Source organism: Pseudomonas sp. XP2 (genome assembly GCF_053557975.1).
On sequence record NZ_JBNRIK010000026.1, the window covers coordinates 1 to 54,215 of the forward strand.

Here is a 54,215-nt window from a genome sequence, read left to right on the forward strand (position 1 = left end):
GCGGCTCGGCCGTTTCCCCGAACCCTTGTAGTGCGACCAGCGCCTGGTCGCGCAGTTCGGTTGCGTAGGCCTTGGCCGCTTCCAGGCCCAGCAGGGCCGGGTAGGTCGGTTTGTCACGTGCTATGTCGGCACCCTGGCGTTTGCCCAGGGTGGCGGTGTCGCTTTCCACATCGAGGATGTCGTCCTGCACCTGGAATGCCAGGCCAATGGCCTGTGCATACACCTGCAAGGCATCCAGCTGCGCCTGTTCGGCACGGGCACTGGCCAGGGCGCCGAGGCGTACGCTGGCCTCGATCAGTGCGCCGGTCTTGTGCCGGTGCATGAACTCCAGTGCCTGCTGGTCCAGCTTCAGGCCTACCGAACCGAGGTCGATGGCCTGGCCGCCGACCATGCCTGCCGGGCCGGCGGCCTTGGCCAGGGCCTGGACCATGGTCAGGCGTACGCTGTCGGCCTGCGGGCTGAGGCCCGGGTCGAGCAGGGCACTGAACGCCAGGCTCTGCAAACCGTCGCCCGCCAGGATGGCGCAGGCTTCGTCGAACGCTTTGTGGGTAGTGGGTTGGCCGCGACGCAGGTCGTCATCGTCCATGGCTGGCAGGTCGTCATGCACCAGCGAGTAGGCGTGGATCAGTTCGACCGCGCAGGCCGCGCCGTTGGCCTGTTCGGCCGGGGCGCCCAAGGCTTCGCAGGCCGCGTAGGCCAGCAGCGGGCGTACGCGCTTGCCGCCGTTCATCACGCTGTAGCGCATGGCGGCGTAAAGGCGTTCCAGCTCTTTGGACGGGGCAACGAACAGCCGTTCGAGGGCAGCGTCGACCCGCGCCTGGCAGCTGGCCTGGTAGGTGCCGATCATGCTTCCGGCTCCGCGTCGAAGGGCTGCGCGGCCAGTTCGCCGTCGCGTTCCAGCAGGATCTGCACCTTCTGTTCGGCCTGGGCCAGTGCACCCTGGCAATCACGGGTCAGGGCGATGCCTTGCTCGAAGGCGGCCAGCGACTCTTCCAGCGACAACTCGCCGTTCTCCAGGCGCTCGACCAGTGCTTGCAGGTCTGCGAGGGATTGCTCGAAATCGAGGGAGGCTTTTTTGCGGGCCATGGCGACTTTCTCGGTGGCATTCAGAACGGCGCGACACTAGCAGAGCGGGGCGGGGGGAGCAAACTTCCCGGGCAATGCGGTTGGATTTGCCGGCCTCTTCGCGGGTAAACCTCCACAGGTATTACACCGGTTCTGAACCCGGCGCGGACCCTGTGGGAGCGGGCAAACCCGCGAATAGCCTCAAGGCGGCCTATCAGGCCGGCTCTGCTTCCCGTTCCAGCATCGCCTCGCGGTACCGCGCCAGCTCCTCGATGGTCAGCACCGGCAAGTTGTACTGCCGCGCATAAACCGCCACCTGCTCGCCACGCGCCATGCTGCCATCGGGGTTCATCAGCTCGCACAGCACCGCCGCCGGGCGCAGGCCGGCCAGGCGCGCCAGGTCCACCGAGCCTTCGGTGTGCCCACGGCGGGTCAGCACCCCGCCATTGCGGGCGCGCAGCGGGAACACATGCCCCGGGCTGACGATATGGCGCTGTTCGGCGCTGGAGCGCAGTGCCGCGCCAATGGTGGTGATGCGGTCCTGGGCAGAAACCCCGGTGGTGATGCCTTCTGCCGCCTCGATGGTAACGGTGAAGCCGGTGCCGTGGCGGGCCTGGTTGTTCTGCACCATTGGCGCCAGTTGCAGTGCGTCGACGGTGGCTTCGTCCAGGCACAGGCAGACGATGCCGCTGCAGTCGCGAATCATCATGGCCATGGTCTGCAGCGTAATGTTTTCGGCAGCGGCAATGATGTCCGCTTCGTCCTCGCGGTCGTCATCGTCGAGCAACAATACAGGGCGCCCGGCCTGGAAGGCGGCGATGGCGGCGGAAACATTGGGGAACTTCGAGTGGTGCTGGGTGGACATGAAACGCTCCTCGTGAGTGATCGATGAACGTCTCGGGGCGAACAAAATGCGCGCGCAGGGGCGCCCGGATGGCCCCTGCCTGACGCCTTCTTTCATCCGGACTATGACCGTCGGCTCTGGAGTTGCACCAGATCTGCTGACCCCCGGCATGGCCGGGGCGCTCGCGGGCTCATCTTTCGATTTACCGCCGGTGGGGACTTGCACCCCGCCCTGAAGACCCGCCAAGCATACAGCACTGTGACGCCTGGCTGGCAACCCGGTGCACCTCGACTTTTGGCGCATGCATGTAGCCATTTACCACATCGTGCCAGTTTCCAGCCCATAGAGTGCAGGCTCTGCCTTACCTCACCCAGGAGCACCCATGACCACACTCTACCCCTACACTGCCGCCGATCTTGACAAGGTATTTGCTTCGCTTGAGCCGCTCTGGTTCGATAAAAAACGCTACGCCTCGGGCCTGGACAGCAACCCCAACCCCAGCATCTTGATCGTGGCCGGGGCCCAAGGCTCCGGCAAGACTTACCTGCTGGACAACCACTTGCTGCCAAGCGGGCGCTATGATGACTTTGTGCGACTGTACTTGCCCTCGTTTCGCGAACTGCATCCGCATTACGCGGCCATGCAGGAAAAGGGCGTGCTGCATGTCTACGAACACACCGAGCCATTCATCTGGGCCTTGTGTGAAAAGGTTTTCAACCATGCCTTTGATAATCGATACAACATCATCATGGAATGCGCGCTCGATGATCTTCGTTTCGCCGATTTCCCCGCGCAAGCCGTAGAGGCTGGTTATCGATTCGAAGTGCACCTGATTGCGTGCCAAAAGGAGTTCAGCCATTGGGCGACCCTCGACCGGGGCATCAAAAGCATCGGCGCAAACGAGCCCGAGCGGTTCATGCCACTGTCGGTGATTGAGGGTTCGCAAGCCAATGCCCGGGCTATCCTGGACGCCTTCGAAAATGCCTGCATAAAAGTGCAAGACTCTGAAATCACGTTGTATCAACGCGGAATCGAGACGGGGATGGACAGCCAGGTGCTATGCTCCAGCCGCTGCGAAGCCGTTGATAACCTGACGCCTCAGCCAGATTTCAAGGGGAAGCCGTTCTTTACCGCTGCGCAGTTGAACCCGTCATTCGAAATTCGCCGAACCCCTGCGGCCAACGCGCCATGTTCCTATCCGCAATATTCCCAGGTTGTGCATACCGGCATGCTTGAGGAGGACACGCGACAGCAGATGGTCCGCTTGTGTTGCAAGACGCTCGATCGGGCACAGACGGAAATGCCGCGCGTGCCCGCAGACGTGTTCCACCAGTTGAGTATGTATGTGCTCAAGTACATCTACCCTTGAGCGGGGCCTAATGCGTCATCTGCTCCAAGACCAGGCGCAGTGAGGCTGGCAGCATGGCGCCATGCCCCAGTCCATTGAACCGTTCAAAGTGCACCTCCATCCCTGGCACTTCGGCCAGGGATGCCGCCAGCTCCCGCGCCGGCCGTTCCACATCGCCTTTCATCGGCCCCCGAGGGCTCGACGGCTCTTCACCGCCGCGCATCAGCAGCAACTGTCGTCGCTTGTTACCCAATCGCTGCTGTAGCCCCTGCGCCTCGCGAACGATCGCGCCGTCATGCCACCACAATGAAGGGCTGGCCGCCGCGTAATCACTGAAGGCTTCAGGCCGAGTGAACAGCGCATGCAACACTGCCAGCCCCCCATATGAATGCCCCCATAGCGTCTGGCGCTGCAGGTTGATAGGTGCCACCTTGGCCACCATCGGCCGCATGTGGCGGGTCAACAGATCGAAAAACACATCCACGCCACCGCTGGGCTGGCCGGTCAGCGGATCGCGCTGTTCTGTCAGCCCAGCAATCGCCGGGGTGTAGTCGTAGGTGCGGCTGGCCCGCTCGATGCGCTGCTCGGATTGGTACCCCACCGCCACCAACAGCGGCGCCTGGCCCTTGGCGAGCTTATTCAGCAGGTCGCTGTCCAAGGCGCCCAGGGCGGCATTGCCGTCGAGCATCCACAGCACCGGGTAGCCTGCGGCAGGTGCCGGGCGGTTCGGCGTGCCGATCCACAAACGGTAATGACGCTGGCCATCGGCCGAGTCAAGGTCGAGCTGGCTGAAGCGGTAGGCCAGGTCCTGACGTTGCAGCAGCGAGGTGTCCATCTTCTGGTTTCGCTCGGGCTGCGCCAGGGCCACGGGGGTTGCAAGGGCCAGTGCCAAACCCAGCGTCAGGATCATCTTGCTCATCAGGCTTCTCGTCAGGGCGTTGCGAGGACCGCAAGGCTGGAACGCCAAGATGATAATCAGTCCTGATTGAGCGTAAAGCGCATTAACTTTCTAAACAGTCCCGTGCCATCGGCAACGTCATGTGAAGGCACAGGCCAGGGTGGCCATTGCGGGCCCACAAGCGGCCACCCTGCAGTTCGATGGCGCGGCGAGCGATGGCCAGGCCAAGGCCGAACCCGGCGCCGCTGTCGGCCAGGCGCTGGTAGGGCTTGAAGATACGTTCAAGGTCGGCGTCAGGTACGCCGGGGCCCTGGTCGCTCAGGCGCAAGTGCCAGCAATCACCCTCACGCCAGCCATCCAGGCATACCCGGCCTTGGGCTGGCGAGTGGCGAATGGCATTGCGCATCAGGTTTTCAAGGGCTTGAGCCAGGCTGTCCAGATGGGCGTGCACCACACACTCGGTACCGAGCGAACACGACAGGCGCGCACGGTCCCAGCCACTTTCGAAGCAGACGTCCTGGCACAGTGCTTCCCATACCGAAGCTATCAATACCGGCTCGGTTGGCAAGCTGGGTTGTTCGGTATCCATCCAGGCCAGGTCCAGCGTGTCCTCCAGCAGTTTCTGCATGTCGTTGACTTCGCGGTCCAGGCGCTCGCGCAACTGCGGCGGCGGCAAGTCGCTGTCGTGGGCGATGCGCAACCGCGCCAGGGGCGTGCGCAATTCGTGAGACAGTGTGCGCAACAGCAGGCGCTGTTGCTCAAGGCTCTGGCGCAGGCGCCCGGCCATATGCTCAAAGGCCTGTGCCAGTTCACCCAGCTCGTCGCGGCGTTCCAGCAGGGGCAAGGCGGGGTGGTCAAGGTCGTCGGCACGCAGGGCGTCGGCGCGGTCGCGCAGGCGGTTCAGCGGTACTACCAGATGCCGATACAACGCCAGCCCCAGCAGCAGGGCGAGCAGTGCTGGGGCAACGCCGTGGGTGATCGCATGGGTCCATGGCGTCAGGCCGGTGGGCAACATACGTTCGGGCAGTTGCAGCACCAAGCGGCCGTGCTCGGGGTGTTGCGGGAATTCAATGCTGACGTAGGGCAGTTCATCCTGCAGGCGCCGGCTCATTGGCCAGTCCAGTTTGCGCATGAAGGTCAGGTGGCTGGCTTCCTTGGCGCTCAGCGGCGTGGTGCCGAGGCTTTGCAGGTGCGGCCCGATCACCGCCACCCACGTATCCTCGGCCTGCTCCAGTTGCCTGCGCCAGGCCTCGGCGCCGATTGCGCCGCCTTGGTTCCAGGCGTCTTCAGCTTGTTGCGCATAGCGCGCCAGGTAATCCTGGTCGGCCCGGGACAGAAAATAGGTGCTGCGTTCCACGGACAGGCCCCAGGTCCAGATCAGCCAGGTCAGCAGCAGGCAGAAGCTGACCTGCAGTACGGCCAGTTTCCACAGCAACGGGTGGCGCCGCATCAGGGCTGTTCCGTGTCGACCAGGATGTACCCCTGCCCGCGCACGGCCTGGATCTGCAGGTGCTGGGCACTGATATCGGCCAGTTTGCGGCGCAGGTTGCACACATGTACATCCAGGCCCCGATCCAGGCGGGTATAGGCCCGATGCAGCACGGTCTGGTACAGGAACGGTTTGCTCAAGGCTTCATTGGGGTGCGCCCGCAGCGTGACCAGCAAGCGGAATTCGGAAGCGGTGAGGCCAGCGGCGTTGCCGTTGTGGATAACGTCCTGGCGGTCGTGGTCCAGCAGCACTTCGCCGACATCGGTACGCAGCACCATGCCGCGATCGAATGCCACGCGCCGCAGCAAGGCATCCACCCGTGCGTCCAGCTCCGCCAGGCTGAAGGGCTTGGGCAGGTAGTCGTCGGCACCACGGGTAAAGCCACTGATGCGGTCCTGCTCGGCCCCCAGCGCCGACATCAGCATGACCGGCACCGCCTGTTGTCGGCGCAGCTCACCGAGCAGGCTGAGGCCATCGATACCCGGCAGCATGATGTCCAGCAACACCAGGTCGAACGAAGATTGCCGGATTGCGTCCAGGGCCTGCGTGCCCGTGGTGCAGGCGTGCACCCGAAAACCGCGTTTGAGGAAATGGCATTCCAGGTCCTGACGCAGGCTTGCGTCGTCTTCAGCGAGGAGAAGTGAGGTGGGCACGGCGAGCCTTGAATGAGAACCTGTATCAGTTACGAATCATCCCATTGCCAGCAGGAGAGGGCAACGCCTGGGTGTGTTAAGAAGGTTAATCCTGCTGCGCCCCCGTTTACCCTCCGGTATCGTTCGCAAAAAGCAACTTGTTTCGTTTGCGAATTAATATCATTTTGGCGAAGGGTGTGTCATGAACGGTTTCAAAAGTGTGGGGGGCTCGCCATGGGCTCGGGGCTGGCTTGTACTGGGTTTGCTGGCGCCGTTTTCGCTGTCGGCACTGGCGGAAACGGTAGCGACCCAGGCAGCAGCCGAGGATAGCTCGCTCGACCTGCCGGCACTCACCATTGAAGGCAACCGCCTTTATGACATGCTGCCCTCCGAAGCGACCGGTGGCTACAGCGTCGATGCAGCGACCGTGGGCACCAAGACGCCAGCAGCGCTGAAGGACATCCCCCAGTCGATCACCGTGTACACCCAGGACTACGTCAAAGACCGCCAGTTCGTGCACCTGGATGACCTGGCCAAGTACACCGCCGGCCTGCGTACCTTGACCAACGACAGTGGCCGGTCGTCGATATACGCCCGCGGCTACGAGTACAGCGAGTTCAACATTGACGGCCTGCCGGCACCAATGGCCAGCATCTTTGGTACCGTGCCATCGCTGGCGGCGTTCGACCGTGTCGAAATCATGCGCGGCCCGGCCGGGCTGTTCAGCAGCACCAGTGAACTGGGTGGCATCGTCAACATGGTGCGCAAGCGCCCGACCGCCGAATTCCAGGGCCACGTCGAAGGCAGCTATGGCACGTGGGACACCAACCACGAAGAAATCGATCTGAGTGGGCCGCTGGATGACGCTGGCCGCGTGCGCGGGCGTTTCATCGCGTCCCGTGATGACACCAATGGTGAGGTCGACTACAACGCCAACACCAGCAACAGCTACTACGGTGCGCTGGATGTCGACCTTGACGACGCCACCACGCTATCGTTTGGCCTGATGCACGAAGTGAAAAACATCACGCCGCACAATGGCTACCCAGCAACGTTGTCCGGCGAGGTGCCCGACTTCAGCCATTCCCGTTTCCTGGGGGCTGACTGGAACTACTTCGATGGCAAGACCACCGACCTGGTGGCCGAGCTGACCCACCGCTTCGACAACGGCGGCTATGGCCGTGTCGCGGCGCGCGGCTCGCACCGTGACACCCACTACCTTTATGCCTTCACCGCGACCAATGCCAACACTGGTGCCAACTCCGAGCGCGCCAGCGCCCGCGACTTTACCCAGGACACCTACTCGCTGGACGCCAGCTACAGCCAGCCGTTCGAAACCCTCGGCCAGGTCAGCGAGTTTGTGGTCGGCACCGACTACAAGAACTACGACACCGAGTACCTCAACGGCACCACCAACCTGGGCGCCATCAACGTCAACACCTACTCGCCCAAGCAGTTCGCCAAACCGTCGCCCAACTACAGCACCGAGACCGGCATGCAGGAAGAGGAATACGGCCTGTATTCCAAGGTTACCTTCCGCCCGATCGAGCGCCTGGCGCTGATTGCCGGTGGCCGCTTCAGCTGGTACCGCGGTGATTTCTACACCACTACCCTGAGCAGCGGTGCTTCCACCAACGACAGCAAACGTGTAGATGGCCACTTCACCCCGTATGGCGGCCTGGTCTACGACCTGACCGAGAACCATGCGCTGTACGCCAGTTACTCGCAGGTGTTCAAGCCGCAATCAGACACCGACAGCAACGGCCGGGTGTTGAAGCCACGTGAAGGCGAGCAGTACGAGCTCGGTCTCAAGAGCAGCTATTTTGGCGGCGACCTGAATACCCGTTTCTCGGTATTCCGGCTGACTGACAAGAACCGCGCCACCACCGAATATGACGAGGATGGTGTAGACACCAATTTCTCGATTGCCTCCGGCAAGACCCGCGTCAAAGGCGCGGAAGTGGAAGTGAGCGGCAAGCTGACGCCAAACTGGGAGTTGCTGGCCGGCTACACCTGGATGGAAACCGAAACCCTCAAGGGTGATGCCGAAACCACGTTCTTCATCATGCCGCGCAACCAGGCTTCGCTGTGGAGCAAGTACACCATCAGCCAAGGCCCGCTAACCGGCCTGGCCATTGGCGGCGGTGTATCGGCAATGAGCAGTTTCTACTCCGAGAATGGTGGCGTGCGTATCGATGCACCCGGCTATGCCACGGTGGACGCGATGCTGTCGTACCCGGTTACCTCGAAGCTGACGGCCACTTTCAACGTCAACAACCTGTTTGACCGGGACTACCTGTCGCGGGTGGGATCGACGTCGACGTTCAACTTCTATGGGCCCTCGCGCAGCATGATGGTTGGGGCGCGATACGATTTCTGATCGGCGTGTTTCGCCACGTCTGCGGTCCCTGTTGGAGCGGCCTTGTGCCGCGATGGGGCCAGCAAATGATGAGAAATTGTTGCTACACCACGTGTGCAATTTGTGAAGGCGCACTAGAGTGAACCCCAAGCGGAGCGCTTGCTGCGTAAGCAGAAGGTCTGCAAGGACGCTGGAACGTTGTTGAGATGGACGGCTGGTATTGAGGAGTAAGCCCCATGTAGACAATTCAATCGTTGGCGTCCTGGTATCCCTGTGAGGGGAATATGATTGAAGACCCTTATATTCTGTTTACCCGCATTCCTGTTGTAGTAAATGAGCAAGGTGATTTATTTACGGACCCGTTGTGGGTCAAAGATATAGAACTTCATTTGAGCTACATAGAGAATTTCGGAATGTGCTGCCCTGTTGAGAGAGGCCGTGATGTTGACGGGCTGCAGAGCATCGCTCATCTGGATATAAAATGGCTTTATGAGTTGCGCAAGGATCAGGGGTTCAGGTCGGTATTAAAGAACTTTATTCCGAACTTCCTAACTGTCATCAACGCCTGCAAGAAGGCCCAAATTGTTCATTCTGACGGGGCGGGCTGGGCGTTCCCTTTATCTTTCTACGTGTTGCCGCTCAAGCCGTTCTTCCGCTTTCAGTGGGTGGTTGTCATAGAATCTTCTTTCTGGATGCTGGCCCAAGGACAGCCGCGAACCCTCAGAGCAATCATCGAACACCATGTGCACACCCTTTTGCTGAAGCGCTGCGTAAAGCTGGCAAATGCCAGAATATTTACCCAGTCTTTTTACAAGGAATATTTCCTTGGGCGTGATAACAGCCGCACGTTGATCAACCCTGCCAGCTGGCTCGACAAAAAATTCATGGCAAGCCCCGAGGCAGTCAGAAAACGGTTCGAAGGCAGGCGCAACCGTACACTCAACGTGCTTTACCCCTCACGGCTTGTTCTTGATAAAGGTGTTCTGGTAGTCCTTGAAGCCATTAAGCAACTGCAAGTCGAGCACGTTGATCTCACCGTCACCATCATGGGTGAGGGTGATTTGAAAGCGCACTGTTTACGCGTTGCAGCTGAAAACCGTGGCAGCGTCGAGGTGCGGTTCCAGAGCGCCGTTGATTATGGCAGAGACTTTTTCAGCATCATTGCCCAGCATGACTGGCTTTTGGTGCCGACCTTGAAGCAGGAACAGCCCCGTATCATTTTTGACGCGTTCAGCCAGGGCGTTCCCGTCATCGGTTCTGACACAGCCGGGGTACTGGACATCACGAGCAAGCAAAACGCGCTGACGTTTGAAACCGGGAACCCGTCCAGCCTCGCAGCCTGTATTCGTCATGCTGCCCGGCATCCCGAACTGGCGTTGGAAATGGGGCTTGCGGGGCTGGAGTATGCGACCGGGAAAACACACTTGCAGATGCACCAGGTGCGCGAGGCATTCCTGAAGAGCAGTTTGACGCCCTCTGCAAGGCCGCGCGCCTGACATGGCCAATGATGGGCTATTCGTTCGGGCATTAAAAAGCCGGCTTGTGGCCGGCTTCTCGGGGACGCTTCCGACTAATTTATGGTAAGCCGCAATCGCCTTAACTGTGTGGCCATCAAGGGCCTGAAAGAGATGGCAGATGCCCGTGTGGGATATCGCCGAGCCCTCTGGACCGCGGCTTGCGCCGGTCGGGGCTTAATGTGCGGCGTAGCATACAAGGGCACGCGCAAGATGCCCAGCAAAAAATGGCACAGGTTGTTTCAGCCAGGCCGCTGCTGGCGGAAATGCGACCAGTGGAATACCCACCCGATAATCTCCAGGCCCTGCGCCTGGCGCTGGGCAGGGGTGTAGCGTTCGACGGCGTAATTGCGCCGGTCATGGCTGCGCAGGTACAGGGTGCCCTGTGGGCTGAGGCTGAGGTTGTTTACCCTCAGCGCGCCGTTATGCAGCAGCGCGTAGGTTTCGCCCTCAATGACCCGCGTCATGCCCAGGTCGACTGCCAAAGTGGCCCCCAGCGGCACCTGCGGAACCATGTTGTTTGCCGTCATGGCCAGGCAGATGGCGTTATCGGCGTGCACTCCCAATCTTTTCAGCGCTTTTGCGGGTAGGCGCAGGTGTTTGCTGGGCACCGGCGAAAGCAGGCCATTTTGCAGTTCGAAAAAGGGCACTTTTACCTGCCGGGCACGGTGTGCCGACAGTGGGCTGGGCGGGTTGGCCGGCGCCTGGCGTGGCGGGCAGTTGCGCTGGACCGGGTTTGGGTGTTTTGGCCCTTCGCCCGTGCGCAGCCAACGCCGATGCACACAGAACAGATCGGCCAGTTCGTCCAGGCGGGCCAGGGGCACGCCGCGTTTGAACCAGTTGTTGACGTGCTGCGGTGTGACGCTGCGCTGGGCGGCGAAAGCGGAAGCGGACAGGCCACATTCGTGGAGAAGGGCTTTAAGGCGGTCGCCGGAAGTGTTCATGGGGCGAGTGTAATGACGGGGCCCCCGCAAGGAAATGAACCAGTTGTTGACGAGGCTTGTAAGAAAAGTGCCTCGTTGTAGGGCGTTGGTGTAGGACTGCGTAGGACATTTTACCGATGAAGGCTTGTCGCCGATTCAGGCATAAAAAAACCCGCCGAAGCGGGTTTTTTTACAATCGGTATCAGCCCTTGTAGGCAGCGACCGATTTGGTAATCGCGGCACGGGCGGCGTCAGCGCCATCCCAGCCTTCGATCTTGACCCACTTGCCCTTCTCGAGATCTTTGTAGTTGGCAAAGAAGTGCTCGATCTGCTGAATCAGCAGGGCTGGCAGGTCAGTGTATTCCTTCACGTCGACGTACAGCTGCGACAGCTTGTCGTGAGGCACAGCGATGACCTTGGCGTCACCGCCGCCGTCGTCGGTCATGTTCAGCACGCCAACCGGACGAGCGCGGATAACCGAGCCTGGCGCTACCGGGTAAGGGGTAACCACCAGCACGTCCAGCGGATCACCGTCGTCAGCCAGGGTGTTCGGGATGAAACCGTAGTTGGCTGGGTAGAACATCGGGGTGGCCATGAAACGGTCGACGAACAGGGTGTCGCTGTCCTTGTCGATCTCGTATTTGATCGGCGCGTGGTTGGCCGGGATTTCGATGGCGACGTAGATGTCGTTCGGCAGGTCTTTGCCCGCCGGAATCTTGCTGTAGCTCATTGGGCAGTGCCCCCGTGTTTGACCAAAAAAGTGGCGGCGATTATAGGCACATTCTGCCGGGGCATGCCACGCCTGGCCTGATGTGCGGCCCCGTCAGGCGTGGCTTTCGCCGTATGCGGGGTGTTCGGCCTGCAGCCGGTGCAGCCGCGCCAGCGGGTCTTGCCGGTAGAACTGCGACAACTGGCGGTAGACCAGTGGATAAGCCTGATGCAGCAGGTCGGGGGCACTAAAGAAGTATTCGCTGGTGACGGCAAAGAATTCCGCCGGGTTTTCCGCGGCATACGGGTCGATAGCGGTTTCGGCGTCGGGGTTGTTGTCCAGCTGGCGGTTGAGGTCGTCGTAGGCCTGCTGCATGGCCGTTGCCCATTCATCCACCGGCATGCCGCTGTGTAGCGGGGGCAGGCCGTTGGCATCGCCATTGAGCATGTCGAGCTTGTGCGCCAGCTCATGGATGACCAGGTTGTAGGCCTCCCAGCCACCACTGGCCAGCACGCCGTTCCAGGCCAGAATGATCGGCCCCTGTTGCCAGGCTTCGCCGCTGTGCTCGCCGTCCCACACATGCTCCACGCCACTGGCATCGCGGTGGCGCTGGGGGCTCTTGAAGTCGTCGGGGTACAGGATGATTTCGTGGAAGCCCTGGTACCAGTTCAGCTCACCCAGGTGCAGCAGCGGCAACTGTGCCTGGGCGGCCAGCAACAGGCGCTGCTCGTCGTCGGGTTCGACACCTGGCAAGCAGGTGAGGTGCTTGTCGAGCAGGAACAGGATGCAGGCTTCACGCAGCCAGTGGTCTTCCTCGTCGCTGATGCCGTCCAGTATGGGCAGGCGCTCGCGCACGGCCTGCCACTGTTCGGGCTCGATGGGGTAGCGCGCCAGCGCGCGCTTGCGCCGCCAGGCGCTGAACGACCACATGCCTGCTGTTCGCTAAAAGGTCAGTGCGCCTTGGCCGCACGGCCCAGGCGGCTGCGCAACAGGCCGAGGAGCATCGGCACCAGCGACAGGATGATGATGCCCACCACCATCAGCGACAGGTGCTGCTTGATGAATGGCACGTTGCCGAAGAAGTAGCCCAGGGTGACCAGGCCGCCGACCCACAGCAGCGACCCGGCAACGCTGAAGCCAAGGAAACGCGGGTAATGCATGTGGGCGATGCCGGCGACGAACGGTGCGAAGGTACGCAGGATAGGCAGGAAACGCGCCAGGGTCACAGTCTTGCCGCCATGGCGTTCATAGAACTCATGGGTGCGCTGCAGGTAGTCGCGGCGGAAGATTTTCGAGTTGGGGTTGTTGAACAACCGCTCCCCGGCTGTTCGGCCGATGACGTAGTTGGTGCTGTCGCCCAGGATTGCGGCAGCCATCAACAGGCCAGCCAGCAGCACAGGGTCCATGCCGCCACCCGCCGCTACGGCGCCGGCGATGAACAGCAGCGAGTCGCCCGGCAGGAATGGCATGACCACCAGCCCGGTTTCGCAGAAGATCACGGTGAATAGAATGGCGTAGATCCAGGGACCGTAATTGGTGACCAGCAGATCGAGGTAAGCATCGAGATGCAGGATAAGGTCCAACGGGTTGAAATCCATGTACAGCACCTGTGTTCTTGGGTGTAGGCAGGGTTACCTGAGGATGGGTAAATTTTCACACATGACAGGAGGGGCATTATACGGCGAAGTGAGGGGCATGCCCGGAGAGATTGTAGCGGGGGGTTACGGTGCAAGGCCTGGACAGTTGTATCGACTGTACCGGCATGCGGGTCAATCCTGGCTGATTGGCAGGATGTAGCTTTTGAACTCGGTATCTTCACGAAACCCGATGGATTCGTAGGTCTTGTGCGCTACCTCATTGTCCGCACTGGTCGACACCCGCATGCGCACGGCGTTGGTTTCCTTGGCCATTTTCTTCGCTTCACGCATCAGGTGGTCGGCCACCAGCATGCGCCGCGAGTCTTCGGCCACGTAGATGTCGTTCAGAATCCATACCCGTTTCAACGACAGCGACGAGTAGCTGGGGTAGAGCTGGCAAAAACCCATCAGCTTGCTGTCGTCATCATCGGGAAGTGCCAGGTAGATCACCGATTCATCCCGCTTCAGGCGCTTTTCCAAAAAGCTGCGCGAGCTGTCGGGGTAGGGCAACTGCCCATAGAACTCCCGGTATTTGACGAACAATGGGGTGAGCAGGTCGAGGTGTTCCAGAGTTGCCTTGATGATGCGCATGTGCGGCCCTCAGAGTCCATTTGGGGAAACAGCGGAATGCCAGCAGCTTTCAAGGGCATCCTGCCCAATGCATGTCACAAGTGCAATCCGCCTTTCGTGACAGGTTTTTTACCCTTTACCCAGCAGGAAGTTGCCTTTCTGGCTGGCGCTGCCTTCATTCTCCAGGCTATGGACCTCGGCTTCGTCCTTCAGATTCACTCCTGAAAGCTGCCGCCGGCAGGCTTCACGCATCAAGTACAGCAGGCGGTGCGCCGCCATGCCATAGCTCAACCCCTCCAGGCGGATGTTGGAAATGCAGTTGCGGTAGGCATCGGTCAGGCCCACCTTCGGCGCGTAGGTGAAATACAGGCCAAGGCTGTCGGGTGAGCTCAGCCCCGGGCGCTCGCCGATCAGCATCACCGTCATCCGTGCGCCCAGCAGTTCACCGACCTCGTCGGCCACTGCCACGCGCCCCTGCTGGACCAGCACAACCGGGGCGCAGGTCCAGCCGTCGGCGGCGGCCTGTTCCTCGAAACGGTTCAGAAACGGCAGGGTGTGACGGTGCACGGCCAGCGCTGACAGGCCATCGGCGACCACAATGGCCAGATCGACGCCGCCGGGGTTGGCCTGGGTGTGCTGGCGCAGGGTGGCAATCGACGCATCGTTCAGTCGCCGGCCCAGGTCCGGGCGTTGCAGGTACTGATGGCGGTCACTGGCGGCGCTGTGCAGCACCAGGCTTTCGCGTCCGCGCTCACTCAGCTGGGTAGCCAGGCCGGCATGATCGAACGCCAGGTGCACGGCATCGCGGGCTTGGGCATGGGCGAACTGGAAGTCCAGCTGCGCCCCGGTCGGCAGGCTGGTGCCGGCGCGGCCCAGGGCGATGCGCGCCGGGGTCAGGTTGCGCAGGGCCAGCCAAGGGTTGTCGGGGGTAGGCGTGCGATGGTCCATGGTCATCCCTATGCAAGCTGTGCCAAGGCCTGGCGGAAAGCCAGGGGCAGGTTGTCACCGAAACGCACCCGGCCATCGGCCTGGGTGAAGATGCCGGTGCGGGCCAGCCATGCCTCGAACTCCGGCCCGGGCTTCAGGCCCAAGGTCTGGCGTGCGTACAGCGCGTCGTGGAACGAGGTGGTCTGGTAGTTGAGCATGATGTCGTCGGAGCCAGGGATGCCCATGATGAAGTTGATCCCGGCCACCCCCAGCAGGGTCAGCAGGGTGTCCATGTCGTCCTGGTCGGCTTCGGCGTGGTTGGTGTAGCAGATGTCGCAGCCCATCGGCACACCCAGCAGCTTGCCGCAGAAGTGGTCTTCAAGGCCGGCGCGGATGATCTGCTTGCCGTTGTACAGGTACTCCGGGCCGATGAAACCGACCACGGTGTTGACCAGAAACGGCTTGAAGTGGCGGGCCACGGCATAGGCACGGGTCTCGCAGGTTTGCTGGTCGACGCCATGGTGGGCGTTGGCCGACAGTGCGCTGCCCTGGCCGGTTTCGAAATACATCAGGTTTTGCCCAAGGGTGCCGCGTTTCAGCGACAGGCCCGCTTCGTACCCCTCCTGCAACACGTTCAGGTTGATGCCAAACCCGGCGTTGGCCGCCTCGGTGCCGGCAATGGACTGGAACACCAGGTCCAGCGGCACGCCGCGGTTGATCGCCTCGATCGAGGTGGTGACATGGGTGAGCACGCAGGCCTGGGTGGGGATGTCGTAGCGCTGGATGATGGCGTCTAGCATTTCCAGCAGGGCACAGATCGAGGCAATGCTGTCGGTGGCCGGGTTGATGCCGATCATCGCGTCGCCGTTACCGTACAGCAGCCCGTCGAGAATGCTGGCGGCGATACCGGCCGGCTCGTCGGTCGGGTGGTTGGGCTGCAGCCGGGTAGACAAGCGCCCGCGCAAGCCCATGGTGCCGCGGAACCGGGTGACTACGCGGATCTTCTGCGCCACCAGCACCAAGTCCTGCACGCGCATGATCTTCGACACCGCCGCCGCCATTTCCGGCGTCAGCCCTGGCGCCAGTGCGCGCAGGCTGTCTTCATCGGCCTCTTCGCTCAGCAGCCAGTCGCGCAGGCCGCCCACGGTCAGGTGGCTGACCGGGGCAAAGGCCTGGGCATCGTGGGTGTCGATGATCAGGCGGGTGACTTCATCCGCTTCGTAAGGAATCAGGGCTTCATTGAGAAAGTGGGTCAGCGGGATATTGGCCAGCGCCATCTGCGCAGCAACACGCTCGCCGTCGTTGCTGGCCGCCACGCCTGCCAGGTAGTCCCCCGAGCGTGCAGGGCTGGCCTTGGCCATCACGTCCTTGAGGCTGTCGAAGCGGTAGACCAGGTGGCCTACCGTGTGTACGAAACTTGCCATACAAATCTCCAGAGCCGCGGGCTGCCCCGCGGCGGGTGGCGGCAATCAGTGCAAGCCCTCTTCGGCCTGCTGGATGGCGGCGAATTCCTCTTCCGGCGTGCCAGCGACCAGATGGTGGCGGCTGTAGAAAGCAAAGTAGGCAATCAATACCGCATAGATCACTGCGGCGCCAATCACCACACGCGGGTCAACCAGGAAACCGGCAACCACGGCGAGGCAGGCCAGCACCAGTGCCACGCCTGACGTGAAGATGCCACCTGGGGTGCGGTACGGGCGCTCCATCTTCGGCCGGCGGATGCGCAGGGTGATGTGCGCGGCCATCATCAGCACATAGGACAGCGTAGCGCCGAATACCGCCACCAGGATCAGCAAGTCGCCCTGGCCGGTCAGCGACAGGGCAAAGCCGATGATGCCGGGGATGATCAGGGCCAGTACCGGGGCCTTGCTTTTGTTGGTTTCCGACAGTTTGCGCGGCAGGTAGCCAGCGCGGGACAGGGCAAAGATCTGCCGGGAATAGGCGTAGATGATCGAGAAGAAGCTGGCGATCAGCCCGGCCAGGCCCACCAGGTTGACGAAGCCACCCATCCAGGTGCTGCCGCCGTAAGCCTTGGACAGCGCTTCGACCAGCGGGTTGCCCGATGCTTTCAGCGCTTCGGAGCCTGCACCGCCAGGGCCGACCACCAGGATCAGCAGGGCGAAGGCCAGCAGTACCAGCATGGCGCCGATCAGGCCGCGCGGCAGGTCACGCTTGGGGTTCTTGGTTTCTTCGGCGGCCAGCGGCACGCCTTCGACGGCAAGGAAGAACCAGATGGCGTAAGGGATGGCCGCCCACACGCCGACATAGCCGAACGGCAGGAAGCTGCTGGCACCTACTGCGTCCGTTTTGGCGATGTCGAACAGGTTGGCTGCATCAAAATGGGGCACCATGCTCACCAGGAACACCGCCAGGGCGATGGCGGCGATGGCGGTGATGATGAACATCAGCTTCAACGCCTCACCCACACCAAAGATGTGGATGCCGATGAACACGATGTAGAACGCCAGGTAGATCATCCAGCCGCCAATGCCGAACAGTGACTGGCAATAGGCGCCGATGAACACGGCGATGGCTGCGGGCGCAATGGCGTATTCGATGAGGATTGCCGTGCCGGTCAGGAAGCCGCCCCACGGGCCGAAGGCGCTGCGGGCAAAGCCGTAGCCGCCGCCTGCGGTGGGGATCATCGACGACAGTTCGGCCAGCGAAAAGCACATGCACAGGTACATGGTGGCCATCAGCAAGGTGGCGAGGAACATGCCGCCCCAGCCACCCTGGGCCAGGCCGAAGTTCCAGCCGGCATAGTCGCCGGAGATGACATAGGCCACGCCCAGGCCGACCAGCAGTACCCAGCCGGCGGCGCCTTTTTTCAGTTCACGTTGCTGGAAATAGTCCGACCCAACTTTTTCGAAGTCGACGGAAGAGCCTGCCGGCGAGCCGGCGGAATGATCGCTTGGCATAGATTCACCTGTTCTTTTTCTTGGTGGCCGGAAGGGTTCGGGCCGATGGTGATGTGTACTGCAGGAAGCGAGCCAGAGCGGTTGGTGCACGGTTGCCGCTCTGGGTTTTGTGTAGATCAGGTCCGGCCTCTTCGCGGGCTTGCCCGCTCCCACAGGTATTGCATCGGTTCTGGAAGCAACGGTGAACCTGTGGGAGCGGGCGAGCCTGCGAAGGCCGCGACGCGGTTTAGAAGAAGCCCAGCGGGTTGATGTCGTAGCTCACCAGCAGGTTCTTGGTCTGCTGATAGTGGTCGAGCATCATCTTGTGGGTCTCACGGCCAACGCCGGACTTCTTGTACCCGCCAAACGCCGCATGCGCCGGGTACAGGTGGTAGCAGTTGGTCCACACGCGGCCGGCCTTGATTCCGCGGCCCATGCGGTAGGCACGGTTGATGTCGCGGGTCCACACGCCGGCACCCAGGCCGAACTCCGTGTCGTTGGCAATCGCCAGTGCTTCGGCTTCGTCCTTGAAGGTGGTGACGCTGACCACCGGTCCGAAGATTTCTTCCTGGAACACGCGCATCTTGTTGTTGCCCTTGAGCAGGGTCGGCTGGATGTAATAACCGGTGGCCAGCGAGCCTTCCAGCTTCTCGACCTTGCCACCGGTCAGCAGCTCGGCGCCTTCGTCCTGGGCGATCTGCAGATACGAAAGAATCTTCTCGAACTGCTGCTGCGAGGCCTGGGCGCCGACCATGGTGTCGGTGTCCAGCGGGTCGCCGCGCTTGATCTGCAGCACCTTTTTCATCACCACTTCCATGAACTGCGGGTAGATCGATTCTTGCACCAGGGCACGCGACGGGCAGGTGCAGACCTCGCCCTGGTTGAAGAATGCCAGCACCATGCCTTCGGCAGCCTTTTCGATGAAGCTCGGCTCCGCCTGCATGATGTCTTCGAAGTACACGTTCGGCGACTTGCCGCCCAGCTCGACGGTGGACGGAATGATGTTTTCGGCCGCGCATTTCATGATGTGCGAGCCAACCGGGGTAGAACCGGTGAAGGCGATCTTGGCGATGCGCTTGCTGGTCGCCAGCGCTTCACCCGCTTCGCGGCCATAGCCTTGCACCACGTTGAGCACGCCAGGTGGCAACAGGTCGCCGATCACTTCCAGCAGCACGGTGATGCCCAGTGGGGTCTGCTCGGCAGGCTTGAGCACCACGCAGTTACCGGCGGCCAGCGCAGGCGCCAGCTTCCAGGCCGCCATCAGGATCGGGAAGTTCCACGGAATGATCTGCCCGACGACGCCCAGCGGCTCGTGGATGTGATAGGCCACGGTGCCTTCGTTGATCTCGGCGGCGCCGCCTTCCTGGGCGCGGATGCAGCCTGCGAAGTAGCGGAAGTGGTCGACGGCCAGCGGAATGTCGGCGTTGAGGGTTTCGCGGATGGGCTTGCCGTTGTCCCAGGTTTCGGTAATGGCCAGCAGCTCAAGGTTCTGCTCGATGCGGTCGGCAATCTTCAGCAGCACGTTGGAACGGTCCTGCACCGACGTGCGACCCCAGGCATCGGCAGCGGCGTGGGCGGCGTCGAGCGCCTTGTCGATGTCTTCGGCAGTGGAGCGGGGGAATTCGGCGATCAGTTTGCCATTCACCGGGGACGTGTTCTCGAAATACTGTCCCTTGACCGGAGCTACGAACTCGCCACCGATGTAGTTGCCGTAGCGGCTCTTGAAGGAAACCTTCGCGCCGTCGGTACCGGGATGTGCGTAACGCATGGTGTGTCTCCTGGCTGTTATGTTTGTTGGGGAGTTGAGAAGCGTAGAGCAAAGGTTGGGCCAGCGTTTGGCACGCCAGGCAAATCAATGACTTGGGTCAGTTGCCTGGGCCAGGTTGACGGGCGCTGTACCAGCGCCGGTACGCACTGGGGTGACACTTTGTGCCATTTGCGACACGTTGCCGCAGGGTGCATTGCAAAGCCATCCCGGGTGGAGGATGCTGATCAGACTCTCTATCTGCGGAGAACTACAACAATGCAGAGCAATCCTTTCAGTCGCCATGCCCAGCAAGTCCATACCGTTGCCCACGGTGGGGCCGGGGAGGGGGGCAGTGACCCGTCCATCGCCCGCTCATGGCTGCGCTGCCTCGAGGACTACCACCTTGACCCTGCTGTGATCGAGGCCCCGCTGGTGCTTGAGCACGGGCGCCTGCTGGAAAGCCGCGAGCGCCTGCACCAGGTGCTGCAAATTGCCGACCATGAGATGAACAGCCTTCACCAGCAGCTTTCCGGGGCTGGCCACGCGGTATTGCTGACCGACGCCCGCGGGGTAATCCTCAATTGCGTCAGCGCGCCCGCCGAGCGGCGCAGCTTCGAGCGTGCCGGGCTGTGGCTGGGCGCCGACTGGAGCGAAGCGCGCGAGGGCACCAACGGCATCGGCACCTGCCTGGTCGAGCGCCAGGCCCTGACCATCCACCAGAATGAGCACTTTCGGGGCCGCCATACCGGGCTGACCTGCTCGGCCAGCCCGGTGTTCGACCCCCATGGCGAACTGCTGGCGGTGCTTGATGTGTCGTCGGCCCGGCCTGATGTTTCCCGCCAGAGTCAGTTTCACACCATGGCATTGGTCAACCTCTCGGCGAAGATGATTGAAAGCTGCTATTTCCTGCGCCATTTCGAGCAGCAGTGGTTGCTGCGTTTCCACCTGCAGGCCGAATCGGTTGGCCTGTTCAGCGAAGGTTTGCTGGCGTTCGACGGTGACGGGCGCATCTGTGCGGCCAACCAGAGTGCGCTGAACCTCTTGGGGACCGTGCGCGGTGGCGTGCTGGGCAAACCCATGCAGCGCTTCTTTGCCTGCAGCCACGACGAGTTGTTCAACCGCGCCATGCCCGCTGGCAGTACGGTATGGCCGCTACACACCCGGGACGGCCGCCAGGTGTTCGCCAGCCTGCGCGGCCAGGCACGTACGCCGGTATGGTCAGTGCCCACCGCTTATCGCCAGCCCGTGCGCGAAGTGGAGCCGGCCATCTGCCTGCTCGACCCGGCATTACAAAACGACTTTCGCCGCTGCGTACGGGTGTTTGAGCGTGATGTGCCGTTGTTGCTGCGTGGCGAGACCGGTTGTGGCAAGGAGGCGTTTGCCCAGGCCGTGCACCAGGCCAGTAAGCGGCGCGGCAAGCCGTTTGTCGCCATCAACTGCGCATCGATCCCGGAGAGCCTGATCGAGAGCGAGCTGTTTGGGTACCGAGGTGGCAGCTTTACCGGCGCACGCAAAGAAGGCATGCGCGGCAAGCTGCTGCAGGCTGACGGCGGGACCTTGCTGCTGGACGAGATCGGCGACATGCCGCTGGCCCTGCAAACCCGCCTGCTGCGGGTGCTGGAGGAGCGCCAGGTGGTGCCGATCGGGGGTGAACCGCAGGCGGTTGATGTGCGCATTGTCAGCGCTACCCACCGCGACCTGCTGGAGCGGGTGGCACAGGGCAGTTTCCGCGAGGACCTGTATTACCGCCTGAATGGCCTGGAGGTGGCGTTGCCGGCGGTGCGCGATCGCAGTGACAAGGCGCAGTTGCTGGACTTCCTGCTGCGTCAGGAGGCGCAGGGGCATCGGGTCGAGCTGGAGCCCAGTGCGCGCCAGGCGCTGCTGGACTTCACCTGGCCGGGGAACGTGCGGCAAATGCGCAATGTACTGCGTACATTGGTAGCGCTTTGCGATAGCACCTTCATTGAGCTCTGCGACCTGCCCGCGACCTTCCGCAGCAATGCGGCCTCTGTGGGAGCGGGCTTGCCCCGCGAAGCAGGCAACGCGGTGGATGGCACCGGCCTTGCCGGTGTTCGCGGGGCAAGCCCGCTCCCAAACGGGTTCAGCAATAGCCTTGGAGATCATGAGCAAAACAGTCTCTCCCACAAGAGCACGCCGGTGCGCCTTGAGACCGCTGAGTGCGAAGCTCTCCTGTCAGTACTAGAGGCAAAACACTGGCACCTGACCCGCGTCGCCGAGCACCTGGGCATCAGCCGCAATACCTTGTATCGAAAACTGCGCAAACACGGCATCACCCGGGTTGACTAAGCGAAACAGCGAGTGCGAATTGTCGCGCCCTGGGCTACCCTGCCTCGATGTTTTGCGAGGTCAACCATGCATATTCACATTCTCGGTATTTGCGGCACTTTCATGGGCTCGCTGGCGGTGCTGGCCAAGGAACTTGGCCATCGCGTCACCGGCTCCGACGCCAATGTCTATCCCCCGATGAGCACCCAGCTCGAAGCCCAGGGCATCGAGTTGACCCAAGGCTATGACCCCGCCCAGCTGGACCCGGCGCCAGACCTGGTGGTCATCGGCAATGCCATGTCCCGTGGCAACCCGGCGGTGGAGTACGTGCTGAACAAAGGCCTGCCCTATGTTTCCGGCCCGCAATGGCTGGCAGACCACGTGCTGCAGGGCCGCTGGGTACTGGCCGTTGCCGGCACCCACGGCAAGACCACCACCAGCAGCATGCTGGCCTGGGTGCTGGAACATGCCGGCATGAGCCCGGGCTTCCTGATTGGCGGTGTGCCGCAGAACTTCTCGGTGTCGGCGCGCCTGGGCGATACGCCGTTCTTCGTGGTCGAAGCCGACGAGTACGACAGCGCCTTCTTCGACAAACGCTCGAAATTTGTCCACTACCACCCACGTACCGCGATCCTCAACAACCTTGAGTTCGATCATGCGGACATTTTCCCGGACCTGGCCTCGATCGAGCGGCAGTTCCACCACCTGGTGCGCACCATCCCGGGCGAAGGCCTGGTCATTCACCCCACCACCGAGCAAGCGCTGGAGCGGGTGATCGGCATGGGTTGCTGGACCCCGGTGCAGACTACGGGCGAAGGCGGCCAGTGGCAGGCGCGCCTGCTCAGCGCCGACGGCTCGCGTTTCGAGGTACTGTTCGAGGGTGAGGTGCAGGGCGTGGTGGATTGGGCGCTGACTGGCCAGCACAACGTTGCCAACGCCCTGGCTACCTTGGCGGCGGCCCGCCATGTCGGCGTGGTCCCGGCCATGGGCATCGAGGGCCTGAGCGCCTTCAAGAGCGTCAAGCGGCGCATGGAAAAGGTTGCCGAAGTGCAGGGCGTGACCATCTACGATGACTTCGCCCACCACCCGACCGCCATCGCCACCACCCTCGACGGCCTGCGCAAGCGTGTTGGCGAGTCGCCTGTGATTGCCGTGATCGAGCCACGCTCCAACTCGATGAAGCTCGGCGCCCACCGTGACGGATTGCCGGAAAGCGTCAACGACGCCGACCAGGTGATCTGGTACGCCCCGGCCAACCTCGGCTGGGACTTGGCGGCCACCGCTGCGAAGTGCAAGGTACCGAGCGTGGTGGCCGACAGCCTCGACGCGATCATCGAGCGGGTCAAAGGCCAGGCACGCCCCGGCACCCACGTGGTGATCATGAGCAACGGCGGCTTCGGTGGCCTGCACGGCAAGCTGGCCGAGGCCCTGAAGTGAGCGGGCCGGAACGCATCACCCTGGCCATGACGGGCGCCTCGGGCGCCCAGTATGGCCTGCGGCTGCTCGATTGCCTGGTGCGCGAGGACCGCGAGGTGCACTTTCTGATCTCCAAGGCCGCGCAGCTGGTGATGGCCACCGAGACCGACGTGGTGCTACCGGCCAAGCCTCAGGCGATGCAGGCATTTCTTACCGAATATACCGGCGCCGCCGACGGGCAGATCCGTGTGTACGGCAAGGAAGACTGGATGTCGCCGGTGGCCTCAGGCTCCGGCGCCCCGGCGGCGATGGTGGTGGTACCTTGCTCTACGGGTACCCTGTCCTCGATCGCCACAGGTGCCTGCAACAATCTGATCGAACGTGCGGCAGACGTTACCCTCAAAGAGCGTCGCCAGCTGATTCTGGTACCCCGCGAAGCACCGTTTTCCACCATCCACCTGGAAAACATGCTCAAGCTGTCGCAAATGGGGGCGGTGATCCTGCCGGCGGCGCCGGGCTTCTATCACCAGCCGCAAACCATCGATGACCTGGTCGACTTTGTCGTGGCGCGCATCCTCAACCTGCTGGCCATTCCCCAGGACATGTTGCCGCGTTGGGGCGAGCATCATTTCGGGGTGGATGATTGAAGCGTGCGTTGCTAGGTGTGGCGGCGCTGGTGATGCTGGGCGGCTGCGCCACTGCGCGCACCCTGGATGCCGCCAAGCCAGGGGCACCGGTGGTGTATGCCGGTACCCGGCTGGATTTGTACGTCATCAATGGCGGGTGCTGCCCGCGGGACCACTACGGGGCTGATGCACCGGCCTATCCAGGCCTGGACCTGCCCGGCAGCATGCTGCTCGATACGCTGTTGTTGCCGTTGTCATTGCTGACTGCGGCCGGGGTAGGCTTCCAGGCCACCGGCGGCCTCTAGCCAGCGCCGTGCACCCTTGTGGGAGCGGCCTTGCGGCCCTATCGCGACACAAGGCCGCTCCTGCAACGGTCCAGTGCAGCTTTCAGGGGGTTTTGCCCAATTTGCGAAGCTCATCCGACTCCACAATCCGCACCCCGTCCTCTTCCTCCAGCGCCAGCCGCCACAAGGCTCGGGCCAGGGTACAAGCCTCGATCCCTCTGTACTTGCCGGGGATCAACCGGGAAAACGGCGAAGCCAGTTGTTCCGCGAGCCGTGGCTCAATCCGCTCGCCCAATAGCAAAGACGGCCGCACGATGGTCAGCTGCGGCCAGTCCTGGGCTTTGAGCGCTTCTTCCATCTCGCCCTTCACCCGGTTGTAGAAAATAGACGATTTCGGGTCGGCGCCCAGCGCACTGACCACCAGCAAATGCCGTGCGCCCATCTCCCGGGCACGCTTGCTGAACGCCACTACCATGTCCAGGTCCACTGCGCGGAAAGCCGATTCGGAGCCGGCCTGTTTCAGCGTGGTGCCCAGGCAGCAGTAGGCGATATCAACACGCCCGGCCAGCTGTGGAAGAAATACCGCCGGGTCGCCGACCGGGTTTTCCAGGTGCGGATGCCCGGCCAGCGGCCGGCGGGTAGGCGCCAGTACACGGGTGATGGTGGGCTCGTTGAGCAGGCGGTCAAGCAGGTGCTCACCGGTCAGGCCGGTGGCACCGGCAAGCAGGACATGCTGAGGCGTCAAATACATGATGTCTCTCCCTTGTTACACACAAGTCTAGTGGCTGCCAGGCATTTTTGCCTGTCCTCCCACGTTGGCCTGTGCGGCGTTACGCAATGCTTCTTCGGCCTGTTGCCGGCGCAAGTGCTGCCAGTGTTCAAGTACTGCTGGCGGCGCCCACAGCTGGGGCTCCGAAGCCTCGAAGCCTTCCCTTTGTTCTCTTTCGGCAACGCTGGCGCGTGCCAGTTCAAACGCCTGTTTCAGGTCGTCGGTCTGGTTCAGTGCTTCTGCGAACAGGGCGTCACCAAAGTAGGTGAAATCGGCTTCTTCCGAGCACCCGAAGGACACGCGGTCGGCCCGAGCGGCGGTCATTATCACCGTGCGCTCATCCTTGAGCGGGGCAATGTAGCCGCCTGAATAGCACGCCGAGATGACGATTACCTTGTCGCGGTTTTTCAGTGGCGCCAGGGCGGTGGCCAGCTCGTCGGCAGTAAGGTCGGCCAGTTGCAGGCGCGGCTGGTCGAGCACCAACTGGTGGTCCTGGCTGCCGTGGCTGGTGAGGTAGATGAACACCAGGTCTTCGGGGCCGCTGCGTTCGGCCAGCGTGATGGCGGCACGGGTGAGGGTCTCGCGGGTGGCCATAGGTCGGGTGGCCATGTGGTCGCGGTGATTGACCAAGGTCACTTGGCCACGGGCGCCAAAGCGCACTTTGAGCATGTTGCTGACATAGTCGGCTTCTCGCAGAAACACGCTTTGCTGGCCATCGCCGGCCACTACCAGGCTGTAAAGCTGAATGGGCGGTGCCGAGCGCGGTACGCGCGCAAGCGCCTCTTCCAGCAGCCGGCCCTGGTTGAGCAGGGCCAGGTCGAGAGGGTCGGGCAGCAGCTTGCCTTTCTGGTCGCGTACGCGAACGCCGTTGGCCCAGGTGCCACTTTCGACCTGGCCACTGGCAAGGGTCAGCCGCCCATGGCCATGGTAGGCATCGTTCAGGAAGCCGCCGACATACGTGCTGCCGTCGGCCAGCTGCAGGCTGCCCTGGCCCGACAGGCGCCAGTCGATGAACTCGCCCTTGTAGTGGCTGCCGTCGCTGCCCAGCAGTTCGCCTTCGCCCACCAGCGAGCCATCCTTGAACTCGCCGATCCACACATCGCCATCGGCGCTTTCATAGCGGCCACGGCCTTCCAGACGGTTGTCCTTGAACTCACCGATGTACTGCTCGCCGTCGACGCTGTCGTAAGTGCCGCTGCCTTGCAGCTGGCCGTTGACGAAGCGCCCGCTGAACTGGTTGCCGCTGGCATCGCTGCGTACGCCGGCGCCGTTGGGCTTGCCCTTGGCGAACAGGCCTTGATAGCGGCTGCCGTCGGCCAGCTCCAGCTCGCCCGCGCCTTCGTACAGGTCGTCCTTGAACTGGCCGCGGTAGGTCTGGTCGGCTTGCTTGAGTGTGCCTTCGCCGTCGCGGCGGCCGTGCTTGAAGGTGCCACTGTAGTGGCTGCCCGGGGTGGTCAGGTCGCCCAGCCCCTCGAACAGCCCCTCGGCAAACTGGCCACGGTAAACCTCGCCGTTCTGGCCATGCCATTCGCCCTGGCCATGCCATTGCCCGTCCTTGAAGCCGCCGGCGTACCAACTGCCGTTGGGGTAGTCGATACGGCCCTCGCCCTGCAACAGGCCGTCGACCACTTGCCCCCGGTAACGCCCCCCGTCAGGCAGGCGTGCGTCCGGCGCAAGCAGCGATTCGCCATCGCCACAGGCGGCGAGCAGCAGGACCAAGGTAATGGGGAGCAGTGGACGCATGGCGAGGACCGGGCAATAGGTTTGCCGAGTATGACGCAGAATAAGGGGCCGAGACAGATAGGGCACAAGCAGATGAGGCAACGGACCGGCGCGGCGAGATGGCTGTGGGGTGAATGTCGGGGGATCGAGGGTGGGCAGACAAGTGCATGCCTTGAGTTGTTCATCGCCTGTGAGATCGAGCGCCGCCCGCGCGGCGCTTCGCGGGGCAAGCCCGCTCCCACATCTGTGTCGGGCCAGTACTACCTGAACCTTTTCCGCGCGGCCCCTTGTTTGTTCCATTCGATATCGAAGGGTAAGCAGCTGCTCTTCATTAATCTCATGTCATACATCCAGGGGGCGCGCGCCTAGGGTGCAGGAGTGACTGGCCCGAAACAAATGTGGGAGCGGGCTTGCCCCGCGAAGCGCCGCGCGGGCGGCGCTCGATCTCACAGGCGATGCACAACTCAAGTCATACCCTTCAATGCCCCCGCAAAAAATCCACCATCCTGCGGTTCACTTCTTCAGCCGCCTCCATCTGCACCATGTGGCCGGCGTCGGCTAGCACCAGCACCTCGGCCTCCAGGCCTTCGGCATGGCTGGCCGGGATGATCGCGTCCTTCCCGCCCCACACCACCAGCGCCGGATGCTGCCCCAGCACCCCACGCAGGTCGTGGCGCTGCCGGTTGCCGTCGGCGATGGCCGATGCCAGCTGGGCCAATGCGGTATCAACACCTTCCAGGCGCTTGAACTTGAGCATGTCCTCCAGCATTTGCCGGGTCACCAGCGCCGGGTCGGCAAACAATTGCACCATCTGCGGTTTAAGGGCGTTGCGGTTGGCGGCGGCGACAAAGCCTTGCAGGTACTGCCCGTTAATCGCTTCGCCCAGGCCGGCGCTGGCCACCAGGCTCAGGCTTGCCACCCGCTGCGGCGCCAGGCGCGCCACGTTGAGGCTTACCGCGCCGCCCATGGAGTGCCCGGCCAGGTGGGCCTTGGCGATGCCTAGGTGGTCGAGCAGCGCCAGCACGGTTTCGCTCAGCTCATCCAGGTCGCCACGTTGCAGTGCTTTGGCGGACTCGCCGTGCCCTGGCAGGTCCAGGGCGATCACGCGGCGTTCGGCGGCCAGCGCCGGATGGTTGAACAGCCAGTTGTTGAGGTCGCCACCAAAACCGTGCACCAGCACCAGCGGCGTGCCGCCTTCTCCCAGCTCGAACCAGCGCACCAGGCGGCCGCCTATTTCAGCCTTTTGTGGGGCCGGCCCCTGTGCCTGATCGCCCCCCCCTTCGGCGACGAACCCGGCCTGAAAGCGCTGCACCACCGCATCGATTTCCGCTTCTTCGGCTTCGCCTTCCACCACCACTGCCAGCAGCGCGCCGACCGGCAGGGTTTCATCCGGCTTGGCCACCTGGCGGCGCAGTACGCCACTGAACGGGGCTTCGACGCTGCTGCTGATTTTGTCAGTCTCGACGTCCAGCACCTCGTCGCCCTTGTTGATTGCGTCACCTTCCTGCTTAAGCCAGGTGTCCACCCGGCCTTCGGTCATCGACAGGCCCCACTTGGGCATGGTCAGGGTATGGATCTGGCTCATGCGGCACTCCTTGCGGCTTCTATCACCTTGCGCACGGCTGCTTCGATCTTCGCCGCGTCAGGGATGTACAGGTCTTCCAAGGCATCGGAGAACGGCACCGGGGTGTGCGGTGCGGTGACCATTTCGATCGGGCCCTTGAGTGCGCCGAAGGCCTTTTGCGCCACCAGCGCGCTGATGTCGGTGGCCATCGAGCAGCGCGGGTTGGCTTCGTCGATCACCACCAGACGGCCGGTTTTTTCCACGCTTTCAAGAATGCTGTCCTCGTCCAGCGGGCTGGTGGTGCGCAGGTCCAGCACTTCGCAGTCGATGCCCTGGCGGGCCAGGTTGTTGGCTGCTTCAAGTGCCACGTGGACCATGCGGCCATAGGTGACCAGGGTCACGTCGTCACCATCGCGCAGGAAGTTGGCCTCGCCGAACGGCACGGTGTACACCTCTTCCGGCACCTCGCCCTGCATGCTGTACAACAACTTGTGCTCGCAGAAGATCACCGGGTCGTTGTCGCGGATAGCCTGGATCAACAGGCCCTTGGCATCGTAAGGCGAGGACGGGCACACCACTTTCAGGCCGGGGATGTGCGTCCACAGCGAGGTGAGCATCTGCGAGTGCTGGGCGGCCGCACGCAGGCCTGCGCCGTACATGGTGCGCATCACCAGCGGGGTGACCGCCTTGCCGCCGAACATATAGCGGAATTTGGCGGCCTGGTTGAGGATCTGGTCCAGGCAGCAGCCGGCAAAGTCCACGAACATCAGTTCGCACACCGGGCGCAGGCCTTGGGTGGCGGCACCGACGGCAGCGCCGACGTAGCCGATTTCCGACAGCGGTGCGTCCAGCACGCGGCCGGGGAACTGGTGGTACAAGCCCTTGGTCACGCCCAGCACGCCACCCCAGGCGTCATCTTCGCCGGGTGCACCGGCACCGCCGGCAACGTCTTCGCCAATGATGAACACGGTGTTGTCGCGGCGCATTTCCTGGGCCAGGGCTTCGTTGATGGCCTGCTGGTAGCTGATCTTTCTTGCCATGGTGGTTCTCCTGTTGTTCTTGTAATCCGCGGCTCAGGGGTAGCTGACGTAGACGTCGGTGAGCAGGTCGGCGGGCTGTGGCTTGGGATCGGACTTGGCGCGGCGCACGGCGTCTTCGATCAGGTCCTCGATGCGCCCGTCGATGGCGTCCAGTTGCCCGGCAGTGAGCAGGCCAGCGCGGGTGGTCTTGTTACGGAACTGCATCAGGCAGTCGCGGGATTCGCGCAGGTTCTTCACTTCATCCGGGGCGCGGTAGGTTTGCGCATCGCCTTCGAAGTGGCCGTAGTAGCGGCTGAGCTTGACCTCGATCAGTGACGGCCCTTGCCCCGCACGGGCGCGCTCTATGGCGGCCCCGGCGGCCTCGTACACGGCAAAGAAGTCGAAGCCGTCGATGGTGACGCCCGGCATGCCGAAGCCGGCGGCGCGGTCGGCAATGTGGTCGCAGGCGACGGACCAATTGGCGGCGGTGGCCTCGGCGTAGCCGTTGTTCTCGGCCACGAAGATGCACGGCAGGTTCATGATCGACGCCATGTTCATGGCTTCGAACACCGCACCCTCGTTGGAAGCGCCATCGCCGAAGAAGGCCACCGACACGTCATCACGGCCCTTGAGTTTGGCCGCCAATGCCGCCCCGGCCACCAGCGGTGCACCGGCGCCGACGATGCCGTTGGCACCGAGCATGCCCTTTTCCAGGTCGGCAATGTGCATCGAGCCGCCCTTGCCGCCGCACACGCCGGTTTTCTTGCCATAGATTTCGGCCATCATGCCGTACACATCCACGCCCTTGGCGATGCAATGGCCATGGCCGCGGTGGGTCGAGGCAATGCAGTCGCTGTCGCGCAGGTGGGCCATGACCCCGGCGGCGGAGGCTTCTTCGCCGGCATACAGATGGACGAAGCCGGGGATCTCGCCCGTGGCAAACTCCACGTGCAGGCGTTCCTCGAAGGCGCGAATGGTGCGCATCACTTCATAGGCATGCAGCAGTTGCTCGGTACTGAGTTGATTGGACATCTTGTTGTTCTCCAGGGTTGTCTCAACGCGGGGTTGCAGGGTGCAGCCGATGGCCACGCGGCACGGTCAGCAGGTGATGGCGGGCGGCATGCGCCAGGACCGCCTCGACGTCCACGCTCAGCGGCCCTTGGTGGTCGAGCGTGATGGTGGGTGTATCGTGTTCGGCGAATTCGATTTCGCGCTCGCCGTCCAGGGCCAAGGTGCCGCTGGAAAGGCTCAGGCGATGGGCGACGCCAGGCATAAGCGTGCCGCTGGCGGTGATGCCGCAACCTTGCAGCAGGCCGGGCGCCAGGGGCGCGAGCAGCGCCTGTTCGGCACCGGGGTTCAAGCGCACCCAGACGCCATGGGGGGCCTGGCGCGATACCGGGCACCACAGCCCGCACAGGGCTGACAGGCCAATGGCATGGGGCTCGGCGAAGCAGGCAAAAACCTCGCACAGGTCTTCGCTGCGGCTGAGCGCACGGGCGCCGATGAAGCGCTGGGGCGAGACTGCCACCTCCACCAGTGCCCACTCGGCAAGCTGTTGTTCGGGCACTTTGACCAGCAGGCGCTTGTTGCGGCGCAGGCCGACATCGGTCGGTACCCGCCCGCAGGCGAGCAAGCCGCCGGCCAGACCGGCGCTGGTGGCTTCACGCAGTTCGGGGAAAGCATTGTTGGTGCCGGTGGACAAGGTCAGCAGCGGTACGTCACCCGCCTGGGCAGCGACCGCCTTGTGGGTGCCGTCGCCGCCGAGCACGGCGATCATCGCCACGCCACGCTCGACCATCCGGCGGGTAGCCAGATGCGTGTCGGCAACGGTCTGGGTCAACGGCAGGTCGAGTATTTCGATGGCTGGCCAATGCTGGTCACGGGCGACCGGACCCTGGCTGGCCTTGAGCACGGCGGCGGCGATGCCCGTCATGTCGCTGGGCAGCAGCACCTGGCCGACGCCGGTAGCACCGAAGGCAGCCAGCAGCCGCTGGATCGCCGAGGCCTTGTCGGTGCTCGAATAGAGCCCGGCATTGGCGGTCAGGCGGCGCAGGTCGCGGCCAGAGGCAGGGTTGGCAATGATCCCGACGATCGGGGCGGGTAGCGGCATGGCGCACCTCGTATTTTTGTTTGCAAGGGCAGGAGCAAGCCCGGTGCCAGCTTTTCATGGCTTGGCTGAAGCGCCCGTGCCAGAGCGGTTTGCTTGCACGGCAGTACGTGCCCCTGGTGGCGTCCACGAGACGCTGGGTGCCAACGGGGGGCGTTGGTTGACGAGACGCTGAGACGCAGCGTCTCAAGCCAGCCGGTAATCACACAGTGCTTGTCGGGGCATGCGTGGAAGCGCTTAATGGCCGGACAACGATAAAAACAGCAACGAGAACCGGAGGGCCTGAATGCTTGCCGCGAACTCCCGAGCCCATGTCGACTGCGTCAGCCGGGTGCTGAAGAATGCCGACCGCCTGCCCCAGGCACCGGTGCCAGCGCTGATCCTCGATTCATGGCGCCGTTCCATGGAGCTGTACCGCCTCGACCCCGGGTCCCAACAGGGGCCGCGCATCCTGTCCCAAAGCCTGCTCAACGAATGCCGCGAACGCGCCGAACTGTTTCTGCGCATCGCTGGCGATGCCGTGGCACGCCTGCACGAGCGGGTGCGCGGCGCCGACTACTGCGTGCTGCTGACCGATGCCCAGGGGCGCACCATTGATTACCGGGTCGAATCGGCCATCCGCAATGACTGCCGCAAGGCCGGGCTGTACCTGGGCACTTGCTGGTCGGAAGGTGAGGAGGGCACCTGCGGTGTGGCGGCGGTGCTGACCAGCAAGGCGCCGGTCACGGTGCACAAGCGCGATCACTTCCGCGCAGCCTTCATCGGCCTGACCTGCACCGCAGCGCCGGTGTTCGACCCGCAGGGCGAGTTGCTGGGCGTGGTGGATGTTTCGGCCCTGCAGTCACCGGATGATCGCCGCAGCCAACACTTGATCCGCCAGTTGGTCGAGCAGACTGCCCGTGAAATCGAAAACGCCTTCTTCATGCACAGTGCACAGGGCCACTGGGTGATGCGTGCCCATGGCACACCGGGTTATGTGGAAAGCCAGCCCGACTACCTGCTGGCCTGGGATGCCGACGGCCGCTTGCAAGCCATCAACAGCCTGGCGCGCAAGCGGCTGGTACAGCACTTGGGGCGCTTGCCTGAGCACATTGGCGAACTGTTCGACATGGGGCAGCTACGGCGCGTCAACACCTCGTCCGCCCAGCGCCTGCCGGGCCTGGGCGGGCTGTATGGCCGTGTCAGCGCCCCGCAGCAGCGCCCGCGCGTGCAGCCCTTGCGTCAGGCTCAGGACCCCCGCATCGAGCAGCACTTGCGGCTGGCCACGCGGGTCAAGGACTGCAACCTGGCGGTGCTGGTACAAGGCGAGACGGGGGTCGGCAAAGAAGTTTTCGCCCGTCAGTTGCACCAGCAGAGCCAGCGCCGCGACGGCCCGTTTGTCACGCTGAACTGCGCCGCCATCCCGGAAAACCTGATTGAGAGCGAGCTGTTTGGCTACGTGGCCGGGGCCTTCACCGGGGCTTCCAGCAAAGGCATGCAGGGGCTGTTGCAGCAGGCTGATGGCGGCACCCTGTTCCTTGACGAAATCGGCGACATGCCGCTGAACCTGCAAACCCGCCTGCTGCGCGTGCTGGCCGAAGGCGAAGTGGCGCCGCTGGGTGCTGCACGGCGCGAACGCGTGGACATTCAGGTGATCTGCGCCACCCACCGTGACCTGGCAACGATGGTGGCGGACGGGCGTTTTCGTGAAGACCTGTACTACCGCCTGGCCAATGCCCGCTTCGAGCTGCCGCCCTTGCGTGAGCGCGAGGACCGCCTGGGGCTGATCCACCAGTTGCTGGCCGAAGAAGCCGAAGCCTGTGGGGTCGACGTGGTGCTGGCCGATGATGCGCTACAGGCGTTGCTGGTTTATCGCTGGCCGGGCAACCTGCGCCAGCTGCGGCAGGTCTTGCGCTATGCCTGCGCGGTGAGTGAAGTCGGGCAGGTTCGCTTGCTGGATTTGCCACAAGCGGTGCGGGGCGAGGCAGTCGTTTCGAGTGACAGCGGTGTATCGTGCCCGGCCCGGCAGTTGCTGCTGGACGCGCTGATCCGCCATCGCTGGAAACCGGCCGATGCGGCGCGGGCGTTGGGGATATCGCGGGCTACCTTGTATCGGCGTGTGCATGAGCACTGCATCGAGATGCCGCGGATGAAGGGGTAGGGCCCCGGCAGGCAATAAAAAACCCCGGAACCAGTCCGGGGTTTTGCGACATCGCACTGCTCGATCAGTCCTGGTTAGCCAGTTTGTGCTCGAGGTAGTGAATGTTCACGCCGCCTTTGCAGAAACCTTCATCACGTACCAGGTCACGGTGCAGCGGGATGTTGGTCTTGATGCCGTCAACGACGATCTCGTCCAGGGCATTGCGCATGCGCGCCATGGCTTCTTCGCGGTCCTTGCCGTAGGTGATCAGCTTGCCGATCAGCGAGTCATAGTTCGGCGGAACCGAATAGCCGCTGTACAGGTGCGAATCGACGCGTACGCCATTGCCGCCCGGGGCGTGGAAGTGTTTTACCTTGCCTGGGCTCGGGATGAACTTCTTCGGGTCTTCGGCGTTGATCCGGCACTCCAGCGAGTGGCCACGGATCACAACGTCTTCCTGGCGGAACGACAGCTTGTTGCCAGCGGCGATGCTCAGCATCTCCTTGACGATGTCGATACCGGTAACCATCTCCGACACCGGGTGCTCAACCTGCACACGGGTGTTCATCTCGATGAAGTAGAAGCTGCCGTTCTCGTACAGGAACTCGAAAGTACCGGCACCACGGTAGCCGATCTCGATGCACGCATCGACGCAACGTTTGAACACTTCCTGACGGGCTTTCTCGTCGATGCCCGGGGCTGGTGCTTCTTCCAGAACCTTCTGGTGACGGCGCTGCAGCGAGCAGTCACGGTCGCCCAGGTGGATGGCGTTGCCTTGGCCGTCGGACAGAACCTGTACTTCCACGTGGCGTGGGTTGGTCAGGAACTTCTCCAGGTAGACCATCGGGTTGCCGAAGGCAGCACCGGCTTCGGTACGGGTGAGCTTGGCCGAGGAAATCAGGTCCTCTTCCTTGTGCACCACGCGCATGCCGCGACCACCACCGCCACCGGCGGCCTTGATGATCACCGGGTAGCCGACGTCACGGGCAATCGCCAGGGCGACTTCTTCGTCTTCTGGCAGCGGGCCATCAGAGCCCGGTACGGTCGGCACGCCCGACTTGATCATCGCGTCCTTGGCCGAAACCTTGTCGCCCATCAGGCGAATGGTATCGGCTTTCGGGCCGATGAAGGCGAAACCGGATTTTTCAACCTGTTCGGCGAAGTCGGCGTTTTCTGCCAGGAAACCGTAGCCCGGGTGAATCGCGGTGGCGCCGGTGACTTCGGCGGCAGCGATGATTGCCGGGATATGCAGGTAGGAATCCTTGGACGATGCAGGACCGATGCAGACCGACTCGTCTGCCAGGCCCAGGTGCATCAGTTCACGGTCGGCGGTGGAGTGCACAGCGACGGTTTTGATGCCCAGCTCTTTGCAGGCACGCAGGATCCGCAGGGCAATTTCCCCACGGTTGGCGATCAGGACTTTTTCGAGCTTCCCAGACATCGTTGGCTCTCCGCGATTCAAACGACGGTGAACAGCGGCTGGTCGAACTCAACCGGCTGGCCGTCTTCTACCAGGATGGCGTCGATGACACCGCCAACATCGGCTTCGATGTGGTTCATCATCTTCATGGCTTCGACAATGCACAGGGTGTCGCCTTTCTTCACGGTCTGGCCAACTTCAGCAAAGTTCGGCGAGGTCGGCGAAGGCTTGCGGTAGAAGGTACCTACCATTGGCGAGCGGATCACGGTGCCTTTCAGGGCCGGGGCTGCGGCAGCGGCTTCGGCGACTGGAGCAGCAGCGGCAACCGGGGCAGCAGCAGGTGCAGCGGCCATCGGTGCTGGTGCGTAGAACTGTTGGGCAGCTGGGGTCTTGCTGTGACGGCTGATACGGACCGACTCTTCGCCTTCCTTGATCTCCAGTTCGTCGATGCCAGACTCTTCCAGCAGCTCGATCAGTTTCTTGACTTTACGGATATCCATTAATCATCAACTCCCAAAGGTTCGGTCAGGGGGCGAAATTTAAAAAACGTATCGATACGTTTCTATCGAACCCTGGCCCACTGAGGCCAGGGTTTTCATCATTTGGGCTGTGCGTTGGCAGCCAGTTGTTCCAGCGCGGACTCCAGGGCCAGGCGATAACCGCTGGCGCCCAGACCGCAGATCACCCCTACGGCAACATCGGAAAAGTAGGAGTGGTGACGGAACGGTTCGCGTTTGTGCACGTTGGACAGGTGCACTTCGATGAATGGGATGCTCACTGCAAGCAATGCGTCACGTAATGCGACGCTTGTGTGGGTGAAAGCAGCCGGATTGATCAGGATGAAGTCCACACCCTCGTTGCGTGCGGCGTGAATGCGGTCGATCAGTTCGTATTCGGCATTGCTCTGCAGGTACTGCAGATGGTGGCCTGCCGCGCGGGCACGTTGCTCCAGGTCCTGGTTGATCTGGGCCAGGGTCACGGCGCCGTAATGGCCTGGCTCGCGAGTACCGAGCAGGTTGAGGTTGGGGCCGTGGAGCACCAGTAGCGTTGCCATCTGCGGATTCCTTGGATTTGTAGGGCAATTCGACACAGCGCGGCGAGTGTGCCGTAAAGCGACGGCAAGTGTCCAGTTCCCGGCAATAGCCAGCACGATGTCCGAGATTCGCGCGAAGTATGTGACCAAATAATTAAATCTGGTCATCTATTTCAGGATTTTTCCCGGCACGCGGGAAGTTATAGACCTACTTTGCCGCGCACGCGGGCCAGAATTTGCGCGAATTCACCGGCGTTTATCTCGCCAATCACCCGATCAGCGGTAATTTCGCTGCCGTTCGCGGCAAAGAACAACAGGGCAGGTGGGCCGAACAGCTGGTAGCGATCGAGCAGTTTGCGTTGCTCGGCATTGCTCTCGGTGATGTCGAAACGCAACAGCTTGAAGCCGGCCAGCTGCGCCTGAACCTGCGGCGCGTTGAGCACTTCATGCTCGATCACCTTGCAGCTGATGCACCAGTCGGCATACCAGTCCAGCAGCACCGGCTGGCCGGCCGCTTTGGCCTGGGCCAGTGCGGCGTCCAGTGCGGTGGGGGTGGTGATGGTCTGCCAGGCATCCGTCTTTGCCGCCTGGCTGCTGCCGGTGGCCGCAAGTGCTGCAACGGGCAGCGGGCGAAGCGGGTCGCCTTGGCCACTGAGGGCGCCGTACCAGCAGGCCAGGGCGTATACCAGCAAAGCCAGGCCTAGCAGTTGGGCCAGGCGCTGGCGTGCGGTCTTGACGACGAACTCCAGGGCGCCCAGGAAAAGTGCCACGCCGGCTGCGAGGAACCCCACCAGCAGCAAGGTCACAGGGCCCGGCAGCACGCGGCTGAGCAAGCCAATGGACAGCCCCAGCAGCAGCACCCCGATGGCGTTTTTCACCGTGTTCATCCACGGGCCGCTTTTTGGCAGCCAGGCCGCGCCACCGGTGGCCACCAGCAACAAGGGTGCACCCATGCCCAGGCCCAGGGCAAACAGCTTGAGTGCGCCACCCAGGGCATCGCCGCTGGCACTGATATACAGCAGGGCGCCAGCCAGCGGGGCTGATACGCAAGGCGAAACCAGCAGGCTGGAGAGCACGCCCAGCACTGCCGCACCCAGCAGCGAGCCACCCCGGGTATGATTGGCGACGTTGTTCAGGCGGTTGCTCAGGGCCTGGGGCAGCTTCAGCTCGAACAGGCCGAACATGGCCAAGGCAAATACCACGAAGAACAGGGCGAAGGGCACCAGCACCCAGGCCGACTGCAGGCGCGCCTGCAGGTTCAGGCCCGCGCCGAACAGGCCCATGAGCGCGCCGAGCGCTGCGAAACTGGCCGCCATCGGCAGCACGTACGCCAGCGATAGCGCCAGCCCGCGCAGCCCACCCACCTGGCCGCGCAGCACTACGCCCGACAGGATCGGCAGCATCGGCAGTACACACGGGGTAAAGGTCAGGCCCACCCCGGCGAGAAAGAACAACAGCAGCGATTTCCAGTTCCAGCCGTGTTCGGCCGTTGCGGGGGCGTTGGCACCGCCTTCGCCATCAATACTCAGGCGTGCGGTTTCCGGTGGGTAGCACAGGCCTTTGTCGGCACAGCCTTGGTAGCCCACCAGCAGGGTGAAGGCACGCGGGTCGGTGCGCGGCAGTTCGATGTCGAGCACGCCGTGGTACACCTCGACGTCGCCGAAGAACTCATCGTGCTTGGCCTCGCCCTTGGGGATGTTCGGCGCGCCCAGGGTGATGTCTGCCGGCTCGGTGTGGAACTGGAAGCGGTGGCGGTAGAGGTAGTAGCCCTCGGTGGCGACGAAGCGCAGCTTGAGGGTGTGCGCGTCGGCCTGGACCAGGCTGAGCTTGAAGGCGTCGTGAACCGGCAGGAAGTCGGCGTTGTTGGCCAGCGAAGCGGCGCCGAGGGTAGCGCTGGGGCGGTTGTCGAGCAGGCCCGTGGCGAAGGCAGGGCTGGCCAGCAGCAGGAACAGCAGGAAAAACAGGCGGCGCATGGCGGACTCGCGAGGTGGAACGTGCTGGGCATGATAGCGGAGTTGGTGCGGGTTGGGGCCAGCAGCGCTTGCCGTGACATGTTTGGCGCCTGGCAGATCGAGCGCCGCCCGCGCGGCGCATCGCGAGCTGCGCTCGCTCCTACGTTTGTTTCGGGCCAATCATTTCTGTGGGATTTGCGCGCGACCCCCTTGGCGCATGGCACGATATCGAGTCGTACAAACAAGGCGGTCGCGCGCGCCTGTCGCAGGCATAACTGGCCCGAAACAAACGTAGGAGCGAGCGCAGCTCGCGATGCGCCGCGCGGGCGGCGCTCGATCTCACAGGCGCTGAAAGGCCCAACTCAAACCCTAAAAGCCCGCACCGCCCGGTTCAGCTCACCGCCCAGGCTGAGCAACTGCTCGCCTTGCACGCGCCCTTCACCAATGCGCTGCAGGTTGTCTTCGCCCAGCTCGTGAATCCGCTCGCTGTGGTCACGAATGTCACTCACCGCACCACTCTGCTGCGCCGTGACATCGGCAATGCGCACCGCTGTGTCGGAAATGGTGCGGATGGCACAGACAATCTCGTCCAGCGCGCCATCCGCCGCCTGAGCCTGGCTGGCCGTAGCCTCGGCATGCTCAAGCTGCGCGCGCATCCCTGCCACCGAACCTTTCGCCGCTTGCTGCAGGCGGTCGATCAGTGCCTGAATCTCGCCGGTCGCCCCCGTGGTGCGCTGCGCCAGCGAACGCACTTCATCGGCTACCACAGCAAAGCCACGGCCCATTTCCCCCGCTCGTGCCGCTTCGATCGCAGCGTTCAGCGCCAGCAAATTGGTCTGTTCGGCAATCGAGCGGATCACTGTCAGCACCCCGCCGATGGTCGCCGACTCTTCCGCCAATTGCTCGATCATGCGGGCGTTGCCTTGCACTTCATCAACCAGCTCGCGCAAGCCGGACAGGCTCTGGCCAATGACCGCCTGGCCCTGCTCCACCGCGCGCCCGGCATCGCGGCTGGCATCGGCGGCGGCGCTGGCATCCCCCGCCACTTGCTGGATGGTCGCCTCCAGTTCACCCAAGGCGTCGCGGATCTGCCCGGTATCGCCCGCCTGGCGCTCGGCGCCGTCGTGCAGGGCAGCGCTCATACCGGCCAGGGCGTGGCTGCTGCCAGCCACCTGCTCGGCGTTGTGGCGGATGGTACCGACCAGCTCCACCAGGTACTGGCGCAGGCGGTTGAGCGACTCCTGGATATCGTGCAGTTCGCGGTTGGTCTTGCCCAGGGAGATGGCTTGGGCAAAGTCGCCCTCGGCCCAACATGACAAGGCTGGGGCAAGGCTGGTGAGGGTGCGGGTCAGGCGCCGCTGCAAGGTGTCGATCAGCAAGGCGATGAGCAGTATCAGGCCGATCATCAGGCCCTGGATGATGCGCACCTCGGCGGCGATCTTTGCATGCTCGCCGCGTACTTCGGGTTCCAGCGCGGCAATGGCTTGCTGCACCGCCTCCAGGCGCTGACTGGTGCTGGCGGCCAGGGCGGCGCGGCGTTCGATCTGTTCGCGGGTGCGTTGCAGTTCGGCCGGGTAGCGGCTTAGCAGGCTTTGCAGTTCACGCTTCAGGCCCACCGCAATGTCTTCCTGCTGGGCGCTGGCCTGGGTTTCCAGGCCCATCATGGCGGCGAAGTCGTCGGCAACGGATTCGGCTGCGCGGGTCACGCCCAACAACGGCACGCCGTCGATGGCTTGCGCCTGGGTGCGGATCAGTTGCAGTTCACGCTCTACTTCGTCGGCCAGCTCCGGGCGGCCGCTGCTGACCAGCTTGTCCCTTGCCAGCGACAGGCGACCGAGGTGCACGGTGGCGTCGAGCACTGGCAACAGGTAGCGGTTGGCATCGGCGCTGCCGCTGTCGCGGGCGTAGCCGGCCAGTTGTTCGAGGTTGGCCCCCAGCTCCCGCTCGGCCTGCAACAGCAGGGCTTGCGGGTCACCAGCCAGTTTACCGGCGGCCAGCAGCTCGTTGGCGGTGAAGGCCTGCAGGCTGTCGAGGCTGGGGCGCAGTTTGCCAGCCAGCTCAGTGGGCCACTCGGTCAGGGTGGCCTGAAGCTGCTGGTTGGCCTCCATGGCGGCGGCATGGCGCAGGGCATCGCCGCTGCCAAGGTAGAACTGGATATTACGTGCTGCCTGGTTCTGGAACTGCTGAGACAGGCCCAGGTAGCGCTCCATCATCTGGTAGGGGCGCTCCAGGGCACGCTGCGACCACCACAGGGTGGCGCCCAGGGCGAGACACACCGTTACCAGCAACAGGGTGTTGAAATTGGTCAGCCACTTCAGGCGCATCGCCGCGAACTTCCTGCGAAGGGGAGAGGTAGGCGCCTGAAGTTATTGCGATTTTGTGACGGGGTGATGACGACAGGGGCTTGGTGCCAGAAAAAAGTGGCACAGTGCCTTCATTTGTTTCACCTGCTCCGGCCTCTTCGCGGGTAAATCTGTTTCAAGGCTCCACTCGCACTACGCAATTACGCCCCGCATGCTTGGCCCGGTAAAGCGCTTCGTCCGCTGCACTGGCCATGGTCAGCGCGTCCAGCACCTCATCCAGCTGCACCACCCCGGCACTGAAGGTGCACTGCAAATCCCGCGGCTGCGCCGGGTAGATGATCTCTGCAAAGCGCCGGCGAATCTCGTCCAGCACCTTGTGCGCCGCGTCCAGCGCGGTATTGGGCATGACAATGGCGAACTCTTCACCGCCATAGCGGCCAATGAAATCGGTCTTGCGCAAGCGTTGCTTGAGGAACAGCGCCAGGCTCTTGATTACCCGGTCGCCCATGGGGTGGCCGTGGCGATCGTTGATCTTCTTGAAGTGGTCGATGTCGAGCATGGCAAAGCTCAACGGCTGCTGCTCACGGCGGGCGCGGAAGCTGCAGTCTTCCAGCAGTTGCAGGATGTGGGTGTGGTTGTACAGCCCGGTCAGGCTGTCGCGCACCATGCGCGCCTTCAGGTGCCGGGCGCGGGCGGCACGGTTGCGCACGGTGGTGATCAGGTGGCGTGAGCGAAACGGCTTGGTCAAGAAATCATCACCGCCCTCGCTCATGGCATCCAGCTGCTTGTCCAGGTCGTCCTCGGCAGACAGGTAGATGATCGGCACGCTCACATAGCGGTCGCTGTGGCGGATCACCTTGGCCAGTTCCGGGCCGGTGCAGGCTGGCATGTACAGGTCGAGGATGATCAGGTCGGGCTGGAAATCGGCAAGCTCTGCCATGGTGCGGATCGGGTCGGTCAGGCTACGGGTGACCATGCCGGCGCTGGCCAGCACGCGCTCGGTATGCAGGGCCTGGGTGCGCGAATCGTCGATGATCAGCACACGCAGGGGGTCGTGCGGGGCGGCGTTGGTCAGCAACTCGACCTTTTCCAGCAGGCTGGAAGCCTCCAGGCTGCCGGTGAGAAAGTCCTGGCCGCCGGCGCGCACGGCCGCCAGGCGGGTCGGGGTGTCGGCTTCATGGTGGCTGAAGAACAGCAGCGGAACAGGTTGCGCCACGCCCTTCTGCAGCTGGGTGGCCAGCAGCAGGCCTTGGCCGGCACCGGTGAAGTCGACATCCATGATCACGGCCGAGGGCGGGTATTCGCTGATCGAGGCGAGAAACGCCGCAGCGCTGGGCAGCGCTTGCACTAGCAGACCAAAAAATTCCAGTTGTTGAGCCAGGCGCTGGGCACGCTCGTGGTCCTGCAGCAGGATGTACACCGGTTTGCGCAGGGGCGGCTTGAGCACCTGATCGAGTGGGTCATCCTTGCGCAGGCCGCTACGCGTCAGCTGCTGGGCGGGGCACAGCGGGCTCGGCTCGACTGCTTGGCTCATGTCCTGGCTACTTATAGGTTGGGGTGTGCAGGGGCGATGATGGCTCTATGCTAGCAGCTCTTTTCAAAGACGTGACTGCCCTGTATCAACAAAGCGGCCAGAACGAATATTCAGTTGCTGACTGACAGGTCGCTTATGCGTACGGTGGTGTCTGCTTTATAGTGCTGCCATGCGGGCTTGCCGTGGCACCCTGGCGCAGGCCTGTGGTCCAAGCCCTAGAACCGTCGTGACTGATTAAGGACAAAGCCATGCTGGACTGGAAAAACCGCGAGGCCAAAGCCGAGCCCCGTGAGCGTGTCGACGGCCGCGGCGCTGCCGCCCGTAGCTACCTGGGCGGCCTTTGGAGCCGTGCCCTGGGGACCCTGATCGGGTTGTACCTGCTGGTGTGCATCGGCCTGGGCTGGTACTGGAGCCAGGAGCCGGACCTGTTCCCGGTTCAGCAGAATGCCCAGTCTGCCGCTGAGCGCGGTGGCCAGCAGATGGTGGTGGGCTACACCACCATCGAAACCCTCAAGACCGTGGCCGGTACCTTGCTGAACAAGCCTGGTGGCTACATCTCCAACGACCGCTTCCCGCCAGGGCTGTGGATGGACAACATGCCGAGCTGGGAATATGGCGTGCTGGTCCAGGTACGCGACTTGTCCCGCGCCCTGCGCAAGGACTTTGCCCGCTCGCAGTCGCAGTCCACCGAAGATGCCGACCTGGCCAAGGCCGAGCCGCGCTTCAACTTCGACAACAAGAGCTGGATCCTGCCATCGAGCGAGTCGGAGTTCGAAGAGGGCATCAAGTCGCTGTCCCGTTACCAGACGCGTCTGGCTTCTGGCGACAAGGGTGCGATCTTCTACACCCGCGCCGACAACCTGAACAACTGGCTGGGTGACGTGGCCACTCGCCTTGGCTCGCTGTCGCAGCGCCTGTCGGCCAGCGTTGGCCGGGTCAAGCTCAACACCACGTTGAAGACCGAGTCGGTCGTTGCCGGCCAGGCACCGCAGGTGGACGAGGAGGTGGTGGAAACCCCATGGCTGCAGATCGACAACGTGTTCTACGAAGCCCGCGGCCAAGCCTGGGCGCTGTCGCACCTGCTGCGCGCCATTGAGGTGGACTTCGCCGACGTGCTGGCGAAGAAGAATGCCACGGTCAGCGTGCGTCAGATCATCCGTGAACTGGAAGCCTCGCAAGAGCCGCTATGGAGCCCGATGGTGCTCAATGGCAGTGGCTTTGGCATGTGGGCCAACCACTCGCTGGTCATGGCCAACTACATTTCCCGGGCCAACGCTGCGGTCATCGACCTGCGTCAGTTGCTGTCGCAGGGTTGAGAATGGCCATCAGCCCAAGCGAGGCCGCCCACCGGGCGGCCTCCGACCGCGAGCTGGTTGCCTGGGTGGACGAAGCCGACCAGGTGCTGGGGGCCTTGCCCCGCGCCGAACTGCGTGAGCGACGGCTGATCGGGCGTTGCACGTTCATCCTGCTGTTCAACAGTGCCGGTGAGCTGTGCGTGCATCGGCGTACCCTGAGCAAGGCGCTATACCCCGGTTACTGGGATGTGGCGGCCGGCGGCATGGTGTCGGCCGGGGAGGCTTATGCCGACTCGGCGGCCCGTGAGCTGGCCGAAGAGCTGGGAATCGAAGGTGTCGAGTTGCGTTTTCACGAGCGGTTCTACTTTGACCAGCCCGACAACCGCCTGTGGTGTGCTGTGTATTCGGCGGTGTCGGATGCGCCTTTGCGTTTGCAGCCAGAAGAAGTAATCGAGGCGCGCTTCATCGGGTTGGAGCAGGCAGAGTCAGAAAGCCAGACCCAATCCTACTGTCCGGACTCTTTAGTGGCATTGCAGCGCTACAAGGCCAGTCAGTCGTAGGCAAACTGGTCGACTAGCCCAAGGCGCGGCACGCGGGTACCCGGCAGAAGCAACGCACCCGGCGCGATGACTGCATTCGCGCCAATTTTGCAGCCATCGCCTATCAACGCACCGAACTTGTTTGCGCCAGTGGCGATGACCGCCTGGCCATGGCGAATCCTGATCATTGCCCCGTCCAGTTCATTGCGGTAGTTGGCGATGATTGCCCCGGCTTCGATATTGACGTTTTCGCCGATCAGCGAGTCGCCGACGAAGTTGAAGTGTGCCAACTTGCTTGAGCTGAGCATGAAGCTGCTTTTCACCTCACAGCCTGGTCCGACAATGCAGTTGCTACCGATGTATACCCCGCCGCGCAGGTAGGCGCCCGCAGCCACGAAAGCCTGCGGGCCAATGATAATCGGCCCTTTCAGTACTGCACCGGGTTCGACGATGGCCGTTTCGTGAATGGCGCAATCGCCTTCGCGCCGATAGCCCCTTTCGAGCTGCTCAATGAGTGACAGGACGTTGCTTTCACATGTCAGGGTTACCTGCCATGGTGTCGCGTGCGCTACGCCCAGCTTGGGCCACTTGGCAATGAATACGCCGATTTCAGGTATCGTCACGGGCCTGTCTCCTGAGGAAGGCGCCCCAGTTTGCACCCGCGCGGGCGACGACAGGCGCTGAAGTCGCAAAACATTCGCAAAATGGCGCATTCCAGTACTTAGCAACAGCCGGATTTATCGTTACACTGCGCGCCCTTCTCGGGCTGTCGCAAGTCTTGCGGCAGTAGCGCCGCCCCTGCCAGAGTGGGGCTTCGCGGTCGGCCTCAACCCCAGGGCACGACCAGTTTTTGTCCTCAGCACAGAGGAACAAAAGTGGCCAAGAAAGCTTCTTCCTTTTCCGCCCTTGGCGGTCTCGTTTACTCCACCGATGCCGGTCGGCACTGCCCCGACTGTGGCCAGCCGGTGGATGCATGCATCTGCAAGCAGCAAATCATCCCCGAAGGTGACGGCATTGCCCGTGTGCGCCGTGAGAGCAAAGGCCGTGGCGGCAAAACCGTGACCACTGTCACCGGCGTGCCGCTGCCGCCCGACCAGCTCAAAGAGCTGGCGACCACGCTCAAGCGCCGCTGCGGTACCGGCGGCGCCCTGAAGGACGGGGTTATCGAGATCCAGGGCGACCATGTCGAGCTGTTGATCGGCGAGCTGACCAAACAGGGTTTCAAGGCGAAAAAGTCCGGCGGCTGAGGCCATCGCGCGATTTTTTGCCCAGCGCTTTCTAAACTCGTTCCCGTGGTCAGGGTCTATGCCTGAGCACGGATGAATCGTCATTTTCAGCTTTTACACTCGCTCCGCTGCCTGCGGGGCAGTGTCTTCGACTTATCTATAGGGGACTTGAATGTCCGTACGACGCACACGCAAAGACGATGGTAGCCAGTGGACCGTGGCCGACAGCCGCAGTGTTTATGGCATCCGCCATTGGGGCGCTGGTTATTTCGCCATCAATGAAGCGGGGCGCGTCGAAGTGCGCCCCAACGGCCCCGACAGCGCGCCGATCGACCTGTACGAGCAGGTTGACGAATTGCGCCAAAGCGGCCTGTCGCTCCCCTTGCTGGTGCGCTTCCCCGACATTCTGCAGGACCGCGTACGCCAGCTGACCGGTGCGTTCGATGCCAATATCGCGCGCCTGGAGTACCAGAGCCAGTACACCGCGCTGTACCCGATCAAGGTCAACCAGCAGGAAGCGGTGGTGGAAAACATCATCGCCACGCAAAACGTCTCCATCGGCCTGGAAGCCGGCTCCAAACCCGAGCTGCTGGCAGTGCTGGCGCTGGCACCGAAGGGCGGTACCATCGTCTGCAACGGCTACAAGGACCGTGAGTTCATCCGCCTGGCGTTGATGGGCCAGAAGCTTGGCCACAACGTGTTCATCGTCATCGAGAAAGAGTCGGAAGTGGCCCTGGTGATCGACGAGGCCGCCGAGCTCAAGGTGAAACCCCAGGTCGGCCTGCGCGTGCGCCTGTCGTCGCTGGCCTCCAGCAAATGGGCCGACACCGGTGGCGAGAAGTCCAAGTTCGGGTTGTCGGCTGCCCAGTTGATCTCGGTGGTGCAACGCTTCCGCGATGCCGGCCTGGACCAGGGCATCCGCCTGCTGCACTTCCACATGGGCTCGCAGATCGCCAACCTGGCCGACTACCAGCACGGTTTCAAGGAAGCCATCCGTTACTACGGCGAGCTGCGCGCGCTGGGCCTGCCGGTCGACCACATCGACGTTGGCGGTGGCCTGGGCGTGGACTATGACGGTACCCACTCGCGCAATGCCAGCTCCATCAACTACGACATGGACGACTATGCTGGCGTGGTGGTGGGCATGCTCAAGGAGTTCTGCGACGCGCAGGGCCTGCCGCACCCGCACATCTTCTCCGAGAGTGGCCGCTCGCTGACCGCGCACCATGCCATGCTGGTGATCCAGGTCACCGACGTCGAGAAACACAACGACGACGTACCCACCATCGAGAACAAAGAAGCCCTGCCCGAGACCGTGCAGTGGCTGGCCGACCTGCTTGGCCCGACTGACATCGAGATGGTGACCGAGACTTACTGGCGCGCCACCCACTACATGGGTGACGTGGCGGCACAGTACGCCGATGGCAAGATCAGCCTGAGCGAGAAAGCCTTGGCCGAGCAGTGCTACTTTGCCGTGTGCCGCCGCCTGCATAATTCGCTCAAAGCCCGCCAGCGCTCGCACCGCCAGGTGCTCGACGAGCTGAACGACAAGCTGGCCGACAAGTACATCTGCAACTTCTCGGTGTTCCAGAGCCTGCCGGACACCTGGGCCATTGGCCAGGTGCTGCCGATCATCCCGCTGCACCGCCTGGACGAAGAGCCGCTGCGCCGCGCCGTACTGCAGGACCTGACCTGCGACTCGGACGGCAAGATCAACCAGTACGTCGACGAGCAGAGCATCGAGACCAGCATGCCGGTGCATGCGTTGAAGGAGGGCGAGGACTACCTGCTGGGCGTGTTCCTGGTCGGTGCCTACCAGGAAATCCTGGGCGACATGCACAACCTGTTCGGTGACACCGACTCGGTGAACATCTACCAGAACGCTGACGGCAGCGTGTACCACGCCGGTATCGAGACCCACGACACCATCGAAGACATGCTGCGCTACGTGCACCTGTCGCCGGAGGAGTTGATGACTCACTACCGCGACAAGGTGGCCAGCGCCAAAATCACTGCGCGTGAGCGCACGCAGTACCTGGATGCCTTGCGCCTTGGGCTGACCCGGTCTTCGTACCTGTCGTCGTAATTGCTGGGGCCGCTCCTGCAAAAGCCTGTGCTGCCTTTTGTGGGAGCGGCCTTGCGTCGCGATATGAGGGCGAAGCCCTCACCAGCGTCACAACCGGTAAATATCCGGCCCTGGTCCATCGCACCAATGCCGCTACCTTTGAATGCAATGTTCAAAGGAGGACGACATGCAACGTCCAGGCTCCCATCGTTTACGTGGCGGTCGAGTGTCTGAATCCGGGCGCCTTTATCTGCTCACCACAACCACTCGTAACCGAACGCCGTTGTTCAATAATTTTCGATTCGCCAGGACCGTGGTCCAGCAATTGCGGTTCAGTGAAGAGAGCAAGGCTTGTCGATCTCTGGCCTGGGTCTTGATGCCTGATCATCTTCACTGGCTTATCGAGCTTGGCCCGACGAACCTGGGGACGCTGATGTGTGGGTTCAAGTCCAGAAGCAGTTGTGCTTTGTACAAGGTGGGCGCTGACAGGCGACATATCTGGCAGACCAGCTTTCATGACCGGGCTCTGAGACGTGAGGAGGATGTCCGGGCGGTTGCCCGCTACATCATCGCCAATCCCATTCGGGCTGGCCTGGTCCGGCGAGCGGGCGAGTATCCGCATTGGGATTGTGTGTGGCTGTGAAACCGCAGGTGAGGGCTTCGCCCTCATTTCGCGACACAAGGCCGCTCCCACATTGACCGGCGTATGCAGGCCTTTTGTGGGAGCGGCCTTGTGTCGCGATGGGCCGCAAAGCGGCCCCAACATCACCGAATCCACTCACCCTTCTGCTGCAACCGCCACCCCACCCAGCCCAACGTCACCGCCCGCAACCCCATGAACCCGAGAAACGCCAACCACAACCCATGGTTGCCGAACCCGCTCATGGCCACCGCCACCGGCAGTGCAATCAGCACCGACACCAACATCGCATTGCGCATCTCCCGCGCCCGGGTCGCGCCGATGAACAGGCCGTCCAGCAGGTAACTCCACACCGCAATCAGCGGCAGCAACGCCATGTACGGCAGGTACGGATAAGCCGCCGCCCTTACACCGTCGATGTCGGTCTGCAAGTCGATGAACAGGTGCCCACCCAGCAGGAACAACCCGGCAAACCCCAGACTGGTGATCAGCGACCAGCCGCAGGCCACCACCAGCGAACGGCGCAGGGTGTCGCGGTCGCGGGCGCCAATGGCATGGCCGCACAGCGCTTCCACAGCATGCGCCAAGCCGTCGAGTGCGTAGGCCGTCAGCAACAGGCCGTTGAGCAGCAGGGCGTTAGCCGCTACCGTGGCTTCACCCAGGCGCGCACCCTGCACGGTAATCAGCAGAAACACCAGTTGTAACGCCAGGCTACGCAGGAAAATATCGCGGTTTACCGCCAGCAGCGGGCGCCAGGCCTGCCAGCGTTTGAGCGCCGCCCATACGACTTGCCCCGGGTAGGCCCGCAGGGCCGGGCGGGTCAGGGCCAGGCCCAGCAGGGCTGCACTCCACTCGGCGATCACCGATGCCCGCGCCGAACCCAGTACACCCCAATCCAGCCCCAGGACGAACCACAGGTTCAAGACAATGTTCAGCAGGTTGGTCGTCAGCAGGATGGCCAGCGGTGCCCGGGCGTTCTGGGTCCCCAGAAACCAGCCAACCAGCGCGTAACTGGCCAACGCTGCAGGCAGCCCAAGCAGGCGCGTGTGGAAGAAGTCTTCGGTGGATTGCTGCAAGGCTGCGCTGGGTTGCATCGCATGAAGTGCAAGCTGGCTGAACGGCAGGGCCAGCAGGCCGATCACAACGGCAAAACCGACCGCCAGCAGCAACCCTTGCACCAGCACCTGGCGCAACGCTGCACCGTCACCACGGCCAGCGGCCTGAGCGGCGAAGCCGGTGGAGCCCATGCGCAGGAAGCCCATCAGGCCGACCATGAAGGTGAACAGCGTGGCGCCCACCGCCACGGCACCCAGCTGGTGGGCGTGGGGCAGGTGGCCGATGACCGTGCTGTCGACCAGCGCCACCAGCGGCACAGAGATGTTGGACAGGATCATCGGCGCAGCCAGCGCCCAGACCTTGTGATGGGTGGGGCGGTGGCGCCAGTCGGCAGCGAGTTGGGGCATTTGCATTCCATGAGACCTGGGGCCGCTGTGCGCCCCTTCGCGGGCTCGCCCGCTCCCACAGGAAAGTGTTGCTCTTGCGGCCGGCGCCAAACCTGTGGGAGCGGGCAGGCCCGCGAAGGGGCGCACAGCGGCCCCCTTTAACGAATGCCACAGTGTAACGACCGGCAACCATTTAGCGCGACCATGGTCTCACTTGCCGCGCAACGCCCGGGTGCTGCACCTGACGTTGAGCTATAGTTGCTGCCCTCACGTACACGCTGCCTAAGAGTTCCTACTCCATGTTCAACAAAGGATTGTTGCTGGCCTGCGCGCTGGCTTTGCTCAGTGCCTGTGACTCTTCGACGCCGGACAAACCGGCGCCGGTCGAGAAACCCGTAGCTACAGCGCCCGTCGAAACCCAAGCGCCCAAGCGCGAAGACCCTGCTGTGCTCGCCAAGCGCTACGAGGGCCGCGAGCTTGCGGTGCTGGATGTTTCTGAAGTGCAGCTCGATGGCGCGGCAACGCTGTCGATCAGCTTCTCCGCACCGCTGGATGCCAAGCAGGACTTCGCCACCAAGGTGCACCTGGTCGACACCGTCAAGGGTAAGCTCGACGGCGCCTGGGAACTCTCCGACAACCAGATGGAGCTGCGCCTGCGCCACCTGGAGCCGCAGCGCAAGCTGGTGCTGACCGTCGACAAGGGCTTGCTCGCGGTCAACGGCAAGCAACTGGACAGCGAGTCGGTCACCCGCCTGGAAACCCGCGACATGCAGCCGACCATCGGCTTTGCCAGCCGCGGTTCGCTGCTGCCCACGCGCCTGGCCGAAGGCCTGCCGGTGATTGCCCTGAACGTCGACAAAGTCGATGTCGAGTTCTTCCGCGTCAAGCCGCAGATGCTCTCGACCTTCCTCGCCAGTTGGGGGCGCAACAGCAGCCTGTACTACTACCAGTCCAAGGAAACCCTGGACATGGCCGAGCTGGTCTATAGCGGCCGCTTCGACCTCAACCCCGCCCGTAACACCCGCGAAACCGTGCTGCTGCCCATCGCCGGCATCAAGCCGCTGCAGGACCCGGGCGTGTACCTGGCGGTGATGCGTGCCTCGGGCACCTATGACTACTCGCAGCCAGCGACCCTGTTCACCCTCAGCGACATCGGTGTGTCGGCGCACCGTTACCGCGACCGCCTCGACGTGTTCGCCCAGGCGCTGGAAGGCGGCAAGGCGCTGAACGGCGTCAACCTCGAAATCCATGACGAGAAGGGCAAGTTGCTGGCCCAGGCAAGCACTGACGGCAAAGGCCACGCTCAGCTGCCGATCACGCCCAAAGCCGATACCCTGATCGCCACCCAAGGTGTGCACACCACGCTGTTGCGCCTGAACACCGCCGCCCTGGACCTGGCCGAGTTCGACATCACTGGGCCCCAGGCCAACCCGCTGCAGTTTTTCATCTTCGGCCCGCGTGACCTGTACCGCCCAGGCGAAACAGTACTGCTCAACGGCCTGCTGCGTGACCAGGACGGCAAGCCTGTCAAAGCCCAGCCGGTGAGCGTGGAAGTGCGTCGCCCGGATGAGCAGGTAAGCCGCAAATTTGTCTGGGAAGCCGACAGCAATGGCTTGTACCAATACCAGTTGCAACTGGCCACCGAGGCACCCACTGGCCGTTGGCAACTGCTGCTGGACCTGGGGGGCGGGCGCAAGCAGGTGTATGAGTTTCTTGTCGAAGACTTCCTGCCCGAGCGCCTGGCGCTGGAACTGAAGGGCAGCAGCACGCCGCTGTCGCCCGAGGAGGATGCGCGTATCCAGGTCAATGGCCGTTACCTCTATGGCGCCCCGGCTGCCGGTAATCGCCTGAGTGGCCAGGCCTATGTGCGCCCCCTTCGCGAGGCGGTGCCGGCGCTGCCTGGCTACCAGTTTGGCTCGGTCACCGAAACCGAGCTGAACCAGGACCTTGAGCTGGACGAAGTAACGCTCGATCAGGCCGGCAAGGCGGTGATCGACATCGAAAGCCGCTGGGCCGAAGCCCGCTCGCCGCTGCAACTGACCGTGCAGGCCAGCCTGCAGGAGTCGGGTGGCCGGCCAATCACCCGGCGTCTGGAGCAACCTGTCTGGCCAGCCGAGCGCCTGCCGGGCCTGCGTGGCCTGTTCGATGGCGAGGAAACCAATAGCGACGGGCCGGTGGAATTCGAGTTCCTGGTGGCCGACCGCGATGGCAACAAACTGGCGGCCAACGACCTCAAGGTGCGGCTGATCCGCGAGCGCCGTGACTACTACTGGAACTACTCGCAGAGCGACGGCTGGAGCTACGCCTACAACGAGAAGTTCCTGACCCAGAACGAAGAGACAGTCAGCGTCAAGGCGGGCTCCACGGCCAAGCTGAGCTTCCAGGTTGAATGGGGGCCGTACCGCGTCGAAGTGGAAGACCCGCAGACCGGCCTTGTGTCCAGCGAGCGGTTCTGGGCCGGCTATCGCGCCCAGGACAACGCTGAAGGCGGCGCCGTGCGCCCGGATCAGGTCAAGCTGGCCCTGGATAAGCCGTCATACGCCGACGGTGCCACGGCCAAGGTCACCGTCACCCCACCCGCCGCTGGCAGCGGCTACCTGATGATCGAGTCCAGCGATGGCCCGTTGTGGTGGCAGGAAATCGAAGTGCCCGCCGAGGGTAAGGCTTTTGATGTGCAACTGGACAAAGCCTGGGCACGCCACGACCTCTACATCAGCGCGCTGGTGATCCGCCCGGGTGAGCGCAAGGCCAACGCCACCCCCAAACGTTCAGTAGGCGTGCTGCACCTGCCACTGGACCGCGCCGAGCGCAAGCTGGCGGTGAGCCTGCAGGCACCGGAGAAAATGCGTCCGAAACAGCCGCTGACCGTGAAGGTCAAGGCCGCGAATGCTGATGGCAGCGTACCCAAACAGGTGCACGTGCTGTTGTCGGCGGTGGATGTGGGCATCCTCAACATCACCGATTTCAAAACCCCCGACCCGTTTGCCAGCCTGTTCGGGCGCAAGGCGTACGGTGCCGACCAACTGGACATCTACGGCCAGCTGATCGAAGCCGGGCAGGGCCGCCTTGCCAGCCTGGCGTTTGGTGGTGATGCGGCGATGGCCAAGGGCGGCAAGCGGCCTAACACCACGGTCACCATCGTCGCCCAGCAGAGCCTGCCGGTGACGCTGGACGACAAGGGTGAGGGCCAGGCCACGGTCGATATCCCTGACTTCAACGGCGAGCTGCGCTTGATGGCCCAGGCTTGGACCGAAGAGCACTTCGGCATGGCCGAAGGCAAGACCGTGGTCGCTGCGCCGCTGATTGCCGAGCTTTCGGCCCCTCGCTTCCTGGCCGGTGGCGACCGCACCAGCCTGGCACTGGACCTGGCCAACCTGTCGGGCCGTGCCCAGCAACTGAACGTTGAAATCACCACCGAAGGGCAACTGAGCCTGGCCACCAATGCCGTGCAGACCGTCGCCCTGGCCGAGGGGCAGCGTTCGACCCTGATGATTCCGGTGCAGGCCCAGGGTGGTCTGGGGCAGGGCAAGGTGCATGTGCGGGTCACTGGCCTGCAACTGCCGAACGAGCCGACCACCGCGTTCGAACGTGAGTGGACGCTGGGCGTGCGCCCGGCCTACCCGGCAATGCTCAAGCACTACCGCGTGGCCTTGAAGGATCAGCCATGGACACTGCCCGAAGCAGACCTGGCTGCGTTCGAACCCGCTGGCCTGGAGGCCAGCCTGGCCTTGTCGAGCCGGCCGCCGTTGAACCTGGCCGAGCAGATCCGTGCGCTGGAGGCGTACCCTTACGGTTGCCTGGAGCAAACCACCAGCGGCTTGTATCCGTCGCTGTACGCGGACGCTGACAGCCTCAAGCGCCTGGGTATCAAGGGCGAGCCGGCGGATGTGCGCAAGCGCAAGATTGAAATGGGTATCGAGCACCTGCTGGGCATGCAGCGCTACAACGGCAGCTTTGGCCTGTGGAGTTCGGACAGCGAAGAGGAGTACTGGCTGACCGCCTACGTTACCGACTTCCTCTTGCGTGCCCGTGACCAGGGTTATGGCGTGCCGGCCGAAGCGCTGAAGAAAGCCAGCGAGCGCCTGTTGCGCTACCTGCAGGAGCGCAACCTGATCGAAGTCGACTACAGCGAAAACGCCGACCATACCCGCTTTGCCGTGCAGGCCTACGCGGCGCTGGTGCTGTCGCGCAGCCAGCAAGCGCCGTTGGGTGCGCTGCGTGGCCTGTTCGAGCGCCGTGCCGATGCCCGCTCGGGCTTGCCGCTGGTGCAACTGGCGGTGGCGCTGGACAAGATGGGCGACAAACCGCGCGCCGAGCAAGCTTTGCAGGCGGGCCTGGGCATCAGCCGTGGCAAAGGCTGGATGGCCGATTACGGCAGCGCCCTGCGTGACCAGGCGCTGATATTGGCATTGCTGCAGGAGAGCAACCTGGCCAGCAGCCAGGTCGACCAGCGCCTGTTCGCCTTGTCGGATGAACTGGCGGCCAACCGCTGGCTGTCGACCCAGGAGCGCAATGCACTGTTCCTGGCCGGCCGTGGCCTGCTGGGCAAGCCGGAAGGCAAGTGGCAGGCACGCCTGGACAGTGCGGGCGAGGTCCGCGCGCTCAACAACGCCGAGGCCGGCATGAAGCTGGAAGGCCCGTTGCTGGCCTCGCCACTGAGCGTACAGAACGAAGGCAGCGGGACGCTGTACCAGCAACTGACCTTGTCCGGTTACCCACGCCAGGCACCTGCGGCCGGCGGCAATGGTATGCAGATTCGTCGTGAGTACCTGGGCATGAACGGCCAGGCGCTGGACCTGCACAACCTGCGCAGTGGCGACCTGGTGTTGGTACACCTGGCGCTCAAGGCCGAAGACCGAGTGCCAGATGCACTGGTGGTCGACCTGCTGCCGGCCGGCCTGGAGCTGGAAAACCAGAACCTGGCGCAAAGCGCCGCGAGCCTGGACAATGCCAGCAGCGCTGTGAAGGAATGGCGCGAGTCGATGCAGAACGCCAGCGTGGTGCATCAGGAGTACCGTGATGACCGTTATGTTGCAGCGCTCAAGCTCGATCGCTACGGCACCACCCACCTGCTGTACCTGGCGCGGGCAGTAACCCCGGGCACTTACCGTGTGCCGCCGCCGCAGGTCGAGTCGATGTACCGGCCGAACCTGCAGGCCGTGGGGGATGGGCAGGGTGAAATGACCGTAAAAGCCCGCTAGAGACCCGCTCTACACGGACCCTGTGGGAGCGGGGGGGGGGGGGGGGGGGGGGGGGGGGGGGGGGGGGGGGGGGGGGGGGGGGGGGGGGGGGGGG

43 protein-coding genes and 1 riboswitch are annotated in these 54,215 nt (G+C 63.3%); of the genes, 14 read left to right on the plus strand and 29 right to left on the minus strand.

Annotated features, from left to right (window positions below; all coding sequences use genetic code 11):
- The 3 genes from ACK1VC_RS22785 to ribB form a co-directional block, all read right to left on the minus strand.
- A partial coding sequence (locus ACK1VC_RS22785; protein ID WP_449118051.1) for a polyprenyl synthetase family protein occupies positions 1-847 on the minus strand: 847 nt, incomplete at its 3' end.
- Positions 844-1,086 (minus strand): exodeoxyribonuclease VII small subunit, encoded by a 243-nt coding sequence (locus ACK1VC_RS22790; protein ID WP_003255380.1) that lies wholly within the window; start codon positions 1,084-1,086, stop codon positions 844-846. The genes ACK1VC_RS22785 and ACK1VC_RS22790, both read right to left, overlap by 4 nt.
- A 193-nt stretch (positions 1,087-1,279) precedes the next feature.
- The gene (gene ribB, locus ACK1VC_RS22795) at positions 1,280-1,930 is read right to left on the minus strand and encodes a 3,4-dihydroxy-2-butanone-4-phosphate synthase (protein ID WP_016484707.1); all 651 of its coding nucleotides are present in this window, start codon (positions 1,928-1,930) and stop codon (positions 1,280-1,282) included.
- An 80-nt stretch (positions 1,931-2,010) separates the two neighbouring features.
- Positions 2,011-2,152, minus strand: a riboswitch (FMN riboswitch).
- A gap of 139 nt (positions 2,153-2,291) precedes the next feature.
- Here ribB and ACK1VC_RS22800 point away from each other — a divergent pair.
- Positions 2,292-3,278 (plus strand): zeta toxin family protein, encoded by a 987-nt coding sequence (locus ACK1VC_RS22800; protein ID WP_016484708.1) that lies wholly within the window; start codon positions 2,292-2,294, stop codon positions 3,276-3,278.
- 7 nt (positions 3,279-3,285) lie between these two features.
- Here ACK1VC_RS22800 and ACK1VC_RS22805 read toward each other — a convergent pair whose 3' ends face one another.
- The 3 genes from ACK1VC_RS22805 to ACK1VC_RS22815 all read right to left on the minus strand — a co-directional run bounded on the left by ACK1VC_RS22805 (position 3,286) and on the right by ACK1VC_RS22815 (position 6,297).
- Positions 3,286-4,176, minus strand: a complete 891-nt coding sequence (locus ACK1VC_RS22805) for an alpha/beta hydrolase (protein WP_016484709.1) — start codon at positions 4,174-4,176, stop codon at positions 3,286-3,288.
- Positions 4,177-4,258: 82 nt separating this feature from the next.
- A complete protein-coding gene (locus ACK1VC_RS22810; RefSeq protein ID WP_191087227.1) occupies positions 4,259-5,605 on the minus strand; it encodes a HAMP domain-containing sensor histidine kinase in 1,347 nt (448 codons plus the stop codon).
- On the minus strand, positions 5,605-6,297 hold the full coding sequence (locus tag ACK1VC_RS22815; RefSeq protein WP_060519257.1) for a response regulator transcription factor: 693 nt from the start codon (positions 6,295-6,297) through the stop codon (positions 5,605-5,607). Before ACK1VC_RS22815 ends, ACK1VC_RS22810 begins: the two co-directional genes overlap by 1 nt.
- 181 nt (positions 6,298-6,478) lie before the next feature.
- On the opposite strand from ACK1VC_RS22815, the gene ACK1VC_RS22820 reads away from it, so the two are divergent.
- Entirely contained in the window at positions 6,479-8,656 is a 2,178-nt protein-coding gene (locus ACK1VC_RS22820) for a TonB-dependent siderophore receptor (protein ID WP_191087228.1), read from the plus strand.
- A gap of 263 nt (positions 8,657-8,919) precedes the next feature.
- Positions 8,920-10,131, plus strand: coding sequence for a glycosyltransferase family 4 protein (locus ACK1VC_RS22825; RefSeq protein WP_016484713.1), 1,212 nt, complete (start codon positions 8,920-8,922; stop codon positions 10,129-10,131).
- Between the two features lie 260 nt (positions 10,132-10,391).
- On the opposite strand, the gene ACK1VC_RS22830 is transcribed toward ACK1VC_RS22825, so the two are convergent.
- The 9 genes from ACK1VC_RS22830 to exaC form a co-directional block, all read right to left on the minus strand.
- Positions 10,392-11,093 (minus strand): LexA family transcriptional regulator, encoded by a 702-nt coding sequence (locus tag ACK1VC_RS22830; protein WP_016484714.1) that lies wholly within the window; start codon positions 11,091-11,093, stop codon positions 10,392-10,394.
- A gap of 181 nt (positions 11,094-11,274) precedes the next feature.
- On the minus strand, positions 11,275-11,802 hold the full coding sequence (gene ppa, locus ACK1VC_RS22835; protein ID WP_016484715.1) for an inorganic diphosphatase: 528 nt from the start codon (positions 11,800-11,802) through the stop codon (positions 11,275-11,277).
- Positions 11,803-11,895: 93 nt separating this feature from the next.
- Positions 11,896-12,711, minus strand: a complete 816-nt coding sequence (locus ACK1VC_RS22840; RefSeq protein WP_016484716.1) for a M90 family metallopeptidase — start codon at positions 12,709-12,711, stop codon at positions 11,896-11,898.
- A 20-nt stretch (positions 12,712-12,731) separates the two neighbouring features.
- Entirely contained in the window at positions 12,732-13,379 is a 648-nt protein-coding gene (locus ACK1VC_RS22845) for a DedA family protein (protein WP_016484717.1), read from the minus strand.
- Positions 13,380-13,550: 171 nt separating this feature from the next.
- A complete protein-coding gene (locus ACK1VC_RS22850) occupies positions 13,551-14,009 on the minus strand; it encodes a GNAT family N-acetyltransferase (protein WP_016484718.1) in 459 nt (152 codons plus the stop codon).
- A 108-nt stretch (positions 14,010-14,117) separates the two neighbouring features.
- On the minus strand, positions 14,118-14,936 hold the full coding sequence (eutC, locus tag ACK1VC_RS22855; RefSeq protein WP_024717604.1) for an ethanolamine ammonia-lyase subunit EutC: 819 nt from the start codon (positions 14,934-14,936) through the stop codon (positions 14,118-14,120).
- 8 nt (positions 14,937-14,944) lie between these two features.
- Positions 14,945-16,339 (minus strand): ethanolamine ammonia-lyase subunit EutB, encoded by a 1,395-nt coding sequence (locus tag ACK1VC_RS22860; RefSeq protein WP_016484720.1) that lies wholly within the window; start codon positions 16,337-16,339, stop codon positions 14,945-14,947.
- Positions 16,340-16,384: 45 nt separating this feature from the next.
- Complete coding sequence (gene eat / locus ACK1VC_RS22865) at positions 16,385-17,833, minus strand: ethanolamine permease (protein WP_191087230.1); 1,449 nt, start codon at positions 17,831-17,833, stop codon at positions 16,385-16,387.
- Positions 17,834-18,059: 226 nt separating this feature from the next.
- Positions 18,060-19,580 carry an acetaldehyde dehydrogenase ExaC gene (gene exaC / locus ACK1VC_RS22870; RefSeq protein ID WP_016484722.1) on the minus strand — a complete coding sequence of 507 codons (1,521 nt, stop codon included), beginning with the start codon at positions 19,578-19,580 and terminating at the stop codon, positions 18,060-18,062.
- A gap of 255 nt (positions 19,581-19,835) precedes the next feature.
- Here exaC and ACK1VC_RS22875 point away from each other — a divergent pair, with 255 nt between their 5' ends.
- The 4 genes from ACK1VC_RS22875 (at position 19,836) to ACK1VC_RS22890 (ending at position 24,192) form a co-directional block, all read left to right on the plus strand.
- The gene (locus ACK1VC_RS22875) at positions 19,836-21,866 is read left to right on the plus strand and encodes a sigma-54-dependent Fis family transcriptional regulator (protein WP_191087231.1); all 2,031 of its coding nucleotides are present in this window, start codon (positions 19,836-19,838) and stop codon (positions 21,864-21,866) included.
- A gap of 66 nt (positions 21,867-21,932) precedes the next feature.
- Positions 21,933-23,282: a UDP-N-acetylmuramate:L-alanyl-gamma-D-glutamyl-meso-diaminopimelate ligase gene (gene mpl, locus ACK1VC_RS22880; protein ID WP_023047369.1), complete on the plus strand. Its 1,350-nt coding sequence runs from the start codon at positions 21,933-21,935 to the stop codon at positions 23,280-23,282.
- On the plus strand, positions 23,279-23,908 hold the full coding sequence (gene ubiX, locus ACK1VC_RS22885; RefSeq protein ID WP_016484725.1) for a flavin prenyltransferase UbiX: 630 nt from the start codon (positions 23,279-23,281) through the stop codon (positions 23,906-23,908). The genes mpl and ubiX overlap by 4 nt, the downstream gene beginning before the upstream one ends.
- Complete coding sequence (locus tag ACK1VC_RS22890; protein WP_016484726.1) at positions 23,905-24,192, plus strand: YceK/YidQ family lipoprotein; 288 nt, start codon at positions 23,905-23,907, stop codon at positions 24,190-24,192. The genes ubiX and ACK1VC_RS22890 overlap by 4 nt, the downstream gene beginning before the upstream one ends.
- An 82-nt stretch (positions 24,193-24,274) precedes the next feature.
- On the opposite strand, the gene ACK1VC_RS22895 is transcribed toward ACK1VC_RS22890, so the two are convergent.
- The 6 genes from ACK1VC_RS22895 to ACK1VC_RS22920 all read right to left on the minus strand — a co-directional run bounded on the left by ACK1VC_RS22895 (position 24,275) and on the right by ACK1VC_RS22920 (position 31,355).
- Positions 24,275-24,922 (minus strand): oxidoreductase, encoded by a 648-nt coding sequence (locus ACK1VC_RS22895; RefSeq protein ID WP_016484727.1) that lies wholly within the window; start codon positions 24,920-24,922, stop codon positions 24,275-24,277.
- Between the two features lie 27 nt (positions 24,923-24,949).
- Complete coding sequence (locus tag ACK1VC_RS22900) at positions 24,950-26,683, minus strand: C13 family peptidase (protein ID WP_016484728.1); 1,734 nt, start codon at positions 26,681-26,683, stop codon at positions 24,950-24,952.
- Between the two features lie 457 nt (positions 26,684-27,140).
- Complete coding sequence (locus ACK1VC_RS22905; protein ID WP_191087232.1) at positions 27,141-28,247, minus strand: acetoin dehydrogenase dihydrolipoyllysine-residue acetyltransferase subunit; 1,107 nt, start codon at positions 28,245-28,247, stop codon at positions 27,141-27,143.
- The gene (locus ACK1VC_RS22910; protein ID WP_013970705.1) at positions 28,244-29,266 is read right to left on the minus strand and encodes an alpha-ketoacid dehydrogenase subunit beta; all 1,023 of its coding nucleotides are present in this window, start codon (positions 29,264-29,266) and stop codon (positions 28,244-28,246) included. Before ACK1VC_RS22910 ends, ACK1VC_RS22905 begins: the two co-directional genes overlap by 4 nt.
- A 33-nt stretch (positions 29,267-29,299) precedes the next feature.
- On the minus strand, positions 29,300-30,277 hold the full coding sequence (locus tag ACK1VC_RS22915) for a thiamine pyrophosphate-dependent dehydrogenase E1 component subunit alpha (protein ID WP_024717601.1): 978 nt from the start codon (positions 30,275-30,277) through the stop codon (positions 29,300-29,302).
- Between the two features lie 22 nt (positions 30,278-30,299).
- Positions 30,300-31,355: an ATP-NAD kinase family protein gene (locus ACK1VC_RS22920; protein WP_016484732.1), complete on the minus strand. Its 1,056-nt coding sequence runs from the start codon at positions 31,353-31,355 to the stop codon at positions 30,300-30,302.
- A 283-nt stretch (positions 31,356-31,638) separates the two neighbouring features.
- On the opposite strand from ACK1VC_RS22920, the gene ACK1VC_RS22925 reads away from it, so the two are divergent.
- On the plus strand, positions 31,639-33,492 hold the full coding sequence (locus ACK1VC_RS22925; protein WP_016484733.1) for a sigma-54-dependent Fis family transcriptional regulator: 1,854 nt from the start codon (positions 31,639-31,641) through the stop codon (positions 33,490-33,492).
- A 64-nt stretch (positions 33,493-33,556) separates the two neighbouring features.
- Here ACK1VC_RS22925 and accC read toward each other — a convergent pair whose 3' ends face one another.
- The 6 genes from accC to ACK1VC_RS22955 all read right to left on the minus strand — a co-directional run bounded on the left by accC (position 33,557) and on the right by ACK1VC_RS22955 (position 41,713).
- Complete coding sequence (gene accC, locus ACK1VC_RS22930) at positions 33,557-34,912, minus strand: acetyl-CoA carboxylase biotin carboxylase subunit (RefSeq protein ID WP_016484734.1); 1,356 nt, start codon at positions 34,910-34,912, stop codon at positions 33,557-33,559.
- Between the two features lie 17 nt (positions 34,913-34,929).
- Positions 34,930-35,391 (minus strand): acetyl-CoA carboxylase biotin carboxyl carrier protein, encoded by a 462-nt coding sequence (gene accB / locus ACK1VC_RS22935; protein WP_016484735.1) that lies wholly within the window; start codon positions 35,389-35,391, stop codon positions 34,930-34,932.
- A 98-nt stretch (positions 35,392-35,489) separates the two neighbouring features.
- On the minus strand, positions 35,490-35,945 hold the full coding sequence (gene aroQ, locus ACK1VC_RS22940; protein ID WP_003255330.1) for a type II 3-dehydroquinate dehydratase: 456 nt from the start codon (positions 35,943-35,945) through the stop codon (positions 35,490-35,492).
- 179 nt (positions 35,946-36,124) lie between these two features.
- The gene (locus ACK1VC_RS22945; RefSeq protein ID WP_023048388.1) at positions 36,125-37,897 is read right to left on the minus strand and encodes a protein-disulfide reductase DsbD; all 1,773 of its coding nucleotides are present in this window, start codon (positions 37,895-37,897) and stop codon (positions 36,125-36,127) included.
- Positions 37,898-38,238: 341 nt separating this feature from the next.
- Positions 38,239-40,200, minus strand: a complete 1,962-nt coding sequence (locus ACK1VC_RS22950) for a methyl-accepting chemotaxis protein (protein ID WP_102667923.1) — start codon at positions 40,198-40,200, stop codon at positions 38,239-38,241.
- 154 nt (positions 40,201-40,354) lie between these two features.
- Positions 40,355-41,713 (minus strand): diguanylate cyclase, encoded by a 1,359-nt coding sequence (locus tag ACK1VC_RS22955; protein ID WP_016484738.1) that lies wholly within the window; start codon positions 41,711-41,713, stop codon positions 40,355-40,357.
- A gap of 248 nt (positions 41,714-41,961) precedes the next feature.
- On the opposite strand from ACK1VC_RS22955, the gene ACK1VC_RS22960 reads away from it, so the two are divergent.
- Together ACK1VC_RS22960 and ACK1VC_RS22965 are read left to right on the plus strand one after the other, a co-directional pair.
- Complete coding sequence (locus ACK1VC_RS22960) at positions 41,962-43,029, plus strand: DUF2333 family protein (RefSeq protein ID WP_016484739.1); 1,068 nt, start codon at positions 41,962-41,964, stop codon at positions 43,027-43,029.
- A 2-nt stretch (positions 43,030-43,031) separates the two neighbouring features.
- Positions 43,032-43,568 carry an NUDIX hydrolase gene (locus ACK1VC_RS22965; protein WP_016484740.1) on the plus strand — a complete coding sequence of 179 codons (537 nt, stop codon included), beginning with the start codon at positions 43,032-43,034 and terminating at the stop codon, positions 43,566-43,568.
- Here the strand turns inward: ACK1VC_RS22965 and ACK1VC_RS22970 are convergent.
- Complete coding sequence (locus ACK1VC_RS22970; protein ID WP_191087233.1) at positions 43,559-44,170, minus strand: transferase; 612 nt, start codon at positions 44,168-44,170, stop codon at positions 43,559-43,561. The genes ACK1VC_RS22965 and ACK1VC_RS22970 overlap by 10 nt on opposite strands.
- Positions 44,171-44,422: 252 nt before the next feature.
- Here ACK1VC_RS22970 and ACK1VC_RS22975 point away from each other — a divergent pair, with 252 nt between their 5' ends.
- From ACK1VC_RS22975 to ACK1VC_RS22985, 3 genes are all read left to right on the plus strand, one after another.
- Complete coding sequence (locus tag ACK1VC_RS22975; protein ID WP_012270332.1) at positions 44,423-44,794, plus strand: translation initiation factor Sui1; 372 nt, start codon at positions 44,423-44,425, stop codon at positions 44,792-44,794.
- 151 nt (positions 44,795-44,945) lie between these two features.
- The gene (gene speA, locus ACK1VC_RS22980) at positions 44,946-46,859 is read left to right on the plus strand and encodes an arginine decarboxylase (protein WP_016484742.1); all 1,914 of its coding nucleotides are present in this window, start codon (positions 44,946-44,948) and stop codon (positions 46,857-46,859) included.
- A gap of 166 nt (positions 46,860-47,025) precedes the next feature.
- Entirely contained in the window at positions 47,026-47,481 is a 456-nt protein-coding gene (locus tag ACK1VC_RS22985) for an REP-associated tyrosine transposase (protein ID WP_016484743.1), read from the plus strand.
- Positions 47,482-47,603: 122 nt separating this feature from the next.
- On the opposite strand, the gene ACK1VC_RS22990 is transcribed toward ACK1VC_RS22985, so the two are convergent.
- Positions 47,604-48,941 carry an MATE family efflux transporter gene (locus tag ACK1VC_RS22990; protein WP_449118052.1) on the minus strand — a complete coding sequence of 446 codons (1,338 nt, stop codon included), beginning with the start codon at positions 48,939-48,941 and terminating at the stop codon, positions 47,604-47,606.
- Between the two features lie 278 nt (positions 48,942-49,219).
- Here ACK1VC_RS22990 and ACK1VC_RS22995 point away from each other — a divergent pair, with 278 nt between their 5' ends.
- Positions 49,220-54,121, plus strand: a complete 4,902-nt coding sequence (locus tag ACK1VC_RS22995; protein WP_095117003.1) for an alpha-2-macroglobulin family protein — start codon at positions 49,220-49,222, stop codon at positions 54,119-54,121.
- Positions 54,122-54,215: the final 94 nt, after the last annotated feature.

What these genes read in the sequence shown, in the direction of transcription:
- accC (WP_016484734.1), bottom strand. Translation starts at nt 34,912, where the DNA reads ATGTCTGGGAAGCTCGAAAAAGTCCTGATCGCCAACCGTGGGGAAATT.
- eutC (WP_024717604.1), bottom strand. Translation starts at nt 14,936, where the DNA reads ATGGACCATCGCACGCCTACCCCCGACAACCCTTGGCTGGCCCTGCGC.
- ACK1VC_RS22845 (WP_016484717.1), bottom strand. Translation starts at nt 13,379, where the DNA reads ATGGATTTCAACCCGTTGGACCTTATCCTGCATCTCGATGCTTACCTC.
- ACK1VC_RS22955 (WP_016484738.1), bottom strand. Translation starts at nt 41,713, where the DNA reads ATGAGCCAAGCAGTCGAGCCGAGCCCGCTGTGCCCCGCCCAGCAGCTG.
- ACK1VC_RS22895 (WP_016484727.1), bottom strand. Translation starts at nt 24,922, where the DNA reads ATGTATTTGACGCCTCAGCATGTCCTGCTTGCCGGTGCCACCGGCCTG.
- mpl (WP_023047369.1), top strand. Translation starts at nt 21,933, where the DNA reads ATGCATATTCACATTCTCGGTATTTGCGGCACTTTCATGGGCTCGCTG.
- ACK1VC_RS22995 (WP_095117003.1), top strand. Translation starts at nt 49,220, where the DNA reads ATGTTCAACAAAGGATTGTTGCTGGCCTGCGCGCTGGCTTTGCTCAGT.
- eat (WP_191087230.1), bottom strand. Translation starts at nt 17,833, where the DNA reads ATGCCAAGCGATCATTCCGCCGGCTCGCCGGCAGGCTCTTCCGTCGAC.
- ACK1VC_RS22905 (WP_191087232.1), bottom strand. Translation starts at nt 28,247, where the DNA reads ATGAGCCAGATCCATACCCTGACCATGCCCAAGTGGGGCCTGTCGATG.
- ACK1VC_RS22990 (WP_449118052.1), bottom strand. Translation starts at nt 48,941, where the DNA reads ATGCCCCAACTCGCTGCCGACTGGCGCCACCGCCCCACCCATCACAAG.
- ACK1VC_RS22945 (WP_023048388.1), bottom strand. Translation starts at nt 37,897, where the DNA reads ATGCGCCGCCTGTTTTTCCTGCTGTTCCTGCTGCTGGCCAGCCCTGCC.
- ACK1VC_RS22920 (WP_016484732.1), bottom strand. Translation starts at nt 31,355, where the DNA reads ATGCCGCTACCCGCCCCGATCGTCGGGATCATTGCCAACCCTGCCTCT.
- ACK1VC_RS22960 (WP_016484739.1), top strand. Translation starts at nt 41,962, where the DNA reads ATGCTGGACTGGAAAAACCGCGAGGCCAAAGCCGAGCCCCGTGAGCGT.
- ACK1VC_RS22875 (WP_191087231.1), top strand. Translation starts at nt 19,836, where the DNA reads ATGCAGAGCAATCCTTTCAGTCGCCATGCCCAGCAAGTCCATACCGTT.
- ACK1VC_RS22915 (WP_024717601.1), bottom strand. Translation starts at nt 30,277, where the DNA reads ATGTCCAATCAACTCAGTACCGAGCAACTGCTGCATGCCTATGAAGTG.
- ACK1VC_RS22950 (WP_102667923.1), bottom strand. Translation starts at nt 40,200, where the DNA reads ATGCGCCTGAAGTGGCTGACCAATTTCAACACCCTGTTGCTGGTAACG.
- ppa (WP_016484715.1), bottom strand. Translation starts at nt 11,802, where the DNA reads ATGAGCTACAGCAAGATTCCGGCGGGCAAAGACCTGCCGAACGACATC.
- ACK1VC_RS22790 (WP_003255380.1), bottom strand. Translation starts at nt 1,086, where the DNA reads ATGGCCCGCAAAAAAGCCTCCCTCGATTTCGAGCAATCCCTCGCAGAC.
- ACK1VC_RS22900 (WP_016484728.1), bottom strand. Translation starts at nt 26,683, where the DNA reads ATGCGTCCACTGCTCCCCATTACCTTGGTCCTGCTGCTCGCCGCCTGT.
- ACK1VC_RS22925 (WP_016484733.1), top strand. Translation starts at nt 31,639, where the DNA reads ATGCTTGCCGCGAACTCCCGAGCCCATGTCGACTGCGTCAGCCGGGTG.
- speA (WP_016484742.1), top strand. Translation starts at nt 44,946, where the DNA reads ATGTCCGTACGACGCACACGCAAAGACGATGGTAGCCAGTGGACCGTG.
- ACK1VC_RS22800 (WP_016484708.1), top strand. Translation starts at nt 2,292, where the DNA reads ATGACCACACTCTACCCCTACACTGCCGCCGATCTTGACAAGGTATTT.
- accB (WP_016484735.1), bottom strand. Translation starts at nt 35,391, where the DNA reads ATGGATATCCGTAAAGTCAAGAAACTGATCGAGCTGCTGGAAGAGTCT.
- ACK1VC_RS22810 (WP_191087227.1), bottom strand. Translation starts at nt 5,605, where the DNA reads ATGCGGCGCCACCCGTTGCTGTGGAAACTGGCCGTACTGCAGGTCAGC.
- ACK1VC_RS22985 (WP_016484743.1), top strand. Translation starts at nt 47,026, where the DNA reads ATGCAACGTCCAGGCTCCCATCGTTTACGTGGCGGTCGAGTGTCTGAA.
- exaC (WP_016484722.1), bottom strand. Translation starts at nt 19,580, where the DNA reads ATGCGTTACGCACATCCCGGTACCGACGGCGCGAAGGTTTCCTTCAAG.
- ACK1VC_RS22825 (WP_016484713.1), top strand. Translation starts at nt 8,920, where the DNA reads ATGATTGAAGACCCTTATATTCTGTTTACCCGCATTCCTGTTGTAGTA.
- ACK1VC_RS22910 (WP_013970705.1), bottom strand. Translation starts at nt 29,266, where the DNA reads ATGGCAAGAAAGATCAGCTACCAGCAGGCCATCAACGAAGCCCTGGCC.
- ACK1VC_RS22820 (WP_191087228.1), top strand. Translation starts at nt 6,479, where the DNA reads ATGAACGGTTTCAAAAGTGTGGGGGGCTCGCCATGGGCTCGGGGCTGG.
- ACK1VC_RS22850 (WP_016484718.1), bottom strand. Translation starts at nt 14,009, where the DNA reads ATGCGCATCATCAAGGCAACTCTGGAACACCTCGACCTGCTCACCCCA.
- ACK1VC_RS22840 (WP_016484716.1), bottom strand. Translation starts at nt 12,711, where the DNA reads ATGTGGTCGTTCAGCGCCTGGCGGCGCAAGCGCGCGCTGGCGCGCTAC.
- ACK1VC_RS22805 (WP_016484709.1), bottom strand. Translation starts at nt 4,176, where the DNA reads ATGAGCAAGATGATCCTGACGCTGGGTTTGGCACTGGCCCTTGCAACC.
- ACK1VC_RS22860 (WP_016484720.1), bottom strand. Translation starts at nt 16,339, where the DNA reads ATGGCAAGTTTCGTACACACGGTAGGCCACCTGGTCTACCGCTTCGAC.
- ACK1VC_RS22965 (WP_016484740.1), top strand. Translation starts at nt 43,032, where the DNA reads ATGGCCATCAGCCCAAGCGAGGCCGCCCACCGGGCGGCCTCCGACCGC.
- aroQ (WP_003255330.1), bottom strand. Translation starts at nt 35,945, where the DNA reads ATGGCAACGCTACTGGTGCTCCACGGCCCCAACCTCAACCTGCTCGGT.
- ACK1VC_RS22830 (WP_016484714.1), bottom strand. Translation starts at nt 11,093, where the DNA reads ATGAACACTTCCGGCGACCGCCTTAAAGCCCTTCTCCACGAATGTGGC.
- ribB (WP_016484707.1), bottom strand. Translation starts at nt 1,930, where the DNA reads ATGTCCACCCAGCACCACTCGAAGTTCCCCAATGTTTCCGCCGCCATC.